Consider the following 46,089-nt stretch of genomic DNA (forward strand, 5'->3'; position numbering starts at 1 on the left):
GTGTATCAGACAGCATCAATGTTGAATGTTAAACCGCTTTCGCGAGCAAGCCCGCTCCCACAGGTTTTGTGCCTTGATCTTAAAAAGTAGCAGGATCGATCCGCGCAAAACTGTCCACCGTCACATGCCCCGCCAGCTCCCCGCCCTCTCGGGCCAGCCCGCACGTCGCCATTCCCGCCGTGCGTGCCGCGTCCAGTTCCTCGACGATGTCGGACAGAAACAGGATCTGCGAAGCGTCCAGGCCGATGGCCTGGGTAATGCGCTCGTAGGACTTCGCTTCACGCTTGGGCCCCGAGGTGGTGTCGAAATAGCCACTGAACAGGGGTGACAGATCCCCCACTTGCGAGCAGCCAAAGATCAGCTTTTGCGCCTGAATCGACCCCGAAGAGTAAACAAACAGTTTGAAGCCATCCTGATGCCAGCGCTTGAGCGCTTCAACGGCGTCCGGGTAAACGTGGCCTTTCAACTCTGCGGCCTGATAACCCTGTTCCCAGACCATGCCTTGCAACGCTTTCAGCGGCGTGGCTTTGCGGTCTTCGGCGATCCAGCCCAGAAGAATGTCGATCACCCGCTCGACGTCGGCGTTCGGCTCGTTGGCATCCCGGCGAACGGCATCCAGTTGCTCGGCAACATCCGCACGCGCGGCATGCTGGCGAACAAAATCCGGCAAGTGTTTGGCGGCGTAGGGAAACAGCACGTCGAACACAAAACTCACCGCGCTGGTAGTGCCTTCGATGTCGGTGAGAATCGCTTTGATCGGCATCGCCTCAGTCCTCAAGACCCGGGAAGCGACTGGCGATGTCTTCGCCAGTGAAATTGGCAACCCAGCCTTCAGGGTTGTTGAACAGACGGATCGCGACGAAATGCGGGTGCTCGCCCATGTCGAACCAGTGCGGGGTGCCGGCCGGTACCGAGATCAGGTCGTTTTTCTCACAAAGCACCGCGTAGACGTAATCGCCGATGTGCAGGGAGAACAAGCCACGGCCGGCGACGAAAAATCGTACTTCGTCTTCGCCATGGCGATGTTCGTCGAGAAACCTGGCGCGCAATTCGGCTTTTTGCGGGTGGTCGCTGTTCAGGCTGATGACGTCGACGGTGATGTAACCGCGTTCGGTCATCAGCTTGTCGATTTGCTCCTGATACGCGGCGATCACTTCTTCCTGACTGGCGCCGGGCTGGATTTTCGCCGTGGCTTGCCAGCGGTCGAAACGCACGCCCTGCTCAGCCAGGGTCGAGGCGATGTCTTCGAAATGCGTCAGCACCTTGTTAGGTAAATCAGGGCTTGAGACGTGGTAAACGGACAGGCTGCTCATCAGGGCAACTCCTTAACGGTTCATGCTTTACAGTTCAAGAGCGAGCGCATCTTCAACTCGCACTCGAACAAAAATTCAAAGGCCTCGATCTGCCGCAGTGCATCGCTCATGCGCGCGCCCCAGGTGTAGAGACCGTGGCCGCGGATCAGGTAGCCGACGCAATCGGGATGGGCGTCCAGCCAAGGCTGCACCTTGGCGGCCAGGCGTGCAATGTCTTGGTCGTTGTCGAAAATCGGCACACGCACCCGGGATTCGTGGGTCGACACACCACTGAAAGCCTTTTGCAGTTCGTAGTCTTCGAAATCGATGAAGTCTTGCGGCGTCAAGCGCGACAGCACCGTGGCGTTCACAGAATGGGTGTGCAGCACCGCGCCGATTTCCGGGCGCCAGCGGTAGAGCTGGGTGTGCAGCAGGGTTTCGGCGGACGGTTTTTTGCCCGGTTCCAGGCTGTTGCCGGACAGATCGGTCGCCAGCACATCGTCGGGGCCGAGTTGGCCTTTGTGCTTGCCGGACACCGTCAGCAGCGCTTCAGTCCGCGACAGGCGCGTCGAGTAGTTACTGCTGGTGGCCGGCGACCAGCCGCGACCATACAGAAAACGCCCGGCATCGATGATTTCCTGGGCGAGGTGCTCACGGGTGAGGCTCATGGCCTGTCCTCTTGCATTCGTGTGGCAATGATAACGGCTGCCGCGAAGGCTGCGAGGCTGGCAATACTAAAGGTCAATGTTGGGCCGAGGGCATTCCAGCTGTAGCCGGAATACAACGCGCCCAGTGCGCCGCCGGTGCCGGCCAGTGCGGCGTATAACGCCTGGCCCTGCCCTTGTTGGCGCGCGCCGAAGCTACGTTGCACGAACTGGATGGCCGCGGCGTGAAAGCTGCCGAAGGTCGCCGCGTGCAGTACCTGGGCAAACAACAGCACCCAAAGAAATTCAGCGAACGAACCGAGCAACAACCAACGCAACGCCGCCAGCAGAAAACTCGCCAGCAACACCCGTCGCACGGAGAAGCGCGCAAGGATCTTGCTCATGGCCAGAAACATCAAGACTTCGGCGACCACACCGACCGCCCAGAGCATACCGATCAGCCCTCGGCTGTACCCGAGTCGCTCCAGGTGCAAGGTCAGAAAGGTGTAATAAGGACCGTGGCTCATCTGCATCAGCGCCACGCAACCGTAAAACGCCAACACCCCGGGACTGCGCAACTGCTTGAGAAAACCGTCCCCCGCCAACCGTTCGCTCTGAATCGGTTGAGCGTTGGGCACCCAAAGGCTGCTGACCACGATCCCGGCCAGGATCAGCATCAGCGCCACCGGGTAGATGTCGAGGCTGAGCCATTCGAACAATCGGCCAAGGGCCACCACGGTAATGATGAAACCGATGGAACCCCACAGGCGGATCTGACTGTAGCGGTTAGTCTGGCCCTGCAAGTGCGCCAAGGTGATGACTTCGAATTGCGGCAACACGGCGTGCCAGAAAAACGCGTGCAAGGCCATGACCATCGCCAGCCAGGCGTAGGTCTTGCTGACGAAGATCAGCGAGAACGTCAGCAACGTGCAGACCGCACCGAAGCGCACGATGGCCAGGCGTCGGCCGGTGTAATCACCGAGCCAGCCCCAGATGTTCGGCGCCACGCAGCGCATCAGCATCGGGATCGCCACCAGCTCGCCGATGCGCGCGCTGGAAAAGCCCAGGTGATCGAAGTACAGCGCCAGAAACGGCGCTGTCGAACCGAGCAAGGCGAAATAGAACAGATAGAAACTGGAGAGCCGCCAGTACGGGAGCGCCGCCACAGCCATCAGACCGCAGCGGCTGTGAGATCAGCCATTAAAGCTGACCCAGCACCGGCGTGCTCACGCGCACGTCCAGGTTCTGCCCACGGTGACGCAACAGGTGATCCATCAGCACGATGGCCATCATCGCTTCGGCGATCGGTGTGGCACGAATGCCGACGCACGGGTCGTGGCGACCCTTGGTGACGACTTCCACCGGGTTGCCATGGATGTCGATGGAACGGCCCGGCGTGGTGATGCTCGAGGTTGGCTTGAGCGCCAGGTGCGCGACGATCGGCTGACCCGACGAAATGCCCCCTAAAATGCCACCCGCGTTGTTGCTGAGGAAACCTTGCGGGGTCATTTCATCACGGTGCTCGGTGCCGCGTTGGGCAACGCTGGCGAAACCGGCGCCGATTTCCACGCCTTTGACCGCATTGATGCTCATCAGCGCGTGAGCGAGTTCGGCATCGAGACGGTCGAAGATCGGCTCGCCGAGGCCCGGCATTACGCCTTCAGCGACTACGGTGATCTTCGCGCCAACCGAATCCTGGTCGCGACGCAACTGGTCCATATAGGCCTCCAGTTCCGGGACCTTGTCCGGATCAGGGCTGAAGAAGGCGTTCTCTTCCACCGAATCCCAGGTCTTGAACGGGATTTCGATCGGGCCGAGCTGGCTCATGTAGCCACGAATGACGATGCCCTGAGTGGCCAGGTATTTTTTCGCAATCGCACCGGCTGCCACGCGCATGGCCGTTTCACGGGCCGAGCTGCGACCGCCACCGCGGTAATCGCGCTCGCCATATTTGTGGTGATAGGTGTAGTCGGCGTGGGCCGGGCGGAACAGGTCCTTGATCGCCGAGTAATCCTTGGACTTCTGGTCGGTGTTGCGGATCAACAGGCCGATGGCGCAACCGGTGGTGCGTCCTTCGAACACGCCGGAGAGGATTTCGACTTCGTCGGCTTCCTGGCGCTGGGTGGTGTGGCGGCTGGTGCCGGGTTTGCGGCGATCCAGGTCACGCTGCAGATCCTCCAGAGAGATCTCCAGGCCCGGCGGGCAGCCGTCGACAATGGCGACCAACGCCGGACCATGGCTTTCGCCCGCGGTGGTGACAGTGAACAGCTTGCCGTAGGTATTGCCGGACATGCAGGACGCTCCGTGAATTCGAACCAAATACGTAATGCGCGCCAGTATACGCAGGCTACCCGACTAGTTCATCCTCGAACCTTATGGGTGCCTGCGAGTCCAACCGGCATCTTGTTCATGATGGCGTGATGATGCTGCGAGTTATAGCCTTGAGCCTTACCCTCTTTACCGGCTTTGTACAGGCCACAGTCCTGCAACGCCCGATCACCTTGGACACCGGCACCGGCGAGCTTTTCGGCTCGTTATTGCTGCCCAAGTCCGACACACCGGTACCGGTTGTCCTGATCATTTCCGGCTCCGGTCCTACAGATCGTGACGGAAACAACCCCGACGGCGGACGCAACGACAGCCTCAAGCGTCTCGCTTGGGTGCTGGCCAAACACAACATCGCCAGCGTGCGTTATGACAAACGCGGCGTGGCGGCGAGCCTTGCGGCGACCCCGGATGAACGCAATCTGTCGGTTGAAGCCTATGTGGCCGACGCCGAGGCCTGGGGCCGCAAGCTCAAAACCGACCCGCGTTTTGGCCAGTTGATCCTGCTGGGCCACAGCGAAGGCGCCCTGATCGCCAGCCTCGCGGCGCCGAGCCTGGATGCCGCCGCGGTCATTTCCATGTCCGGCAGCGCCCGGCCGATCGATCAGGTGCTGCGCCAGCAATTGAGCAATCGCCTGCCGCCACCGTTGATGCTGCGCAGCAATGAACTGCTCGACAGCCTCAAGGCCGGCCACACCGACGACAACGTACCGCCGCAATTGCAGGTGATTTTCCGCCCGAGCGTGCAGCCGTATCTGATTTCATTGTTCCGCCAGGAACCGGCAGCAGCGTTCGCCAAATTGAAGATGCCGGCTCTGATCATCCAGGGCAGCAATGACATCCAGGTCGGTGTCGGTGACGCCAGGCTGTTGAAGGCCGCCAAACCGGACGCCGAGCTGGCGCTGATCGAAGGCATGAACCACGTGATGCGCATCGTGCCCAACGATGTAAAACGGCAATTGGCCTCTTACAAAGATCCGCAATTGCCACTGGCGGCGGAACTCGGCACGCGAATCCTCGAGTTTATTGACGGACTTCGCGCCAGTTAAGCGGCGTTAGTGGCATGAAAACTGGTTGAGAACGCCCCCTAACCCTCCAGTCCTGAAAAAAACGGCCGATAAGCCTTTGTCGCCAGCGCTATGACTGGCGGCAAGCAGAGCTTGGACAGGATCTCGCCGTTATGACTGATACCCAGACTTCACCCGACACCACTGCTGAAAAAGACGCACCACCAGTGGTTGAGCTGCCGTGGGCGGACGTCCACGCCGAGCACCACAAGATGCTCCGTCTGGCCCCATTGAAAACCGACCGCAACACCGGTGGACGGCCGCTGCGCTTTGTTGAATTCGGTTACGCCGAGCGCAACAACAAGGAACACAGCCTGATGCGCATGAGCATTGCGCTGCCCGGCCAGCGTGTGCGCAAGGAACAGAATCATCTGGACGTGTGGGTCGATCACGCCACCAAGCGCGTGCATTTCGGGCCTGACAGCGGTTTGCAGATCGAACCGATGAACCGTGGGATCGGTCGTTTCATGGCCGCTCAGGGCATTACCTGGGCGAAAAAGAGATGGCCCGGCTACACCGTCGACGGCACCGACCTGAACAACAAGGATGCGCTGAACGAAGACACTCGCCTGCGCCGCGATCACTTTTTGCGGATGCACGGTTTCGACGTGATCTACGCCGACGCCCAGCATTTGAAGGGCAGCGTCAAAGAAGTGCAGGTCGGCGACCTGTTGAGTGACTGGAGTACGGAAAAACTGCAGGTCGTGGAAATTCTTGAGGCGGCGCAGATGCTTCAGCAAGCCGAGCAAAATCTCGCCGAGCAGGAAGTCAAACTCAAGAAACACGAAGAAAAAGTCAGCAAGTACAAGCGCGAAGACACCGGACTGCGCTTTACCATTACCTGCCTGGTGGCGTTTGCGGTGTTTCAGGCGGGGTTGTTGATCTGGATTGCCACACACCGGTAGCAACTTTTTGTGGCGAGGGGATTTATCCCCGCTGGACTGCGCAGCAGTCCCTCTTTTTGGGGCCGCTTCGCAGCCCAACGGGGCGGTGCGACGTTTCGCTAAATCCCCTCACCACAGAAGCCAGTTCCGTTACACGCGGGAAGCGAACAGCGCCTGATGGTTGCGGCACTGTTCCGCCGTCAGCATGAACACGCCATGCCCACCGCGCTCGAAATCGAGCCAGGCGAAGTCGACTTCCGGGTACAGCGCCGAGACGTGAACCTGGCTGTTGCCCACCTCGACAATCAGCAAGCCCTTCTCGGTCAGGTGATCCGCCGCTTCGGCGAGCATGCGACGCACCAGGTTCAAACCATCATCACCGCAGGCCAGGCCCAGCTCCGGTTCGTGCTGGTATTCGTCCGGCATGTCGGCGAAATCTTCCGCATCGACATAAGGCGGGTTCGACACGATCAGGTCAAAACGCTGACCCGGCAAACCATCAAATCCGTCGCCCTGCACCGTGTACACCCGCTCATCGACGCCATGGCGCTCGATGTTCTGGTTGGCCACTTCCAGTGCTTCGAACGATAGATCGGCCAACACCACTTCGGCGTTCTGGAACTCGTAGGCACAGGCGATACCGATGCAGCCGGAACCGGTGCACAAGTCGAGAATCCGCGCAGGTTCGGCGCCCAGCCACGGCTCGAAACGTTTTTCAATCAGCTCGCCAATCGGCGAACGCGGGATCAATACGCGCTCATCGACAATGAACGACATGCCGCAAAACCACGCTTCACCCAACAGGTAGGCGGTAGGAATACGTTCTTCGATACGGCGCTTGAGCAAGCGTTGCAGCTTGACCAGCTCGTCTTCTTCAAGATTGCAGTCGAGGTAGCTGTCGGCGATTTCCCACGGCAAGTGCAAGGCACCCAACACCAACTGGCGCGCTTCGTCCCAGGCGTTGTCGGTCCCATGGCCGAAAAACAGATCCTCCCCATGGAAGCGGCTGACGGCCCAACGGATATGGTCACGCAGGGTACGAAGTCGGGAAGTGATCACGGGGCAAACTCCAAAAAAAACGACTGGCGATTCTAACAGCCAAAACGCGTCTCGACGACGCGGGAAAACTACCGGGGCGAATGTAGGACAAATCTATTTTTTCGACCGCCTATTGAACAAAACGGCCCTATTGACAAGGCTGCGAGCCAGCAAAGACGGCGCCTACGATGGTAGCGATTCACAGAAGCGCTCAGCCAGAGGACAATGTCGCAAAAGCCCCACCCGAAGGAGCCCCAGAATGTCCGTTCCAAAAACGATGTTTCAACTCAGCGGCCGCGGTTATGCAGCTGCCGTTCTGAGCCATGCGACCCTTGTCATCATCGATGCCCAGAAAGAATACCTCAGCGGCCCGTTGGCCTTGAGCGGCATGGATGCTGCCGTCGCGAACATCAAGCAACTGGTGGCCGCTGCCCGTGCAGCCGGCCGGCCGATCGTCCATGTCCGCCACCTCGGTACTGTCGGTGGGCTGTTCGATCCACAAGGTGAGCGCGGTGAATTCATCCCGGGCCTGGAACCACAGGGCGACGAAACCATCATCGGTAAATTGCTGCCGAGTGCGTTCCACGGCACCGAACTGCTGGAACGCCTGCAGAATCTCGGTTCACTGGACCTGATCGTGTGCGGTTTCATGAGCCACTCCAGCGTCAGCACCACGGTGCGCGCCGCGAAGAACCTGGGCTTTCGTTGTACGCTGGTAGAAGACGCCTGCGCGACTCGCGACCTGCCTTACAAGGGCGGCGTATTGAGCGCAGACCACGTTCAGCAGACCGAAATGGCGATCATGGCGGACAACTTCGCCACCCTCGCATTGACTCATGAACTGATCTGATCGACGCTCGATGAGCGGTCCATGCCGCCGCTCATCCGCAAAAGTCTATCATTTGCTGTAATTGTCTTAGCCTCAGGAACATCCCGGTCAACTCCCGGTCGAAGGGCCGATACCCATTGAGGAAGGTCGGAATGAAGTTATCCGATGGTTTTGACGCTCGCCGCTTGCGGCCCAAAGGCCAACGCAACTGGCGTTTTCGAATCGGCGCGGCATTGGCTGCCTTGCTGTCGATGAGTGGTGTGTTGCTGGCGATGGCAGGCATAGCCAGCCTGCTCGGCCACGCACCCGCCCTGGGCGAGTTGAATACCAACCGGGTCGGTTCGGCAGTGATTCTGGCGATTGGCCTGTTCGTGCTGTACCTCGGCGTGTGGCTGTGGCGTCGCTGCCGTCGCCGCTCGCGGCAGTCGCAAGAGCTGAACATCTCCCCGCATTTGATGAAAAAGCACGACTGAGCCGAGTGCTGTGCGTTTTCTCGCGCCCCATTCCCCTCGAGTTGGGTAAACTGGCCGCCCTTCGCGGAGGCTGACATGCAAGACGACGATTTTTCCCTGTTCAAAAGCGCGATCCAAGGCGTCAAGCCGATCAAACACGATCGCGCCGAAACCGGCAAACCCAAAGCTGACCGCGCGCAAATCGCCAAGCTGCGTCAGGCCGCCACGGTGCGCACCGATGCCACCACCGTTGATGGGCTGTCCGATCAGTTCGTCATCGATGTTGGCCCGGAAGACGAGCTGATGTGGGCGCGTGACGGTGTTCAGGAAAGCCAGATGCGCAAGCTCAAGATCGGACAGATCCCGTTCGAAGGCAGCCTCGACCTCCATGGCATGAGCGTGGAAAAGGCCCGGGAAACCCTCTGGGCGTTTCTGGCCGAAGCAACCAAATTCGAAATCCGCTGCGTGCGCGTCACCCACGGCAAGGCTGTGCGTCTGGACGGCAAGCGGCCGATGATCAAAAGCCACGTCAACACCTGGCTGCGCCAACACTCACAAGTGCTCGGCTTCACCTCGTGCCAGGCGAAACACGGCGGCGCCGGAGCGGTTTATGTGATGCTCAAACGGACCATGATGGAAGGTCGCGACGAATAAAGCTGTCGCCTGGCACATTATCGGGATAACGATTTGCAATGATATAGGCGCTCCCGTAATACTCCGCAGATGGAATTCAAAGAACGACTCAAAGCAGCCCGCCAACACGCCAAGCTCAATCAGACCGAGCTTGCCGAACGCGCAGGCCTGACCCAAACCTCAATCTCCGACCTCGAGCGCGGGAAGTCGAAGGCAACCGCCTTTACTGCCCAGATCGCTTCAGTGTGTGGCGTTTCACCGATGTGGCTGGCTGAAGGTGTCGGTGACATGCTCAAAGGGGTGTCCCGCCCGCCTCCAAGCATTTCAATGTCAGACATCCAGCCTTGGGACGACAGCACGCCCCTGGATGACGACGAGGTTTATGTCCCCTTCCTGCGTGAAGTTGAACTGGCGGCTGGTTCAGGCCGTTTCGTGATCTCGGAAAGTGACAGCGCCAGGCTGCGCTTCTTCAAGAAAGACCTGCGACACAACAACGTGCAGTTCAGCAACGCCAAGTGCGTGGTGGTGAGCGGAAACAGCATGCTCCCGGTACTGCGCGACGGCGCTACCGTTGGCATGAACGTCGGAAAGAACTCGCTGGGCGACATCGTCGACGGCGACATGTACGCGATCAACCACAACGGCCAGCTCCGCGTGAAACAGGTCTACCGACTGCCCAGTGGGATCCGCCTACGCAGTTTCAACCGTGACGAGCATCCGGACGAGGACTACACCTTCGCCGAAATCCAGGAGCAGCAGATTGCGATCCTGGGCCATGTCTTTTGGTGGGCGATGTATTCACGGTGAACTGAGTTGCGGTGATTCGGGAGCGTCCAGTGCCCTGACGTGCAATACGGCAAGTCGACACCCACCCAAGAGAAGCCCGCCAAGCGCGGGCTTTTTTGCACCTGGAATATAGGTACGGAATAAAATATGGGAATACCCATTGACACCAAATATGGGAGCGCCCATATTCGTATTCAAGCCAACGGGAAATCGCTCGGAAGCTGCCGAGTATCACCTCTGTCCATTCACCGAGTGGGCAGTGGGATGCAGGCCTGCATCAAACGCAAGGCTCACCAGAGCAAAAAGCGACATCAATGGACTGAGGTAAAAACCATGACTGTAGACATCAGCAACTTCACCATCGCTACCCCGCTTCCAATCTCCGACACCAACCCGATTGCGCTTGAGCTCATCGGCTGGCGCGCACTGATCGAATGCCCCGAAGTCATCTCAATGCTTGACGATGGTTCGCTGCAGATGACGGCGCCGACACTTGGAGCCTCGAGCAAGAGTACGCTACGAACCCGCTGCGAGTGGAAGGAGCCAGGTTACTGGCTGTTCTCCAGTGCAGCGGACCACTGGAACCGCCAGGAAATGCGACTGACCAAAGTCAACTCGCTGCAGAAAGTCGTGATCGGTCAGATTCATGTGCAGGGCTCAGAACGACCTCCGGTAAAGGTGTTCTGGAACAAAGGAAAAATCACCATGGGGTTCCGAACCAGTTACCTCCAGGATGATCCAGTCAACTCGACGATTTTGGATAACGTACCGCTCGGTGCACTTTTCAAAATCAACATTCACGCCAACTCGAGCGGCGCCGTCTCTGTATCGGCTAGCTGTAACGGCGTCCAATCCACTTCCGCAATCATGCGTCTGGACAACACCTGGGACACGAAAACACTCGCCTTCCACGGCGGCGTGTACAACCAGATCGATTACTCCGACACCACCGACCCGCTAGACGGTTCTGTCTGCATCATCAGCGATCTGTCGATCACTCACGCCTGATACGACCTGCTCGGCCTGATGAGCAAAACAGGCTTCAGGAAAGCATCACTGCTGCACCTTGGCGACAGGGTGTAGCGGGATGCGGATAAAACCCGGCAGGCCAGCGTGATCGACAAACACTTCCCGGCCGCAATGACCGATTTGGGGCTTCGCGCCCGCCGGCAATACAACTGCCGGCACACATACGCTACCATGTGCCCCATGTCGGGGATGAACCCTGCGTTTATTGCCACTCAGCTCGGTCATAGCGTTCAGATATTGCTATCGACCTACGCCCGATGGATCAACGCCAGCACTGACTGGGGCGAGCTCGGGAAGCTTGAAAAGAGCTTGATTGGCACACAATTGGTACAGACAGAAACAGTACCCCTCTGAAACCCGTATGGAATCAGCCTCTGTGACACTGGAACAGAACTACACCGCGATTCTCGGCCAACTGGGCGAGGACGCCACCCGCGAGGGCCTGCTCGACACGCCAAAACGTGCCGCCAAAGCCATGCAGTACCTCTGCCGCGGTTATGAACAGACACTGGAAGAGGTCACCAACGGTGCCTTGTTCAGCTCCGACAACAGCGAAATGGTGCTGGTGAAGGACATCGAGCTCTACTCGTTGTGCGAACACCACCTGCTGCCGTTTATCGGCAAGGCTCACGTCGCCTACATCCCGAGCGGCAAGGTATTGGGCCTGTCGAAAGTCGCGCGGATCGTCGATATGTACGCCCGCCGCCTGCAGATCCAGGAAAACCTCAGCCGCCAGATCGCCGATGCGGTCCAGCAAGTCACCGGCGCCCTCGGCGTTGCAGTGGTGATCGAGGCCAAGCACATGTGCATGATGATGCGCGGTGTGGAGAAACAGAATTCGTCGATGATCACGTCGGTGATGCTCGGTGAGTTCCGTGAAAACGCGGCCACCCGCAGCGAGTTTCTCAGCCTGATCAAGTAATTCGCAGCACGAAGAAGACCGGCATTCATCGCCGGTTTTTTTTCGCCTGCGAAAATCAGGTAAGCTGCGCGCCTTCTGTTTGCCCCTGTGAGGCTTATACCGTGTTCGTTAAAGCGCTTCGTGTCGGCCTTGGCCAACTGATCATCTTCATCGACTTCATCACCCGTCCGGGCAAAAAACAGCGCCCTGCCGAGGTCCAGGCTCAGGTCAACACGGCGGCCAAGGACCTGACCCTGTATCAGTTCCACGCCTGCCCGTTCTGCGTGAAAACCCGCCGCACCCTGCGCCGCTTGAACGTGCCGGTGGCGTTGCGCGACGCGAAGAACAACGAACAGGATCGCCAGGCCTTGCTGGAGCAAGGCGGCAAGATCAAGGTTCCGTGCCTGCGCATCGAAGAGAACGGCCAGACCACCTGGATGTATGAGTCCAAGGTGATCATCGATTATCTGGACAAGCGGTTTGCCGCGGCCTGAAGCCGTACAAATTTCAGATAAAAATAAACCGGCCCATTGGCCGGTTTTTTTTTGCACCCTCTCACACCAGCAGCCTCAAGCCGCTTCCGCCGCCTGGGCCTGACGCACCACCGCTGCCAACCGCTTGAGCCCTTCGTCCAGCCGTGCCGGGTCGATGTGGCTGAAGTTCAGGCGCAAATGCCCCGGATTGCTGTCCGGTTCGGGGAAGAACGGCTCGCCCGGCATGAACGCCACATCCGCTGCCAGTGCAGCCTTGAGCAACGTACGCGTGTCCAGCGGCTGCTTGAGTGTCAGCCAGAAAAACAGCCCACCCTGCGGCACATTCCAGTCCGCCAAATCCGCAAAATGCGTTTCCAGGGCTGACTGGAAAGCGTCCCGACGGACCCGATAGAAGTCCCGCAGCTCGCTCAAGTGATGCTGGAATTTCTCTGTGCCGATCCACTGCAGCGCTTGCCACTGGCCCACGCGATTGGTGTGCAGGTCGGCTGATTGCTTGAGTTTCAGCAAGTGCGGGAAGAGATCCGGACTGGCGATCAGATAGCCGACTCGCAGCCCGGGCAACAGGGTTTTCGACACGGTGCCGGTGTAGATCCAGCTGGCCTTTTTCAAGCGGCTGACAATTGGCGTGGCGCTGCCACCGTCGAAGGTCAGCTCGCGGTAAGGCTCGTCTTCGATCAAGGTCACGCCGAACTCATCCAGCAAGGCTGCTATGGCATCGCGCTTGGCTTCGCTGTAGCGCACGGCCGAAGGATTCTGAAAAGTCGGGATCAGGTAGATGAACGCCGGACGGTGTTTTTCCAGACGAGTACGCAGTTGCGCCAGGCTCGGACCATCAGCCTCCAGCGGGACCGTGATGCAGTCGGCGCCGAACAGCTGAAAAATCTGCAAGGCCGCCAGATAAGTCGGCGCTTCGAGCAAAATCTCGGTGCCGTTGTCGATGTACAGCTTGGCCGCCAGATCGAGGGTTTGCTGGGAGCCGCTGACCACCAACACCTGACTCGCCTCGCAGGGTACGCCCAGCGCCCGCGCCTCTGCTGCCAGCGCTTCACGCAGCGCCGGCTCACCTTCGCTCATGCCGTATTGGCCCATGGACAGCGGCATGTCGGCCCACTCGACTTTCGGCAGCATGGCTTCGGCGGGCAAGCCGCCAGCGAACGACATCACTTCCGGGCGCTGGGCGGCGGCGAGGATTTCACGGATCAAAGAACTTTTAAGGCGCGAGACACGTTCGGAAAATGCCATGGGGTCACCGGTAGCGAGGCCTGAGGAAAATGAGTCAAACTGGTTGACCGAAATTACGACAGACCGAACGGATACGTCAATATGCTTGACCTTAAAAACCCCGCTACTCAGCAACAGGCGATGGAAGCGTTTTTCTTCGGTTATCAGGCGTTCACCGCGAAAGCCGACGAAATGCTCGAGCGTCGTGGCTTGAGCCGGGTGCATCAACGCATAGTGTTTTTCATCGCGCGCTACCCAAACTTGAGCGTCAAGGAGTTACTGGCGTTGCTCGGGGTGACGAAGCAGGCGCTGAACATTCCGCTGCGTCAGTTGGTGGAGATGCATTTGGTGAACAGTGTCGCGTCCGAAACCGACAAGCGTAAGCGGTTGCTGGAACTCACCGACGATGGCGCGCGGTTTGAGCAGTCGTTGCGGCGCGAGCAGGTGAAATTGCTCGAGCGGGTGTTTGCCGAAGCAGGGGAGACGGCGGTGAATGGTTGGTTGGCGGTGAATCTCGCGCTGGGTAAAGCCCAAGCGCCAGCCGAGTAGCCGATCGTTCCCACGCTCTGCGTGGGAATGCAGCCCGGGACGCTCCGCGTCCCAAAGCGGACGCAGAGCGTCCATTGAGGCATTCCCACGCAGAGCGTGGGAACGATCATCCAGCGCACCTCTGCGGCGATATATCCCGATCAACAAACTTTTCGTCTACAAAATCAAAAACATTATTTGCATTATTTGTATACAAAAGCATAATCCACTTCGTGCGAGTTCCTGACCAAGCGGTCAACAAATTCGCAAGTACCTCAAAGGGTCGCTGCCACCCTCATGGGTCCGGCCCTGGAAATAACAATAAAACTCTTGAGGAGTACTCGCTGTGGAAAGCCGCAAATCCGAAGCCTCGACGCTGGAACTCTCGCCGCCGTTACGCAATGGCTGGCTGGAGCGCATCTTCAAACTCAGCTTGCATGGCACCACGGTGAAGACCGAGTTGATTGCCGGTCTGACAACCTTCATCACCATGGCCTACATCATCTTCGTCAACCCCAACATTATGGCCGACGCCGGGATCGATCACGGTGCCGCGTTCGTCGCCACCTGTATCGCCGCCGCGCTCGGTTGCCTGTTGATGGGTCTGTACGCCAACTGGCCGGTCGGGCTCGCACCGGGCATGGGCCTCAACGCCTTCTTCACTTACACCGTGGTCGGCACCATGGGCTACAACTGGGAAACCGCCCTTGGCGCGGTGTTTGTTTCCGGTGTGCTGTTCATGTTCCTGACCTTTTCGCGGATCCGCGAATGGCTGCTCAATAGCATCCCGGTGAGTTTGCGCTTTGCCATGGGCGCCGGTGTGGGCTTGTTTCTGGGGCTGATTGGCTTGAAAACCGCGGGCATCGTGGTCGACAGCCCGGCCACCCTGATCAAGCTCGGCTCCCTGCGCGAACCTGGTCCGCTGCTGGCCGCCATCTGCTTCCTGATGATCGCCGTACTCAGCTACCACAAAGTGTTCGGCGCGATTCTCATCAGCATCATCACCGTCACCCTGGCGGGTTGGGGCCTGGGCCTGGTGCACTACGAGGGCCTCATGTCCGCTCCGCCGAGCCTGGCGCCGACCTGGATGGCCATGAACATCGCCGGCGTATTCAACGTCAGCATGATCAGCGTGGTGCTGGCCTTCCTTTTTGTGCACATGTTCGACACCGCCGGCACCCTGATGGGCGTCGCCCAGCGCGCCGGCCTGGTGAACGCGGATGGCAAGATCGAAAACCTCTCCCGCGCCCTGAAAGCCGACAGTGCTTCCAGCGTATTCGGCGCGATGGTCGGTGTTCCGCCGGTCACCAGCTACGTGGAAAGTGCCGCGGGTGTAGCCGCTGGTGGTCGGACTGGTCTTACCGCCGTGACCGTAGGTGTGCTATTTATTGCGGCAATGTTTTTCGCACCGCTGGCGGGCATGATCCCCGCTTACGCAACCGCCGGTGCGCTGATTTATGTGGCAATGCTGATGATGGGCGGCATGAAGCACATCGAATGGGACGAAGCGACCGACAGCATTCCGGCGATCGTCACCGCGATCATGATGCCCCTGACCTTCTCGGTCGCCGACGGTATTGCGCTGGGCTTTATCACTTACGTGGTACTGAAAGCCTGTACCGGTAAACACAAGGAAATTTCCATCAGTCTGTGGGTGCTCTGCGCGATCTTCATCGCCAAGTTCATTTTCTTGTAAACCGTTTACGATTCAAAAGCAGGTTTCAAAACAGCCTCACCCCGTCGGGTGAGGCTTTTGTGCAAATGGAGGAAAGTGATGAGTCTGGAAACCTGGCTGCTGTTCAGCGGCGCTGCGCTGGTGGTCATCCTGATCCCGGGGCCACTGTCTTTGCTGATGATCAGCAACAGTCTGAATTACGGTTTGCGCCGTTCTTACCCGGCGTTTCTGGGGGGCGTGAGTGCGTCGATCTGCTTGCTCAGTGCGTCGGCGCTGGGTTTGGGCGCCTTGTTGCTGGCGTCGGAACAGTTGTTCAGCGCTCTGAAAATCGTCGGGGCGCTGTACCTGTTCTACCTGGCCTGGCAGAGCTGGCAGCAATCGCGCCTGCCCTCCCACGGCGCTGAAGTGCCCCAGGCTGCGCCAGTGCCACGCTTTCGCGCACTGTTCGGGCGCGCGTTCATGCTGGGCGCCAGTAACCCGAAAGACATTCTGTTCTTCGCCGCTTTCCTCCCGCAGTTCCTCAGTGCCGAGCAGCCGTTCCTGCCGCAGTTGCTGATGATGATTGCGACCTGGACCGTGCTGGATTTGCTGTGCAAGTTGGCTTATGGGTTGGGTGCTCATGGTGCGGCGCGGTATTTACGCAGTGGCAAGGGGCAGAGCTGGTTTAACCGGGTGAGTGCGGGGTTGTTTAGTGGTGCGGGGGCTGCGTCTCTGTTGAGCCGCTAAACAGCAAAAGCATCGCGAGCAAGCTTTGCTCCTACGGGTTTTGCTTCGTCCATTGCAGGCGAGCGACACAAAACCTGTAGGAGCAAAGCTTGCTCGCGATGGCGTCAGCACAAGCGACACCTTTCCAACAGGCAAAAAAAAGCCCGCAGTGTGAGCGGGCGAAAGACCAAAGAAGCTATATGCGCAGTCGCTTCTCGGAGGAGGCAGCTGCTTGGGGGATCAACTGCCTCGATACGTCGAATAGCTGTACGGCGAAATCAGCAATGGCACGTGATAGTGATCCTGTTCCGCAGAGATGCCAAAACGCAGCACCACCACATCCAGGAACGCCGGTTCTGGCAGCTGAACGCCACGGGCGCGGTAGTAATCGCCCGCATGAAACTGAACCTGATAGACCCCGGAACGGTAGTCATCGCCTTGCAGCAGCGGTGCATCGACCCGGCCATCGCTGTTGGTTATCGCAGTGGCGACCAATTCCAACTGCGAACCTTCAACGCGGTACAACTCGACCTTGATCGAGCTGCCCGGGCAACCATGTGCAGCGTCTAAAACGTGAGTAGTCAAACGTCCCATTGATTCTGCGCGCCTGCCTGCGTGGAGCAGTCAGACCTCGCGCCTCCCGAAGTCAGTTGAAAAGGAGACCGCACCGATTCGGAGCACGAAACGCTGCGGCGAGCGACTGATTAAGACACTTTTCAAAAAAATTGTACACAATAAAAACAACATATTTACCGCTATACCCGTCATTCCGGGATTCCCGCCGAATCTGCCGCCGAGCCATAGGGCCAAAGGACCTTCTATCCATTAGCTGACCAATCAGGCAGGTTTCTTGCAATAACATGTGAAGATGACAGTCAGTGAAAAATGCAAAAAAACAGGCTTACAAAGTGGATATAAAGTTGTATACAATCAGCCCATCGCTGTGACGCCAGCCTGTCATCACACTGCAGGCCGCCTCACACAACCTGTTACCACGAACAAGAAGGAAGACTGCAGTGAGCGCTGACTACCCACGCGACCTGATCGGTTACGGCAGTAACCCTCCTCACCCACACTGGCCGGGCAATGCCCGCATCGCCTTGTCCTTCGTGCTCAATTACGAAGAAGGCGGCGAGCGCAATATCCTGCACGGCGATAAAGAATCCGAAGCCTTCCTTTCGGAAATGGTCTCGGCGCAGCCGCTGCAAGGCGCGCGCAACATGAGCATGGAATCCCTTTACGAGTATGGCAGCCGTGCCGGCGTCTGGCGGGTTCTGAAACTGTTCAAGGAATTCGACATTCCGCTGACCATCTTCGCCGTGGCCATGGCCGCCCAGCGTCACCCGGATGTGATCCGCGCAATGGTCGATGCCGGCCACGAGATCTGCAGCCACGGCTATCGCTGGATCGACTACCAGTACATGGACGAAGCGCAAGAACGCGAGCACATGCTCGAAGCGATCCGCGTCCTCACCGAAATCACCGGCGAGCGCCCACTGGGCTGGTACACCGGCCGCACCGGTCCGAACACCCGTCGACTGGTGATGGAAGAAGGCGGTTTCCTCTACGACTGCGACACCTACGACGACGACCTGCCCTACTGGGAACCAAACAACCCGACCGGCAAGCCGCACCTGGTGATTCCGTACACGCTGGACACCAACGACATGCGCTTCACCCAGGTCCAGGGTTTCAACAAGGGCGACGATTTCTTTGAATACCTCAAAGACGCATTCGATGTGCTGTACGCCGAAGGTGCCGAAGCGCCGAAGATGCTGTCGATCGGTTTGCACTGCCGCCTGATTGGTCGTCCAGCGCGTCTGGCCTCGCTCAAACGCTTTATCGAATACGCTAAAAGTCATGAACAGGTGTGGTTCAGCCGTCGCGTCGACATCGCTCGCCACTGGCACGAAACCCACCCGTATCAAGGGGCCGCGAAATGAGCCACTTCCAAACCCTGAAACCGTCGACCCTGAGCCGCGATGCGTTTGTCGCTGCCTTCGCCGACATCTACGAACATTCGCCATGGGTGGCCGAAAAGGCCTTCGACCTGGGCCAGGACGCTTCGCTCGACCAGATCGAAACCCTGCACCAGCGCATGAGCGACATCCTGTTGAGCGCCGATCACGCCAGTCAGCTTGAGCTGGTCGTCGCTCACCCGGACCTGGCCGGCAAAGCCGCCGTACAGGGCCAGTTGACCGAAGCCAGCACGAATGAACAGGCTGGCGCCGGTATTCACCAATGCACGGCCGAAGAGTTTCAACGCTTCACCGAGCTGAACGACGCCTACAAGGCCAAGTTCAAGTTTCCCTTCATCATGGCGGTAAAAGGCAGCAACCGGCATCAGATCCTCGCGGCGTTCGAAACGCGCATTCACAACTCGGCCGACACCGAATTCAAATGCGCGCTGGCGGAGATTAACAAGATCGCCCTGTTCCGATTACTGACCCTATAGCGAGCTGCCCTTGTAAAAAGTACCCGGGTGTTGAAAACGCGAAGACACCCAGGGCAGCAAGCATCCCAAGCCAACTAATTAAAGGCAGACAAGAAGAATGAAAGCTTACGCCGTACCTTTCGAGAAGTTCGTCAACCTGGCCGACGCCCGTCTGGGCACCAAAATCATCTCGGTCACCGATGACTGGTTCGCTGATGCCAACCGCCTGTTCCAGCCGACCCCGGCTGTGTGGAAGGAGGGCGTGTTCGATGACAACGGCAAGTGGATGGACGGCTGGGAGTCGCGCCGCAAGCGCTTCGAAGGCTACGACAGCGCCGTGATCCGCCTGGGCGTTCCGGGCTCGATCAAGGGCGTGGACATCGACACTTCATTCTTCACCGGCAACTTCCCGCCATCGGCCTCACTGGAAGCGTGCTTCCTGGCCTCGGGCGAGCCGGACGACAACACCCAGTGGACTGAAGTGCTGTCCGCCGTCGAGCTGCAAGGCAACAGCCACCACTACCACGAAATCAACAACGACCAGGCGTTCAGCCACCTGCGCTTCAACATCTACCCGGATGGCGGCGTGGCCCGTCTGCGTGTTTACGGTATTCCGTTCCGCGACTGGTCCGCTGTGGGCGACAACGAGCAAATTGACCTGGCCGCAGCCCTGAACGGTGGCCGCGCCCTCGCCTGCTCCGACGAACACTTCGGTCGCATGAGCAACATCCTCAACCCGGGCCGTGGCATCAACATGGGCGACGGCTGGGAAACTGCGCGTCGTCGTACGCCAGGCAATGACTGGGTCATCGTCGCGCTGGGTCATGCCGGCGAGATCGAAAAAGTCATCGTCGACACCCTGCACTTCAAGGGCAACTACCCGGACACGTGCTCGATCCAGGGCGCCTTCGTGAAGGGCGGCACCGACAGCCAGATCGAAACCCAATCGCTGTTCTGGCGCGAATTGCTGCCGGCACAGAAACTGGAAATGCACGCCGAACACACCTTCGCCGAGCAGATCAAGGCGCTGGGCCCGATCACCCACATCCGCCTGAACGTGTTCCCGGATGGTGGTGTGAGCCGCCTGCGCGTATTGGGCAAAGTAGCTAAATAAGTAGTGAGGCCATTCGCGAGCAAGCCCGCTCCCACATTTGAAATGCATTCCCATGTGGGAGCGGGCTTGCTCGCGAAGGCGTCAGAACAAACAACACAGAATTCAAGGTAAGAAGACCAGCATGCGCACATTGACGATTGAACCGCTGACCAAAGAAGCCTTCGCCCCTTTCGGTGACGTGATCGAAACCGACGGCAGCGATCACTTCATGATCAACAACGGTTCGACCATGCGCTTTCACAAACTGGCGACGGTTGAAACCGCCACGCCAGAGGACAACGCGATCATCAGCATTTTCCGCGCCGACGCGCAGGATATGCCGCTGACCGTCAGCATGCTGGAGCGTCACCCGCTGGGCAGCCAGGCTTTCATTCCGCTGCTCGGCAACCCCTTTCTGATCGTGGTCGCGCCACTTGGCGATGAACCTGTATCAGGCTTGGTCCGCGCCTTCGTCACCAACGGCAGGCAGGGCATTAATTACCATCGCGGCGTTTGGCACCATCCGGTGCTGACGATCGAAAAGCGGGATGACTTCCTGGTGGTTGATCGCAGTGGCACAGGCAATAACTGCGATGAGCATTTTTTCAAAGAGGATGAGCGTTTGATCCTTGCCCCCCACCAATAAGAGAAGGTCTGATCACTCGACAACAGAGTGACAGGCGAGAGGTAAAGACTGTGGAAGCACATCTGTTGGAATGGCTGAACCTGAGCGTGCGCTGGGTTCACATGATTACTGGCGTGGCCTGGATCGGTGCGTCGTTCTATTTCGTCTGGCTGGAAAACAACCTCAATCGGGTCAACCCGAAAAGTGGTCTGGCGGGCGATTTGTGGGCGATCCACGGCGGCGGTATCTACCACCTGGAAAAATACAAACTGGCCCCACCGACCATGCCGGACAACCTGCACTGGTTCAAATGGGAAGCCTATTTCACCTGGATGTCGGGGATCGCGCTGCTGTGCGTGGTGTTCTACTCCAACCCGACGCTGTACCTGCTGGCACCGGGCAGCAGCCTGACCGGCCCTGAAGGGGTCGCACTGGGCATTGCCTCGTTGTTCGTCGGCTGGTTCGTCTACTCCTTCCTCTGCGACTCGGCCCTGGGCAAACGCCCTGCCCTGCTCGGCGTCATCCTGTTCGTGCTGATCATTGGCGCCGCTTACGGCTTCAGCAAAGTGTTCAGCGGTCGTGGTGCGTACCTGCACGTCGGCGCGATCATCGGCACCATCATGGTCGGTAACGTGTTCCGCATCATCATGCCGGCGCAGCGCGCACTGGTTGCCGCGATTGCCGAAAACCGCACACCCGATCCGGCGCTGCCGGCCAAAGGCTTGCTGCGTTCGCGTCACAACAACTACTTCACCTTGCCGGTGCTGTTCATCATGATCAGCAACCACTTCCCGAGCACCTACGGCAGCCAATACAACTGGCTGATCCTGGCCGGGATCGCGGTGCTGGCGGTGTTGGTGCGTCACTACTTCAACACCCGTCATGACAGCCACAAATTTGCCTGGACCTTGCCCGTCGCAGCAGTGGGCATGATCTGCCTGGCTTACGTGACTGGCCCGGCGCAGATGCCCAGCGCCCCTGAAGTGGCCAAGGCCCCTGGCACCATCGAGTACCAGCCGTTGCCGGAAACCGCCCTCGGTGGTGGTGCCAAACCTGAAGCGGCGAAACCTGCTGCACCTGCCGCTGCACCGGCTCAGGCGTCCAACGCCGGCCCCGGTTTCGACAAGGTGCACAGTGTGATTCAGGAGCGTTGCGCAGTTTGCCATTCGGCCAAACCGACCAGCCCGCTGTTCAGTGCCGCACCGGCTGGCGTGATGTTCGATACCCCCGAGCAGATCCGCCAGAACGCGGCGCGCATCCAGGCACAAGCCGTCACCAGCCAGATCATGCCACTGGGCAACATCACCCAGATGACCCAGCAGGAGCGGGACCTGATCGGCGCGTGGATTGTTCAGGGAGCTCCCACCAATTAAATAGCAAAAGCTTCGCGGGCAACCCCCACCTACAGGTACGACACATACCCTGTGGGAGCGGGCTTGCTCGCGAAAGCGTCGGGTCAGTCAACAGTAATGTTGAATCCAATGGCCTCTTCGCGAGCAAGCCCGCTCCCACAAGGTGGCGTGCTGCAAAAATCACAAGAATAAAAAAGATCCGAGGTGTTGCATGTCCGAGCTATCCAAAGCCCGCATCCCCGACGCACCCGCCATTCAGCGTTTGCCCCTCTTGCAGCTGATCCTGGTCGGCCTGCAACACGTTCTGCTGATGTACGGCGGAGCCATCGCGGTGCCGCTGATCATCGGACAGGCCGCTGGCCTGAGTCGTGAAGAAATCGCCTTCCTGATCAATGCCGACCTGCTGGTAGCCGGGATCGCTACCATCGTGCAGTCGCTGGGCATCGGCCCCATGGGCATCCGTATGCCAGTGATGATGGGCGCCAGTTTCGCCGCGGTCGGCAGCATGGTCGCCATGGCCGGCATGCCGGGCATCGGCCTGCAAGGGATCTTCGGCGCGACCATTGCCGCCGGATTCTTCGGCATGATCATCGCGCCATTCATGTCCAAAGTCGTACGCTTCTTCCCGCCTCTGGTGACCGGCACGGTCATCACCTCGATCGGTCTGTCGCTGTTCCCCGTGGCCGTGAACTGGGCCGGCGGTGGTGCGGGCGCCGCTCAATTCGGCTCGCCGATTTACCTGGCCATCGCCGCGCTGGTGCTGGCCACCATTCTGCTGGTCCACCGCTTCATGCGCGGTTTCTGGGTCAACATTTCCGTGCTGATCGGCATGTGCCTGGGTTACGTGCTCTGCGGCCTGATCGGCATGGTCGACCTGAGCGGCATGGCCCAGGCACCGTGGCTGCAATTCGTGACCCCGCTGCATTTCGGCATGCCGAAGTTCGAACTCGCACCGATCCTGTCCATGTGCCTGGTGGTGGTGATCATCTTCGTCGAGTCCACCGGGATGTTCCTGGCACTGGGCAAAATCACCGGTCAGGACGTCTGCCCACGGATGCTGCGTCGCGGTTTGTTGTGTGATGCCGGCGCCTCGTTCTTCGCCGGTTTCTTCAACACGTTCACCCACTCCTCTTTCGCGCAGAACATCGGCCTGGTGCAGATGACCGGCGTGCGTTGCCGCTCGGTGACCATCGTCGCCGGCGGTTTGCTGGTGGTGTTGAGTTTGTTGCCGAAAGCGGCGTTTCTGGTGGCCTCGATTCCACCCGCCGTACTGGGCGGCGCGGCGATTGCGATGTTCGGCATGGTCGCCGCCACCGGCATCAAGATTCTTCAGGAAGCCGACATCGGTGACCGTCGCAACCAGTTGCTGGTGGCGGTGAGCATCGGCATGGGGCTGATCCCGGTGGTCCGTCCGGAATTCTTCGCCCACCTTCCGCTGTGGATGAGCCCGATTACCCACAGTGGAATCGCCATGGCCACGCTGAGTGCGCTGTCGCTGAACCTGCTGTTCAACATCCTCGGCGGCGCCGAACGCGCGGCCATCAACGACTGCCACGCGCACCCGCACTGATCAAACCTCTGTGGCGAGGGGATTTATCCCCGTTGGGTCGCGAAGCGGCCCCAGCATTCTCTCAAGCAAACCGCATTCGCCTGTTTTACGACTGCTTCGCAGCCGAACGGGGATAAATCCCCTCGCCACGAACAATAAAAACAAGAGGGAGCAACAGATGATTCGGACACAGACAAACATGCTGTTAGGCGGTGGTCTATTGGCCGCCAGTCAGGCCATGGCCGGTGATCTGCTGCTGTGGCAGACCAACAGCCTGAGCTATCTGTATGGCAAGGATTTCGCGGTCAACCCGTCGATCCAGCAGACAATCACCTTTGAGCACGCCGACCGCTGGAAGTACGGCGACAACTTCCTGTTCGTCGACAGCACTTACTACAACGGCGAGAAAGACCGGAACAAAGGCGTTCACGCCTATTACGGCGAGTTCAGTCCGCGCCTGTCGTTCGGCAAAATCCTCGATCGTCGTTTCGAATTCGGCCCGATCAAGGACGTGTTGCTGGCCATGACCTACGAGAATGGCGAAGACGACACCGAGGCCTATCTGATCGGTCCCGGTTTCGACCTCGCAGTACCGGGCTTCAACTTTTTCACCTTGAACTTCTACTATCGCCAGACCGAAGGCTCGCGTCCCGGCGACGATGTCTGGCAGATCACGCCGGCCTGGTCCTACACCCTGCCATTGGGCAACTCGAACCTGTTGATCGACGGCTACATCGACTGGGTCGTGGATAACGACCAGAACTCACAGGGTACTTATCACGCCAACCTGCACTTCAACCCGCAGATCAAGTACGACCTGGGCAAGGCCATGGGCTGGCGGGAGAAACAGGTGTACGTCGGCGTCGAATACAGCTACTGGAAAGACAAATACGGCATCGAAAACAGCACCCACTTCGACACCAATGAAAACACCACCAGCCTGCTGGTGAAGGTGCATTTCTAGATGATCCGCAACCGTGCTCCAAACCTGTCGTCGGTGCGCTGTTGCGGGGCACTTGAGACCTGGCCAAGGAGTCAGTATTCTCCGCGGCCGCCCGAATCTGGTCTAAAAAAAAGCCCGGATTTAATTCCTGACCAGAAAGCCAACTTATCCCGGCACTGGACGGTACCAAGGCACTCCAAAACCACTCTCAATCGACTGCTCTTGAGCCGCCGAGCGGGAGATTTTTGGCTTTTCAAAAGCCTTGGCTCAGCTCTTGCTAACAGCACTGAAGCTGACCGAATGGATGATTTTTTACAGCTACAGAAAAAGGCGCCACACCAGAGCGCCGACCTTAAAAAAATAACGTGGAACACCTACTTTTTGGGAGCAACCGAATGAAACGTACGTGCACTAGCCTGATGCTGGCGGGATCATTGCTGGCCGGGGGCCAGGCCATGGCCGGCGACTTGCTGCAATGGCAGAACAACAGCCTGACCTACCTGTATGGCAAGGACTTCCAGGTCAACCCGCGCATTCAGCAGACGGTGACCTTCGAACACGCCGATGGCTGGAAATACGGCGACAACTTCATGTTCGTCGACAAGATCTTCTACAACGGCAAGGACGATAGCTACGCGGGCTCGAACACCTACTACGGCGAGATCAGCCCGCGCTTGTCGTTCGGCAAGATCTTCGACCAAAAGCTCGAATTCGGCCCAGTCAAAGACGTACTGCTGGCCATGACTTACGAGTTCGGTGAAAACGATACCGAGTCCTACCTGATCGGTCCTGGTTTCGATCTGGCGATCCCGGGCTTCGACTACTTCCAGCTGAACTTCTACAACCGTCATACCGAAGGCGACCGCCCGGGAGACAATATCTGGCAGGTCACACCGGTCTGGTCCTACACCATCCCGGTGGGCGATTCGAACATCCTGGTCGATGGTTTCATGGACTGGGTGGTCGACAACGACGTCAACAAAAAAGGCGAATACCACGCCAACCTGCACTTCAATCCACAGGTCAAATACGACTTGGGCAAGGCGCTGAACCTGGGCGAGAAGCAGTTGTACGTGGGTGTCGAGTATGACTACTGGAAAAACAAGTACGGCATCGAAGACAGCCAGGGTTTCAAAACTGATCAGAGCGTGACCAGCTTCCTGGTCAAGGTGCACTTCTGATCCGGCGGCGTCTGTAAGGACGCCATCGCGAGCAGGCTCGCTCCCACATTGGAATGCATTTCAACTGTGGGAGCGAGCCTGCTCGCGAATGGCCGCAACACAAAAAATCTCAAGCCGAAACCACAGGCTCCGCCAACCCGAGGAACCGGCACAACTCCTCGCGCTTGGCCAACGCATCCCTGCGCCCCAAATCAATCAATTCGCTGCAATACCCCGACTCGAACAGCAGATAACTCAGCACCCCCGCCCCGCTCGTCTTGGTCGCCCCCGGCCCGCGCAGAAACAGACGCAGCGCCGCCGGCAACTCCTGCCGATGCCGCGCCGCAATCTCATCGATCGGCTGACTCGGCGAAATCACCAGCACCTCTACCGGCGCCACACCCAGCGCGCGCGTCGGTGTGCCATCGGGCAGCAGATGACTGAACTGATTGAGCCGCTGCAGCAACTCGATGTCACTTTCCAGGCTGTCAATGAACGTGCTGTTGAGCATGTGCCCACCGATCTGCGCCAGGCTTGGCTGCTGGCCGGTGTAGGCGCGTTGCAGTGGTTGTTCCGGGTCGACGCCGCGGGGGTTGCCGCTGACGCCCACTACCAGCACCCGGCTGGCGCCCAGGTGCAGCGCCGGGCTGATCGGTGCCGACTGACGTACCGCGCCGTCGCCGAAATACTCTTCACCGATTTTCACTGGCGCAAATAACAGCGGAATGGCCGAACTGGCCAGCAAGTGATCGACGGTCAATTGAGTGGGGACGCCGATTCGCCGATGGCGCAACCAGGCATTGATGGTGCCGCCGCCCTGATAAAAGGTCACCGCCTGACCGGACTCGTAGCCGAACGCGGTCACCGCAACCGCCTGCAACTGTTTCTGTGCAATAGCCTCGGCAATCCCGCTCATCTGCAGTTTGTCGTCGAGCAATCTGCGCAGCGGCGAACTGTTGAGCAAGGCCACCGGCACCTGAGCGCCAATCCCGAGCAAACTGTGGGTGACAAAACGGCTGGCCTGATGGATCACACCCGGCCAGTCGCTGCGCAGCACCAAATGACTGCGAAAGCCCTGCCAGAAGGCTGTCAGACGTTGAATCGCACCCCGAAAATCCATCGCCCCACTGGCGAGACTGACCGCGTTGATTGCGCCGGCCGAGGTGCCGACGATCACCGGAAACGGATTGCTCGCGCCGACCGGTAACAGCTCGGCAATCGCCGCCAGCACACCCACCTGATAGGCCGCCCGAGCCCCGCCGCCGGAAAGAATCAACCCTGTAACCGGTTCAGCAGGACTCATCGCAACACTCCATGGTGCTTATAAGGACGGTGGTTCAACCGCGTTTTGCGTACAGCTTCGGCTCGCCCGGTGGGCGACTCTTGAAGCGGCGATGAGCCCAAAGGTATTGCTCTGGACATTCGCGCAAGACGCCTTCGACCCATTGGTTGATCCGCAGGCAATCGGCCTCTTCGGTTTCGCCGGGGAAACCCTCGAGCGGTGCATGAATCACCAGTCGATAACCGCTGCCGTCCGCCAGACGTTCCTGAGTGAACGGCACCACCAGCGCCTTGCCCAACCGCGCAAACTTGCTGGTGGCGGTGACGGTAGCAGCCTGAATCCCGAACAGCGGCACGAAGATACTTTGCTTGGCGCCATAGTCCTGATCCGGTGCGTACCAGATTGCCCGGCCTGCGCGCAGCAATTTGAGCATGCCGCGCACGTCGTCACGCTCCACCGCCAGCGAATCGACGTTGTGCCGCTCGCGCCCCATGCGCTGGACGTAGTCGAACAGTGGATTTTTGTGTTCGCGGTACATGCCATCGATGGTGTGCTGCTGGCCGAGCAACGCCGCGCCGATTTCCAGCGTGGTGAAATGAACGGCCATCAGGATCACGCCTTTGCCGTCGCGCTGGGCTTTTTTCAGATGCTCCAACCCTTCGACATGGGCCAGCTTCGCCAGACGCTCGCGCGACCACCACCAGCTCATGGCCATTTCGAAAAACGCGATGCCCGTTGAGCCGAAGTTTTCCTTGAGCAGGCGCTTGCGCTCGGCAGCGGTTTTTTCAGGGAAACACAGTTCCAGATTGCGCTTGGCAATGCGCCGTCTGTCGCCCGCTACTCGATACATCAATGCACCCAGGGCGCGACCGATCGACAGCAACGCCGGATACGGCAGCTGGACAATCAGCCACAACAGCCCCAAGCCACACCACAGCGGCCAAAAACGTGGAGATAGAAATGCTGTTCGAAAACGCGGGCGTTCCATTAAAGGTTCCGGAAAGACAATGGCCGCGCATTCTACATCGTTCGACCCGGCTTGCGGCTCGCGGGCGTTCTCGTTATAAGTCTCGGCACTTTTAGTGACAAGTCGTTGTATGCCGACCATGAGCCAAACCGAACCGCTAGACCAAGATCCCGTGTTCCAGCTGAAGGGCAGCATGCTCGCCATTACGGTGCTGGAACTGGCTCGTAACGACCTCGAGAACCTCGATCGTCAACTGGCCGCCAAGGTCGCCCAGGCGCCTAACTTCTTCAGTAACGCGCCACTGGTGCTGGCCCTGGACAAACTTCCGGCCGGCGAAGGCGCAGTCGATCTGCCGGGCCTGATGCGCGTCTGCCGCCAGCATGGCCTGCGCACCCTGGCAATCCGTGCCAGCCGCATCGAAGACATTGCCGCGGCCATCGCGGTCGACCTGCCGGTGCTGCCACCGTCCGGCGCCCGTGAGCGTCCGTTGGACCCGTTCGAAGGCCAAGTCCAGAAAAAACCGGAAAAACCGCCGGAGCCGACGATCAAGCCAACGAAAATCATCACCTCGCCCGTACGCGGTGGGCAGCAGATTTATGCCCAGGGCTGCGATCTGGTGGTGATCTCCTCGGTCAGTCCGGGGGCGGAACTTCTCGCCGATGGCAACATCCATGTATACGGCCCGATGCGTGGTCGAGTGTTGGCCGGCGTCAAAGGCGACACGAAAGCCAGGATTTTCTGTCAGCAAATGAGCGCTGAACTGGTCTCCATCGCAGGCCACTACAAGGTTTCGGAGGATCTGCGTCGCGACCCTTTGTGGGGCGCGGGCGTACAGGTCAGCCTGTCGGGCGATGTGTTGAACATCATTCGGCTTTAACGGATACTGCCGCATTTTCCAAACATCTCTAAAACGTAGCGAAAACGGCTCAAACGAAGTAGGAAAAAGGCCATAAGCAGTGTTTACCCGAGGTAAGCGCCGTTCTGGACCGAATTCCAGCCAAGGCTGTCCGACTGCAGTAGTTTTTCTAGAGATGTTTTTCAGGGGCTAAATGTCCTTTTTCCTTAGGGGTGAAACACCTTGGCCAAGATTCTCGTGGTTACATCCGGCAAGGGTGGTGTGGGTAAGACCACCACCAGTGCTGCTATCGGTACCGGCCTCGCACTGCGCGGCCACAAAACAGTTATCGTCGACTTCGACGTCGGTTTGCGTAATCTCGACCTGATCATGGGTTGCGAGCGCCGCGTGGTGTATGACTTCGTCAACGTGGTAAACGGCGAAGCCAACCTGCAACAAGCCCTGATCAAAGACAAACGCCTGGAAAACCTCTACGTACTGGCCGCCAGTCAGACCCGCGACAAAGACGCGCTGACCGTCGAAGGCGTGGAAAAAGTGTTGATGGCGCTGAAAGAAGACTTCGAATACGTGGTCTGCGACTCTCCGGCCGGCATCGAAAAAGGCGCCCACCTGGCCATGTACTTCGCAGACGAAGCGATTATCGTGACCAACCCGGAAGTGTCCTCGGTTCGTGACTCGGACCGCATGCTCGGCCTGCTGGCCAGCAAATCGCGCCGCGCTGAAAAGGGCGAAGAGGCGATCAAGGAACACCTGCTGCTGACCCGCTACAACCCGCAACGGGTCAGTGACGGCGAGATGCTCGGTGTCGAAGACGTCAAAGAGATTCTGGCGGTCGCCCTGCTGGGTGTCATTCCGGAATCCCAAGCGGTACTCAAAGCTTCCAACTCGGGCGTGCCAGTCATTCTCGACGACCAGAGCGATGCCGGTCAGGCATACAGCGATGCGGTCGATCGTCTGCTGGGCAAAGCCGTGGAGCATCGTTTTCTCGATGTAACGAAGAAGGGATTCTTCGAGCGCCTGTTTGGAGGTAGATAATGAATCTTTTTGACTTCTTTCGTGCCAGCAAAAAGGTCAACACCGCGTCGGTAGCGAAAGAGCGTCTGCAGATCATCGTGGCGCACGAACGCGGCCAGCGCAGTACACCGGACTACCTGCCAGCCTTGCAGAAGGAATTGGTCGAGGTCATCCGCAAGTACGTCAATATCGGGTCCGATGACGTGCACGTCGCTCTGGAAAACCAGGGCAGCTGCTCGATTCTGGAACTCAATATCACCCTGCCAGATCGCTAGTCGATCAGACAGGAGCCACGGCGGTTCAGGCTTGCGCTCCTGTGGGAGCCGAGCTTGCTCGCGATAGCATCACCTCGGTTTATCAGATAGACCGAGTTGCCTGCATCGCGAGCAAGCTCGGCTCCTACAGAGTGTGGAGGCCTGAGCCGCCGTTGGCGTTTGTTACGAGGCTGTTTTAATGCCGCTGTCCAACATCCGCATCATCCATCAGGACGCCGCCGTACTGGTGGTGAACAAACCGACCCTGCTGCTCTCCGTCCCTGGCCGGGCTGATGACAACAAGGATTGCCTGATTACCCGCCTGCAAGAAAACGGTTACCCGGAAGCACGAATCGTCCATCGTCTGGACTGGGAAACCTCGGGCATTATTCTGTTGGCCCGTGATCCGGACACCCATCGCGAGCTGTCTCGGCAATTTCACGACCGCGAAACCGAAAAGGCCTACACCGCCCTGTGCTGGGGACAACCGGAACTGGACAGTGGCAGCATCGATCTGCCCTTACGCTACGATCCGCCGACCAAGCCACGCCATGTGGTGGACCATGAATTCGGCAAACATGCCCTGACCTTCTGGCGGGTATTGGAGCGTTGCGGCGACTGGTGTCGTGTCGAATTGACGCCAATCACCGGCCGCTCCCATCAGTTGCGCGTGCACATGCTTTCCATCGGCCACCCACTGCTGGGTGACGGACTGTATGCCCACGAGCAAGCGCTGGCGGCCTGGCCACGACTCTGTTTGCACGCGAGCATGCTGAGCTTCACTCACCCGCAAAGCGGCGAACGCTTGCGCTTCGAGTGCCCTGCTCCTTTTTAAGCAACCGCCGAACCAAAAACCGCCCTTCCATTGAAGGGCGTTTTTTATTTCTTGTTACAAATCGCCGTGAAAATGACGTGAAATTATTGTCATGAATTTGTAATGAAACGTAAAATGCCAGCACTTTGATATCAGGCAGGAAGCCCTCGTGCTCAGCAACAAGACATTTCAAGACGACTACCCGTTCACCTTCTGCCTGTTCAACACCACGCTACACCTTAGCGAGCAACCTTCGCCCGAAGTACAACAGGCGCTTGAACAGCTCATACATAAACGACGCGCCCACAAACTCACCCGTGCAAGTGCGCCGCTTGCCTCCGGCAATACGCCACTGTTCGCCAAGGTCCAGCCGCTGGATACCCTGAAGGCAAAAGTACGCGTGACCTTTGGCAAGCCACAGCGCAATGGTCGATTCGACTGGCCGCTGGAAGAATTGATCAATACGCTCGAAGCGCAGCGCCGTGGCGTACAAATGCCGCCTCTGCAAGGGTTCGGTTACACCAAGGACCGACTGGGCCTGACCCAGGAATACTTCATTATCACGCGCCTGCTCGACGATCATATCGACGGCGTGCAATGGCTTAAACGCAACCCGGACAGCGTCGAAACATTCGTTCTCGACGCCTTCGAATTGCTGAGTTCCTTGTCGCGCAAAAACATCACGCACATGGATTTCTGGGCTGGCAACATCATGATCCCGCAAACACCACAAACTCCGCTCAAAGCCATCGACTTTGAAAACTGCTTTGCCGGCCAGACAAACCATCAAAGCGAAACCCTGGGTTTTCAACTGGGCTTCTTCTATCGCCGGGACATTTACAAGCTCATCACCGAAGCCGCCTATGACCGACTGGTGGACGAGTACATTCGACAGATCCCGGGGATATCGAAGGAAAAATTCAACGAGGTATACCTCGCGAGCAAACATGAATATGTGGGCCGCAAGCAACGCCGCGAAGTGTTCCTCAATGGCAACCTGATCACCGGTTGACTCGCCCTCTTCGCCAATCGGCAGCTGGCGCACGTTGAACGGCATTGTCGCTGCAATGCCGTGAGCCAATACGTTAAACTCGCGCCATTGCTGTCTGGAGCTACTTATGCGCGAAGAGTTGAACCAAGGCCTGATTGACTTCCTCAAGGCCTCCCCTACCCCATTCCACGCCACCGCCAGCCTTGTTCAGCGCCTGGAAGCGGCGGGCTATCAACGCCTTGACGAGCGCGAGCCATGGGCCACCGAAGCCAACGGTCGTTACTACGTCACCCGTAACGACTCGTCGATCGTCGCGTTCAAGATGGGCCGTCATTCGCCCCTGCACGGCGGCATTCGCCTGGTTGGCGCACACACCGACAGCCCGTGCCTGCGGGTCAAACCCCAGCCGGAGCTGCAACGTCAGGGTTTCTGGCAACTGGGCGTCGAAGTCTATGGCGGCGCACTGCTGGCGCCATGGTTCGACCGCGACCTGTCCCTGGCCGGCCGCGTGACCTTCCGCCGTGACGGCAAGGTCGAGAGCCAGTTGGTCGACTTCAAGGCGCCGATCGCCATCATCCCGAACCTGGCCATTCACCTGAACCGTGAAGCCAACATGGGCTGGGCGATCAACGCCCAGACCGAACTGCCGCCGATCCTCGCGCAATTTGCCGGTGATGAGCGCGTGGACTTCCGCGCCGTGCTCACCGATCAACTCGCCCGCGAACATGGCTTGAACGCCGACGTGGTGCTGGACTATGAGCTGAGCTTCTACGACACCCAAAGCGCTGCGGTCATTGGCCTGCATGGCGATTTCATTGCAGGGGCGCGCCTGGACAACCTGCTGTCGTGCTACGCCGGCCTGCAAGCCTTGCTGACCACCGAAACCGAAGAAACCTGCGTACTGGTCTGCAACGATCACGAAGAAGTCGGTTCCTGCTCGGCCTGCGGCGCCGATGGCCCGATGCTGGAGCAGACGCTGCGTCGCCTGCTGCCTGAAGGCGATGAGTTCGTGCGCACTATCCAGAAATCCCTGTTGGTCTCGGCAGACAACGCCCACGGCGTGCACCCCAACTACGCCGACAAGCACGATGCCAATCACGGTCCGAAACTCAATGCCGGCCCGGTAATCAAGGTCAACAGCAACCAGCGCTACGCCACCAACAGCGAAACCGCCGGGTTCTTCCGTCACCTGTGCATGGCCGAAGAAGTGCCGGTACAGAGCTTCGTGGTGCGCAGCGACATGGGTTGCGGCTCGACCATCGGCCCGATCACCGCCAGCCACTTGGGCGTGCGCACCGTCGACATCGGCCTGCCAACCTTCGCCATGCACTCGATCCGTGAACTGTGCGGCAGCCATGACCTGGCACACCTGGTCAAAGTGCTGAGCGCGTTTTACGCCTGCCGCGAACTGCCGTAGCTCGTGCAGGAGCATGGCTTGCCAGCGATGGCGATCTTAAGGAAGCCATCGCTGGCATGCCATGCTCCTACAGGTGTTCACCACCGATCGCTCAAAAGCCACCTAGACTTTAACTACCCCCTTTCGACAAGGCAGTCGCTCATGATCTCGTTGTCTTCGTTTCACGCCATGCTGATTCCGATTCTTGCCGGGATGATCATGCTGGCAATCGGTTTCAATTTTCGCGACAAGAACGCCGGCGTTTTCGCGATGTGGATCGGCATGCTGATGATCCTCGCCACCGTGGTTTTCAAGATCCTCGCCAAACTCAACGAATAAATCCTCGCCCCTGGCTCGCATTGATTTTGACGGGCTCGTACACTCGGTCGATCCGCTCATCCCGAGGTTGACCGCCTAGTGTTCGCTCGTCTTTTTGCCCTGCCGTGTTTATTCCTTGTCTGCCTCATGACGCTGCTGCCGACGGCACCCGCCCAGGCGGTCGGCTTGCCCAGCCTGCTCAACAGCTCGGCAAAACAGCCGGAGGCGCAAGAGCCCTTGGGGCAATCCCTGGACGAAGTGATCAAGTCGCTGGAGAACGATCAGCAACGCACCAAACTGCTGGCGGATTTGAAGAAGCTGCGCGACGCCACCAAAAAGGCCCAGCCAGTCACCGAAGTAGGCGTCCTGGGACTGATCGGCGGCACCCTGGCCAGTTTCGAAAAACAGTTTTCAGGCGCAGACAGCCCTCTCACTCGCTGGTCCGAAGAGCTCAAACTGGCTCAGGATGAACTGACGGCACTGGCGCTGCCGGCCAATGAATGGCTGCCGATCATCTTTGCCTTCGCCATGATCCTGATGGTCTGGAGCTTGCTGGCCGCGGCGCTGATCTGGGTCAGCCACCGAGTACGCATGCGCTTTGGCCTGACCGAAGAACTGCCGCAGCACCCCAAGGCCCTGGACATGTTGCGCTTCGCCCTGCGCAAACTCGGGCCGTGGCTGATTGCTTTGGTCATGACGGTCTACATGAGCTACGCCCTGCCTTCATCATTGGGCAAAAGTCTGGCCATGGTGCTGGCTTATGCGCTGGTGGTTGGCACCTGTTTTTCGGCAATCTGCGTGATCGCCTTTTCGGTGCTCGACGGCCCACACCGCCACCGCGCCCTATACATCCTGCGGCATCAAGCCTTTCGGCCGCTGTGGCTGATCGGCAGTTTCGCCGCCTTCGGTGAAGCCCTGAGCGATCCGCGACTGGTCGAAAGCCTTGGCAGTCATCTGGCGCACACCGCCGCGACGGTCGCCAACGTACTGGCGGCATTGTTCACGGGGCTGTTCATCCTGCGGTTCCGTCGTCCCATCGCCCACTTGATCCGCAACCAGCCGCTGTCCCGACGCCTGACCCGCCGAGCCCTCAGCGACACCATCGAAATTCTCGGGACCTTCTGGTACATGCCGGCGCTGGTGCTGGTGGGGATTTCGCTGTTCGCCACGTTCGTCTCGGCCGGCGATACCAGCACCGCGCTGCGTCAGTCGCTGATCTGCACCGTGCTGCTGGTGTTGTGCATGGTCATCAACGGCTTGGTACGCCGCCATTCACTCAAACCACAGCGCAGCGTGAAGCGTCATGCACTGTATTCGGATCGTCTGAAAAGCTTCTTCTACACACTCGCCCACCTGGTGGTGTGGCTGGCGTTCATCGAACTCGGCCTGCGGGTCTGGGGCATGTCGCTGATCCGCTTCACTGAAGGCGAAGGCCATGAAGTCAGCGTCAAACTGTTCAGCCTCGGCGGCACGCTGATTTTTGCCTGGCTGATCTGGATTCTCAGCGACACCGCCGTGCACCACGCCCTCACCCGTTCGCGCAAAGGTCTGGCGAATGCCCGCGCGCAGACGATGATGCCGTTGATTCGCAACGTCTTGTTCGTGGCGATTTTCATCATTGCGCTGATCGTCGCCCTGGCAAACATGGGCATGAACGTCACGCCATTGCTGGCCGGTGCCGGCGTGATCGGTCTGGCCATCGGTTTCGGTGCACAGTCGCTGGTGGCGGACCTGATCACCGGGCTGTTCATCATCATCGAAGACTCGCTGGCCATCGACGACTACGTGGACGTTGGCGGCCACCTGGGCACCGTCGAAGGGCTGACCATTCGTACCGTGCGCCTGCGGGACATTGACGGCATCGTCCACACCATTCCGTTCAGCGAAATCAAAAGCATCAAGAACTACTCCCGGGAGTTCGGCTACGCGATTTTCCGGGTGGCGATACCTTCCAACATGGACATCGATAACGCGATCAAACTGATGCGCGACGTCGGCCAGAAGATGCGCACCGACCCACTGCAACGGCGCAACATCTGGTCGCCACTGGAGATTCAGGGTGTCGAGAGTTTCGAGTCAGGCAACGCGATACTCCGCGCCCGGTTCAAGACCGCGCCGATCAAGCAATGGGAAGTGTCCCGAGCGTTCAACCTGTCACTCAAGCGACACCTGGACGAAGCCGGACTCGACCTGGCGACGCCACGCATGAGCGTGCAGGTGATCACGGCAGGCGGAGGATCAGTGACGGAGTAACCCGGTAGCGTTGTGGCTCGCCACAACTACAAACGGCAGGCAAAAAAAATCCCCGAACCAGTCGGGGATTTTTTATGTTCGATCAATCAGCCCGAGAGCGGATCAATCTTCGCGATAGCGACGCAGCTTCAACTGCTTACCAGCAACGCGAGTGTCCTTCAGTTTGGTCAGCAGACGCTCCAGACCATCTTCCGGCAGCTCAACGAGGCTGAAGCTGTCACGCACCTGGATGCGACCGATTGCTTCGCGAGCCAGACCACCCTCATTGAGGATAGCGCCCAGCAGGTTCTTGGCAGCGATACCATCACGCGCACCCAGCGCGGTACGGCAACGAGCACGACCTTCGGCCAATGGAACCGGAGCACGACGCTCACGATCACCACGGTCCGGACGATCACCGGTACGCTCTGGACGATCGCCACGCGGTGCGTTGTTCGGCACCAGTGGACGTTCTTTCTCGATGGCAGCCAGGGTCAACGCCTGAGCGTTGGTTGCCTTGCGCAGCAGAGCAGCGGCCAGTGCACGCGGGGTGCAACCGATGTCGGCAGTCAGGCGATCCAGCAGATCACCGTGAGTCGATTCGGCATCAGCCACCAGCGGCGACAGGCTGTTGGTCAGTTTCTTGATGCGGGCATCGAGAACAGCCTGAGCGTCCGGCAGGCGAACTTCGGCAACTTTCTGACCGGTTACACGCTCGATCACTTGCAGCATGCGGCGCTCACGTGGAGTCACCAGCAGCAGTGCACGACCTTCGCGACCGGCACGGCCGGTACGGCCGATACGGTGAACGTAGGACTCTGGATCGTACGGCATGTCAACGTTGAACACGTGAGTGATGCGCGGAACGTCCAGACCACGAGCAGCAACGTCGGTCGCCACAACGATGTCCAGACGGCCATCCTTGAGGGATTCGATCACGCGCTCACGTTGGTTCTGAGCAATGTCACCGTTCAGCGCAGCGGCTTTGTAGCCTTTGGCTTCCAGGGCACTGGCCAGGTCCAGGGTCGCTTGCTTGGTGCGCACGAACATGATCAGGGCATCGAAGTCTTCAACTTCCAGCAGGCTCAATACAGCCGAGGTCTTCTGGTCAGCGTGAACCAACAGGTGAGCCTGTTCGATCGCGGTAACGGTCTGAGTCTTGGTCTGGATCTTCACGTGTTGCGGATCGCGCAGATGGCGCTCGGCAATGGCACGGATCGACTGCGGCAAGGTAGCCGAGAACAATACGGTCTGACGGGTTGGAGGCAAGGCCTTGAAGATAACTTCGAGGTCGTCCATGAAACCCAGTTTGAGCATTTCGTCCGCTTCGTCGAGAACCAGGTGGTTCACGGTCGACAGAACTTTTTCGTCGCGACGCAGGTGGTCGCACAGACGGCCCGGAGTGGCGACAACGATCTGTGCGCCATTACGGATTGCTTTCAGTTGTGGACCCATAGGGGCGCCGCCGTAAACGGCCACAACGGTAACGCCCGGCATTTGCTTGGCGTAGGTTTCGAAAGCGGTTGCTACTTGCAGCGCCAACTCACGGGTTGGCGCCAGGATCAGGGCTTGCGGCTCGCGCTTAGCAGGATCGATGCGATGCAGGATCGGCAGGGCGAACGCGGCGGTTTTACCCGTACCGGTTTGCGCCTGACCAATCATGTCGTGACCGGCCATGATGATCGGGATCGATTGCTGCTGAATAGCCGAAGGTTCTTCGTAGCCAGTCGCAATGACGGCTGCAAGAATATTCGGATTAAGATTAAAAGCGGCGAAGCCGCCGGTTTCCTGGGTCATGGGTCTGCCTCTAAGTGCATCCGCAAAGACCCATGCTCCAAAGCTGCGCATGCCGTGTAAGACTCAAGAGTCGCCCTGGCTGCTTTGTCGGCGGGGATTTGCGAAAACGAATGAATGAAAAAGATTCGTCAAGGGAGAGTCCGCTGTGCGGACGTGCAGCCGAAGCTGACTTCGGGGAATTGCGCTACCTAAACGCGGCCCGGTTAAAGGCCGGCGCGCACTATACCGGAATTCGCTCAAAAAGGGAGCTTTATTTGTCGGAAAACTGCCGTGTACAGCGTTCTGTCACACGCTTTGCAGACAATCGGGCAACAGTCTATTTTTCAAAGGCCCAGCCCTGCTGACGATCGCGCTAAAACGGTTCACCCTTGTGACGCAGACCTGCCGTCCGACACCTCCTTCCCCGCCCGAGGAAATGCACCATGAATCAGCCCTGCTCCAGTCGTGTGAGCCGTGAACGGCACGGTCATGTCCTGATGATCGGCCTGGATCGAGTGGCCAAACGCAACGCCTTCGATCTCGACCTGCTCAATGAACTGAGCCTGGCCTATGGCGAGTTCGAGGCCGACAGCGAAGCGCGGGTGGCGGTGGTGTTCGGCCATGGTGAGCATTTCACCGCAGGGCTCGACCTGGTCAGTGCCAGCGCGGCCCTGGCTGACGGCTGGCAGGCACCGCCCGGCGGCTGCGATCCGTGGGGGGTATTCGCCGGTCCCAGAGTGAGCAAACCGGTGATTGTCGCCGCGCAAGGCTACTGCCTGACCATTGGTATCGAATTGATGCTGGCCGCCGATATCAACCTGTGCGCCAGCAACACCCGCTTCGCCCAGAAAGAAGTGCAACGCGGGCTCTTCCCGTTCGGCGGTGCCACGTTGCGCCTGCATCAGGTCGCTGGCTGGGGCAATGCCATGCGCTGGCTGCTGACCGGCGATGAGTTCGATGCCCATGAGGCGTTGCACCTGGGGTTGGTGCAGGAAGTCATGGCCAGCGAGGACCTGCTGCCACGGGCGATGGCGCTGGCTGAGCGGATTGCCCGGCAGGCGCCGCTTGGGGTTCAGGCGACGTTGATGTCAGCAAGGCAGGCGCGTTATGAAGGGGAAACAGCGGCGGCTCAGGCATTGCCACCGATGGTGAAGAGGTTGCTGACCAGCGAGGATGCCAAGGAAGGCGTGCGGTCGATGATCGAGAAGCGACCCGGCGTGTTCAAAGGCTGCTGACTGCCCACCTGTGGTGAGGGGATTTATCCCCTCACCACAGTACCTCGCGAGCCTTCACGTCGCCGGGCGGATTGCCTTGATCAACGACTGCAACGAATACCCCAACCGCGGCGCCAGCCCTTCGGCGCGGGCGATCAAGCCGTCCATGTCCAGTTCCTGATCCAGCTCCGAAGGCACGAGCAGAATCACATTGCCCTCCTTCACCGGCAGTTCCCAGTAATGCCGGTGATAGAGCCCGCGAAACAATGCGGCGCCCAACGGTTTGCCATCATCGGTGGCCCACTGATTGATCACCAGCCAACCACCCGGGTTCAGGCGTTTCTGACAGTTTTCCAGGAAATTCCACGCCAGATGCCCGACACCCGGCCCGACATCGGTATAGAGGTCGACAAAAATCAGATCCGCCGGCTCAGCGGTATCGAGCAGCTCCAGCGCATCGCCCACCCGGATATACAGCCGCGGATCGTCATCCAGCCCAAGATATTCAATGGCCAGGCGCGGCACGTCAGGGCGCAGCTCGATGGCTTCGACGTCTTCCAGCGGCAAGAACTTGAGGCAGGCCTGGGTCAGTGTGCCGGCACCGAGGCCGAGGAACAGCGCGGTTTCCGGCTGCTCGTGGCACAACGCGCCAATCAGCATCGCCCGGGTGTAATCGTATTCGAGCCAGCTCGGGTCAGCCGTGAACACGCAGCTCTGTTCGATGGCATCACCGAACTCGAGAAAACGGTAATCGGCCACTTCCAGCACGCGAATCACGCCGAACTCATCCTGTACCTCGGCGAGCAGATGCTCGACGCGCTCCTCAGTCATTTCGTCTCCTGATCGTTACCGGGCCCGGCAACGTAATAAACCGCAGGGTTGAAGCGGCAAAAGCGCGATTGTCCGCGAAGCGACGGGAACAGGTCACGCACTAATTGCTGATAACATGACCGTCCGAGCGTAAAACACTAGAGACCGTGATGAGCCAACCCTGGAGCCCTGACAGCTGGCGCGCCCTGCCGATCCAGCAACAACCCCAATACCCCGACGCGGCGCATTTGCTGCACGTCGAGCAAACGCTGGCCAGTTATCCGCCGCTGGTGTTTGCCGGTGAAGCCCGGGAGTTGCGCCGTCAGTTTGCCGAAGTGACCCAGGGCCGCGCGTTTCTGCTGCAGGGCGGCGATTGTGCCGAAAGCTTCGCCGAGTTCTCCGCCGCGAAAATCCGCGACACCTTTAAAGTCCTGCTGCAAATGGCGATCGTCATGACCTTCGCCGCCGGTTGCCCGGTGGTCAAGGTCGGGCGCATGGCCGGGCAGTTCGCCAAGCCGCGTTCGGCCAACGATGAAACCATCGACGGCGTCACCTTGCCGGCCTACCGTGGCGACATCGTCAACGGCATCGGCTTCGACGAAAAAAGCCGCGTGCCGGACCCGGAGCGCTTGCTCCAGTCCTACCACCAGTCCACCGCGACCCTGAACCTGTTGCGCGCCTTCGCCCAGGGCGGTTTTGCCGACCTGCATCAGGTGCACAAGTGGAACCTGGACTTCATCGCCAACTCGGCACTGGCCGAGAAGTACAGCCATCTGGCCGATCGCATCGATGAAACCCTGGCGTTCATGCGCGCCTGCGGCATGGACAGCTCGCCGCAACTGCGCGAAACCAGTTTCTTCACCGCCCACGAAGCGCTGTTGCTGAACTATGAAGAAGCCTTCGTGCGTCGCGACAGCCTGACCAACGATTACTACGATTGCTCGGCACACATGCTGTGGATCGGCGACCGCACCCGTCAGCTCGACGGCGCTCACGTCGAGTTCCTGCGGGGCGTGAACAATCCAATCGGGGTCAAAGTCGGCCCGAGCATGAACCCCGAAGACCTGATTCGCCTGATCGATGTGCTCAACCCGGACAACGATCCGGGCCGTCTGAACCTGATTGCGCGGATGGGTGCGAACAAGGTCGGCGACCACCTGCCGCAACTGATCCGTGCCGTGCAGCGTGAAGGCAAGCAGGTGCTGTGGAGTTCCGATCCGATGCACGGCAACACCATCAAGGCCAGCAGCGGCTACAAGACCCGCGACTTTGCGCAGATTCTTGGTGAGGTGAAGCAGTTCTTCCAGGTTCACGAAGCGGAAGGCACGTATGCCGGCGGCATCCACATCGAGATGACCGGACAGAATGTCACTGAGTGCATTGGTGGCGCGCGGCCAATTACCGAAGACGGGTTGTCGGATCGGTATCACACCCATTGCGACCCGCGGATGAATGCCGATCAGTCGCTGGAGTTGGCGTTTTTGATTGCTGAAACCCTGAAGCAAGTCCGCCGCTAAATCGCAGCGCCTCCTTCGCGAGCAAGCCCGCTCCCACATTGATTCTGTGTTGTTCACAAATCCAGTGTGGGAGCGGGCTTGCTCGCGAAGGGGCCAGCTCAGTCACTATCAATCTGTGCCAATGCCACCCGCAACCGCGCCGCACTCGCCCGCGGGCAATTCAACTGAACCCGCTCAAGCCCCAGCCAATCCGCCATTCGCCGCAGATTGACCGCCAACGCCAGCATCCCCTCGTCATCCAGCCCCGGCTCTTCCTCATGCACAGCGTGCACCGCCAGCCTGCCCTGCGCCCGCTCGGCGCGCAGATCCACCCGCGCGGCAATCCGTTCATTGTGCAAAAACGGCAAAACATAGTAGCCGTAGACCCGCTTGTCCTGCGGCGTATAGATCTCCAACCGATAGCGAAAATCGAACAGACGCTCGGTGCGACTGCGCTCCCAGATCAGTGAGTCGAAGGGTGAAAGCAAGGCGCTGGCCTCGACCTTGCGCGGCACTGTCGGCTCAGGCAGACAATAGGCCGGTTGCCGCCAGCCCTGGACTTCACACGCCAGCAATTCACCCGCCTCCACCAGTTCCGTCAAACGCGGGCGGGCATCACCGGGACTCAGGCGAAAGTAATCGCGCAGGTCTTTTTCTGTTCCGACGCCCAACGCTGTCGCGGCATGCAGCAACAGGCCGCGCTGGGCCTCGGCCTCACTCAGCAGCGGCTGCGCAAGAATCGTCGAAGGAATCACCCGCTCCGGCAGATCATAAAGCCGCTCGAACCCGCGCCGGCCGGCCACGGTCACTTCACCGGCGGCGAACAACCATTCCAGCGCATGTTTTTCCGCGCTCCAGTCCCACCAGGGCCCTGCCCGTTCCTGACGGGTCGACAGGCTGCCGGCACCCAGCGCGCCCAGTTCCTGAACCGAGGCCAGCACCCGGCGAATCGTGTCCTGCTGCTCACGACCGAAACGTGCCAGTTGCTGGTAGATATCCTCGCCACGGGTCGCGCGCAGCATGCGCCAGCGCATCAACGGGTACATCGACAAGGGCAGCAACGAGGCTTCATGCCCCCAATATTCGAAGAGCGTGCGCCGCCGGCCCGAACTCCAGGCAGCCTGGTCGAGCAAGTCGGATGAGTAATTGCCGAGGCGGGAAAACAAGGGAAGGTAGTGCGAACGCACCAATGCATTGACCGAATCGATCTGCAGAATGCCCAGCCGCTCGATCAGACGATTGAGCTGAACCGGTTTGATCGCCACTGGCGGCTGGCGCCCGTTGAACCCTTGGGCGGCCAGCGCCAGACGCCGAGCCTGTTTGATGGAAAAGGACAGTGTTGCGCGCATGAACATCTCCTTGTCTGCTCGCAACCTACCTCACCGGAAGACGGTTTGTGTAGTTGTGCATTACTCATTTGTGCATCGGGTCATTCCAAAACGGTTTGACCGACTCGAACTCCACATCCGCACGACTCATGCCGATGTCCTTCAGTGCTTCATCGCTCAGACTCGCCAACAACTCGCGCTCCCGGTGAAGTTCGTACCAGCGACTGAATTTGTGCAGCAGATCGGATACCAGGTGGATCGAGTGCTTTTCTACTGCTGGATATTCATGTTGACCTTTCATCTTGTTGCCCTCCGTTTGGATGGCTCAAGTGTCGCGCTGGGGCTAAGATCAATCCAACGAATGTTTCTTATGTAATACATCTCGGAGATTGATGAATGTCTGCCTACCCGAGTATCGACACCGAAGTGCTGCGCACCTTTGTTGCCATCGCCGACCAGGGCGGTTTTACCCGTGCCGGCGAGTTGGTCAACCGCACTCAGTCCGCCGTGAGCATGCAGATGAAGCGGCTGGAAGAGGATGTGGTGCAGCGTCAATTGTTCCAGCGTGACGGACGACAGGTGCGGCTGACAGCGGAGGGCCAGGTGTTGCTCGGCTATGCCCGGCGCATCCTCAAGCTGCACAGCGAAGTGTTCAATACGTTGCGCGAGCCGCACATGGTCGGCATGGTGCGCATCGGAACGCCGGACGATTACGTGATGCGTTTTTTACCGGGGATTCTGCGGCGATTTGCCCAGACGTATCCGCTGATCCAGATCGAGGTGCACTGCGAATCATCAAAACAATTGCTGTTGCGCCAGGACCTGGACTTGACCATCGTCACCCGCGAGCCGGGCAATGAAATCGGCCAGTTACTGCGCAAAGAGCATTTTGTCTGGGCCGAGGCGCAATGTTTCAGCGCCCACGAGCAAACGCCGTTGCCACTGGCGATGTTCAACAGTGATTGTTTCTGCCGCTTATGGGCCTGCAATGCGCTGGACGCCATGGGTCGCGATTACCGCGTGGCGTACAACAGCGACAGCCTGTCGGCGATCATGGCGGTGGTCAGCGCCGGACTGGCGGTCACCGCGCAACTCGAAAGCCTGATCACGCCCGACATGCGCATTCTAGGTGAAGCCGAAGACCTGCCGATCCTGCCCGAGGCCAGCATCATGCTGGTGCGCAACCTGCACAACCCGTCGCCGATCACTGAGTGCCTGGCCGAGCACATTGTCGAAGGCTTCAAACTTTAAGGGCGAGCATCACCGCGCAGAACACCAGAAAGCCACAGAACAACCCGCGCAGCAGTCGCTCCGGCAGTGCGTGGGCGATCCTCACACCCCAACTGATGCTCATCAGACCGCCAACCGCCAAGGGCAAGCCGATCATCCAGTCCACCTGATGGTGCACTGCGTAAGTCACCAGCGTGACACCCGTGCTCGGCAATGCCAGCGCCAGCGACAAACCCTGCGCAACCACCTGACTGGTGCCGAACAGACTGGTCAGCACTGGCGTTGCGACCACTGCCCCGCCCACGCCAAACAACCCGCCCATGGTGCCGGAGGCGGCGCCGAGCACGCCCAGCCATGGCCATGAGTAATTCATCTGCGCAGATACTGGTGCGTTGGCGCAGAACATTCGCACCAGGTTGTAGGCCGACAGCGCAATCAGGAACGCGACAAATCCGACGCGCATGGTTTGCGCATCAATGCCCACCGCCCAGATCGAACCGATCCAGGCAAAACAGAACCCCATCGAAGCCAATGGCAGCGCGTGGCGCAATTCAATGCGATTACGCTGGTGGTAACGCCACAGCGCCAGCATCACGTTAGGCACCACCATGACCAGCGCCGTGCCCTGGGCAATCTGCTGATCGAGGCCGAACAACACGCCCAGCAACGGAATCGCGATCAAACCACCGCCAATGCCGAACAACCCACCGAGGGTTCCCAGGGCGGCGCCAAACACCAGGTACATCAAAAACTCAATCACAGGCGATTTTCCCTTCACGTCAGGCTATTCATCCTACGCAGTCGGCGCTGGCGGGGAAACGCACAGCAACGCACAATGGCTGTGCCAACTTCGCACAAGCGCAGACGACACCATGAACCCCAATCAATTGACCGAACAACTGGGTCTGTTCCTCGACGTGCTGGAAACCGGCAGTTTTTCCGCCGCGTCCCGCCGCCACCCGCTGACCCCTTCGGCGGTGGCTCGGCGCATCGACAGCCTGGAAAACGCCGTCGGCAGCCAGTTGTTCATTCGCAGCACCCACGCCGTGCGCGCTACCCCGGCGGGTTTAGCGTTTGCCGAGCGCGCGCGGCGGATCGTGGCCGAACTGCGGCTGGCTCGGGCTGAGGCGGTATCGTTGAGCAGCGCACCGGAAGGCTTGATTCGGATCGATGCACCGGCAGCCTTCGGACGGCGACATCTGGCGCCGGTGATTGCCGACTTTCTAATGCTCTACCCCGGCCTCGATGTGCAGTTGCACCTGATCGACAGTTTTGTCGACATGCAGGGTTTGAATCTGGGCAAGGTCGATCTGGTGCTGCGCGCCGGGCAAATGGCCGATACCCGGCTGGTGGCCACGCCGCTGGCGAGCATGGTGCGCATCGCCTGTGCCAGCCCCGGGTATTTGCAACGGCGTGGTGTGCCGACCGATCCGGCGCAGCTGATTGAGCATGATGGCCTCGACTGGGATGGCCTGGCTCCGCCGTTCGCCTGGCGTTTCGAGCGGGACGGGCAGTTGCACTTGCACCGCCCTGCGCGCATCCGCATGAGTGCCAACAATGCCGAGGCTTTGGTTTGCGGCGCATTGGCCGGGCTGGGTATCGCACACTTGCCAACCTGGTTGGCCAGCGAATACCTGTTACGCGGTGAACTGCTTCCGCTGTTCTGCGAACACGGCCTGCCACCCCCGGAAACGACCGGCATTTATGCCTTGCGTCTTGAACAACAACCCAATCCCCGCAGCCGCTTATTGCTGGAATACCTGAAGACCCGCTTCAGCCCGATCCCGCCGTGGGATCTGGCCCTGCAAAGTACCCTCGACCGGCACTAGGCTAAAATTGTCTGGTGCATTAAAGATTCGCCCGCTAGATTTATGACGATCACTGATCAAGGCTTCGAAATGACCACCGAGCGCAACACCCCGGATAACTGCGACGACCTGCTGCTGGATAATCAGGCCTGCTTCGCCCTGCATTCCACCTCGCTGCTGATGACCAAGGTCTACAAGCCGCTGTTGCAAGCACTGGGCCTGACCTATCCGCAATACCTGGCGATGATGGTGTTGTGGGAACAGGACGGTTTGACCGTAGGCGAAATCAGCACGCGCCTGCTGACCGATCCTGGCTCACTGACGCCCTTGCTCAAACGCCTGGAAGTCGAAGGTTTACTCAGCCGCACCCGCAGTCGTGAAGACGAGCGAGTGGTGATTGTCGAACTCACGGAACAGGGTCGCGCTTTGCGGGAGCAGGCCCGCGGTATTCCCCGGTGCATCCTCGGTGCCAGCGGGATGACCCTGGAGAGACTGCAAAAACTGCAAGCGGAGCTGCAAGCGCTGCGCAGTAATCTGCAGAACAGCCTCTAATCTCCAAACCACCAAAAATCCCCCTGTGGGAGCGGGCTTGCTCGCGAATGCGGTGTGTCAGACAACATTGATCTTGACTAACACACCGCATT

The 46,089-nt window shown here is 59.3% G+C and carries 49 protein-coding genes and 1 pseudogene; 35 read left to right on the top strand and 15 right to left on the bottom strand.

Annotated features, from left to right (window positions below):
- Positions 1 to 79: 79 nt before the first annotated feature.
- The 5 genes from mtnC to aroC are packed head-to-tail and all read right to left on the bottom strand — an operon-like array spanning position 80 to position 4,228.
- Positions 80 to 763 (bottom strand): acireductone synthase, encoded by a 684-nt coding sequence (gene mtnC, locus KGB03_RS19630; RefSeq protein WP_223528420.1) that lies wholly within the window; start codon positions 761 to 763, stop codon positions 80 to 82.
- Positions 764 to 767: 4 nt separating this feature from the next.
- The gene (locus KGB03_RS19635; protein WP_192410523.1) at positions 768 to 1,313 is read right to left on the bottom strand and encodes a 1,2-dihydroxy-3-keto-5-methylthiopentene dioxygenase; all 546 of its coding nucleotides are present in this window, start codon (positions 1,311 to 1,313) and stop codon (positions 768 to 770) included.
- Between the two features lie 20 nt (positions 1,314 to 1,333).
- Complete coding sequence (locus KGB03_RS19640; protein WP_223528423.1) at positions 1,334 to 1,960, bottom strand: methylthioribulose 1-phosphate dehydratase; 627 nt, start codon at positions 1,958 to 1,960, stop codon at positions 1,334 to 1,336.
- The gene (locus KGB03_RS19645) at positions 1,957 to 3,108 is read right to left on the bottom strand and encodes an MFS transporter (protein WP_223528428.1); all 1,152 of its coding nucleotides are present in this window, start codon (positions 3,106 to 3,108) and stop codon (positions 1,957 to 1,959) included. The genes KGB03_RS19640 and KGB03_RS19645 overlap by 4 nt, the downstream gene beginning before the upstream one ends.
- A 28-nt stretch (positions 3,109 to 3,136) precedes the next feature.
- Entirely contained in the window at positions 3,137 to 4,228 is a 1,092-nt protein-coding gene (gene aroC / locus KGB03_RS19650) for a chorismate synthase (RefSeq protein WP_223528431.1), read from the bottom strand.
- A gap of 83 nt (positions 4,229 to 4,311) precedes the next feature.
- On the opposite strand from aroC, the gene KGB03_RS19655 reads away from it, so the two are divergent.
- Positions 4,312 to 5,310: an alpha/beta hydrolase gene (locus tag KGB03_RS19655; protein WP_223528434.1), complete on the top strand. Its 999-nt coding sequence runs from the start codon at positions 4,312 to 4,314 to the stop codon at positions 5,308 to 5,310.
- 131 nt (positions 5,311 to 5,441) lie between these two features.
- Positions 5,442 to 6,233 carry a hypothetical protein gene (locus tag KGB03_RS19660; RefSeq protein ID WP_111448995.1) on the top strand — a complete coding sequence of 264 codons (792 nt, stop codon included), beginning with the start codon at positions 5,442 to 5,444 and terminating at the stop codon, positions 6,231 to 6,233.
- 129 nt (positions 6,234 to 6,362) lie between these two features.
- Here the strand turns inward: KGB03_RS19660 and prmB are convergent, their stop codons facing one another.
- A complete protein-coding gene (gene prmB, locus KGB03_RS19665) occupies positions 6,363 to 7,271 on the bottom strand; it encodes a 50S ribosomal protein L3 N(5)-glutamine methyltransferase (protein WP_008146120.1) in 909 nt (302 codons plus the stop codon).
- Between the two features lie 238 nt (positions 7,272 to 7,509).
- On the opposite strand from prmB, the gene KGB03_RS19670 reads away from it, so the two are divergent.
- From KGB03_RS19670 to KGB03_RS19705, 8 genes and pseudogenes are all read left to right on the top strand, one after another.
- Positions 7,510 to 8,100, top strand: a complete 591-nt coding sequence (locus tag KGB03_RS19670) for a cysteine hydrolase family protein (protein ID WP_008146122.1) — start codon at positions 7,510 to 7,512, stop codon at positions 8,098 to 8,100.
- 131 nt (positions 8,101 to 8,231) lie between these two features.
- Complete coding sequence (locus KGB03_RS19675; RefSeq protein WP_111448997.1) at positions 8,232 to 8,552, top strand: hypothetical protein; 321 nt, start codon at positions 8,232 to 8,234, stop codon at positions 8,550 to 8,552.
- A 75-nt stretch (positions 8,553 to 8,627) separates the two neighbouring features.
- The gene (locus KGB03_RS19680; RefSeq protein WP_008146127.1) at positions 8,628 to 9,185 is read left to right on the top strand and encodes a Smr/MutS family protein; all 558 of its coding nucleotides are present in this window, start codon (positions 8,628 to 8,630) and stop codon (positions 9,183 to 9,185) included.
- A gap of 69 nt (positions 9,186 to 9,254) precedes the next feature.
- Positions 9,255 to 9,971: an XRE family transcriptional regulator gene (locus KGB03_RS19685; protein ID WP_223528436.1), complete on the top strand. Its 717-nt coding sequence runs from the start codon at positions 9,255 to 9,257 to the stop codon at positions 9,969 to 9,971.
- 312 nt (positions 9,972 to 10,283) lie between these two features.
- Positions 10,284 to 10,958: a polysaccharide lyase family 7 protein gene (locus KGB03_RS19690; protein ID WP_111449131.1), complete on the top strand. Its 675-nt coding sequence runs from the start codon at positions 10,284 to 10,286 to the stop codon at positions 10,956 to 10,958.
- A 93-nt stretch (positions 10,959 to 11,051) separates the two neighbouring features.
- Positions 11,052 to 11,333 (top strand): annotated as a pseudogene (locus KGB03_RS19695) (site-specific integrase); the annotation flags it as partial.
- Positions 11,334 to 11,355: 22 nt separating this feature from the next.
- Positions 11,356 to 11,901, top strand: a complete 546-nt coding sequence (gene folE / locus KGB03_RS19700; protein ID WP_218536260.1) for a GTP cyclohydrolase I FolE — start codon at positions 11,356 to 11,358, stop codon at positions 11,899 to 11,901.
- Between the two features lie 101 nt (positions 11,902 to 12,002).
- The gene (locus KGB03_RS19705; protein ID WP_192410515.1) at positions 12,003 to 12,374 is read left to right on the top strand and encodes a glutathione S-transferase N-terminal domain-containing protein; all 372 of its coding nucleotides are present in this window, start codon (positions 12,003 to 12,005) and stop codon (positions 12,372 to 12,374) included.
- Positions 12,375 to 12,449: 75 nt separating this feature from the next.
- Here the strand turns inward: KGB03_RS19705 and KGB03_RS19710 are convergent, their stop codons facing one another.
- Positions 12,450 to 13,616 (bottom strand): PLP-dependent aminotransferase family protein, encoded by a 1,167-nt coding sequence (locus KGB03_RS19710; protein WP_192410514.1) that lies wholly within the window; start codon positions 13,614 to 13,616, stop codon positions 12,450 to 12,452.
- A gap of 81 nt (positions 13,617 to 13,697) precedes the next feature.
- Between KGB03_RS19710 and KGB03_RS19715 the strand changes: the two genes are divergently transcribed.
- The 3 genes from KGB03_RS19715 to KGB03_RS19725 all read left to right on the top strand — a co-directional run bounded on the left by KGB03_RS19715 (position 13,698) and on the right by KGB03_RS19725 (position 16,524).
- The gene (locus KGB03_RS19715) at positions 13,698 to 14,144 is read left to right on the top strand and encodes a MarR family winged helix-turn-helix transcriptional regulator (protein ID WP_008146140.1); all 447 of its coding nucleotides are present in this window, start codon (positions 13,698 to 13,700) and stop codon (positions 14,142 to 14,144) included.
- A gap of 325 nt (positions 14,145 to 14,469) precedes the next feature.
- Positions 14,470 to 15,819 carry an NCS2 family permease gene (locus tag KGB03_RS19720; protein ID WP_192410513.1) on the top strand — a complete coding sequence of 450 codons (1,350 nt, stop codon included), beginning with the start codon at positions 14,470 to 14,472 and terminating at the stop codon, positions 15,817 to 15,819.
- Between the two features lie 78 nt (positions 15,820 to 15,897).
- Positions 15,898 to 16,524 (top strand): LysE family translocator, encoded by a 627-nt coding sequence (locus KGB03_RS19725; protein WP_223528439.1) that lies wholly within the window; start codon positions 15,898 to 15,900, stop codon positions 16,522 to 16,524.
- Between the two features lie 219 nt (positions 16,525 to 16,743).
- Here the strand turns inward: KGB03_RS19725 and uraH are convergent, their stop codons facing one another.
- A complete protein-coding gene (uraH, locus tag KGB03_RS19730) occupies positions 16,744 to 17,097 on the bottom strand; it encodes a hydroxyisourate hydrolase (protein ID WP_008146146.1) in 354 nt (117 codons plus the stop codon).
- 422 nt (positions 17,098 to 17,519) lie between these two features.
- Between uraH and puuE the strand changes: the two genes are divergently transcribed.
- The 9 genes from puuE to KGB03_RS19775 all read left to right on the top strand — a co-directional run bounded on the left by puuE (position 17,520) and on the right by KGB03_RS19775 (position 25,680).
- On the top strand, positions 17,520 to 18,446 hold the full coding sequence (gene puuE, locus KGB03_RS19735) for an allantoinase PuuE (RefSeq protein ID WP_008146148.1): 927 nt from the start codon (positions 17,520 to 17,522) through the stop codon (positions 18,444 to 18,446).
- Positions 18,443 to 18,958, top strand: coding sequence for a 2-oxo-4-hydroxy-4-carboxy-5-ureidoimidazoline decarboxylase (uraD, locus tag KGB03_RS19740; protein ID WP_218535783.1), 516 nt, complete (start codon positions 18,443 to 18,445; stop codon positions 18,956 to 18,958). The genes puuE and uraD overlap by 4 nt, the downstream gene beginning before the upstream one ends.
- 97 nt (positions 18,959 to 19,055) lie before the next feature.
- Positions 19,056 to 20,051, top strand: coding sequence for an allantoicase (gene alc, locus KGB03_RS19745; RefSeq protein ID WP_218535780.1), 996 nt, complete (start codon positions 19,056 to 19,058; stop codon positions 20,049 to 20,051).
- Between the two features lie 121 nt (positions 20,052 to 20,172).
- On the top strand, positions 20,173 to 20,676 hold the full coding sequence (locus tag KGB03_RS19750) for an ureidoglycolate lyase (protein ID WP_007960046.1): 504 nt from the start codon (positions 20,173 to 20,175) through the stop codon (positions 20,674 to 20,676).
- 50 nt (positions 20,677 to 20,726) lie between these two features.
- Positions 20,727 to 22,028, top strand: a complete 1,302-nt coding sequence (locus KGB03_RS19755; RefSeq protein ID WP_218535778.1) for a urate hydroxylase PuuD — start codon at positions 20,727 to 20,729, stop codon at positions 22,026 to 22,028.
- Between the two features lie 190 nt (positions 22,029 to 22,218).
- The gene (locus KGB03_RS19760; protein ID WP_076027965.1) at positions 22,219 to 23,577 is read left to right on the top strand and encodes a nucleobase:cation symporter-2 family protein; all 1,359 of its coding nucleotides are present in this window, start codon (positions 22,219 to 22,221) and stop codon (positions 23,575 to 23,577) included.
- A 157-nt stretch (positions 23,578 to 23,734) separates the two neighbouring features.
- Positions 23,735 to 24,520, top strand: coding sequence for an outer membrane protein OmpK (locus tag KGB03_RS19765; protein WP_223528442.1), 786 nt, complete (start codon positions 23,735 to 23,737; stop codon positions 24,518 to 24,520).
- Complete coding sequence (locus KGB03_RS19770) at positions 24,521 to 24,898, top strand: hypothetical protein (protein ID WP_223528446.1); 378 nt, start codon at positions 24,521 to 24,523, stop codon at positions 24,896 to 24,898.
- Entirely contained in the window at positions 24,895 to 25,680 is a 786-nt protein-coding gene (locus tag KGB03_RS19775; protein WP_223528449.1) for an outer membrane protein OmpK, read from the top strand. Before KGB03_RS19770 ends, KGB03_RS19775 begins: the two co-directional genes overlap by 4 nt.
- Positions 25,681 to 25,789: 109 nt before the next feature.
- Here the strand turns inward: KGB03_RS19775 and KGB03_RS19780 are convergent, their stop codons facing one another.
- Positions 25,790 to 26,962, bottom strand: coding sequence for a patatin-like phospholipase family protein (locus KGB03_RS19780; RefSeq protein ID WP_223528452.1), 1,173 nt, complete (start codon positions 26,960 to 26,962; stop codon positions 25,790 to 25,792).
- 34 nt (positions 26,963 to 26,996) lie between these two features.
- On the bottom strand, positions 26,997 to 27,929 hold the full coding sequence (locus KGB03_RS19785) for a lipid A biosynthesis lauroyl acyltransferase (RefSeq protein WP_192410506.1): 933 nt from the start codon (positions 27,927 to 27,929) through the stop codon (positions 26,997 to 26,999).
- 118 nt (positions 27,930 to 28,047) lie between these two features.
- Between KGB03_RS19785 and minC the strand changes: the two genes are divergently transcribed.
- The 8 genes from minC to KGB03_RS19825 all read left to right on the top strand — a co-directional run bounded on the left by minC (position 28,048) and on the right by KGB03_RS19825 (position 35,804).
- Positions 28,048 to 28,785 carry a septum site-determining protein MinC gene (gene minC, locus KGB03_RS19790; protein ID WP_134099203.1) on the top strand — a complete coding sequence of 246 codons (738 nt, stop codon included), beginning with the start codon at positions 28,048 to 28,050 and terminating at the stop codon, positions 28,783 to 28,785.
- A 201-nt stretch (positions 28,786 to 28,986) separates the two neighbouring features.
- Entirely contained in the window at positions 28,987 to 29,799 is an 813-nt protein-coding gene (gene minD / locus KGB03_RS19795) for a septum site-determining protein MinD (protein ID WP_111449014.1), read from the top strand.
- On the top strand, positions 29,799 to 30,053 hold the full coding sequence (gene minE / locus KGB03_RS19800; protein ID WP_095143988.1) for a cell division topological specificity factor MinE: 255 nt from the start codon (positions 29,799 to 29,801) through the stop codon (positions 30,051 to 30,053). The genes minD and minE overlap by 1 nt, the downstream gene beginning before the upstream one ends.
- Before the next feature lie 178 nt (positions 30,054 to 30,231).
- Complete coding sequence (locus tag KGB03_RS19805) at positions 30,232 to 30,867, top strand: RluA family pseudouridine synthase (RefSeq protein WP_008146175.1); 636 nt, start codon at positions 30,232 to 30,234, stop codon at positions 30,865 to 30,867.
- 148 nt (positions 30,868 to 31,015) lie between these two features.
- On the top strand, positions 31,016 to 31,858 hold the full coding sequence (locus tag KGB03_RS19810; RefSeq protein WP_223528455.1) for a hypothetical protein: 843 nt from the start codon (positions 31,016 to 31,018) through the stop codon (positions 31,856 to 31,858).
- 106 nt (positions 31,859 to 31,964) lie between these two features.
- Positions 31,965 to 33,254: a M18 family aminopeptidase gene (locus tag KGB03_RS19815; RefSeq protein ID WP_111449016.1), complete on the top strand. Its 1,290-nt coding sequence runs from the start codon at positions 31,965 to 31,967 to the stop codon at positions 33,252 to 33,254.
- A 141-nt stretch (positions 33,255 to 33,395) separates the two neighbouring features.
- Positions 33,396 to 33,572 carry a hypothetical protein gene (locus tag KGB03_RS19820; protein WP_170206229.1) on the top strand — a complete coding sequence of 59 codons (177 nt, stop codon included), beginning with the start codon at positions 33,396 to 33,398 and terminating at the stop codon, positions 33,570 to 33,572.
- A gap of 78 nt (positions 33,573 to 33,650) precedes the next feature.
- Complete coding sequence (locus tag KGB03_RS19825; RefSeq protein ID WP_223528459.1) at positions 33,651 to 35,804, top strand: mechanosensitive ion channel family protein; 2,154 nt, start codon at positions 33,651 to 33,653, stop codon at positions 35,802 to 35,804.
- A gap of 102 nt (positions 35,805 to 35,906) precedes the next feature.
- Here the strand turns inward: KGB03_RS19825 and KGB03_RS19830 are convergent, their stop codons facing one another.
- Positions 35,907 to 37,580, bottom strand: coding sequence for a DEAD/DEAH box helicase (locus KGB03_RS19830; protein WP_008146183.1), 1,674 nt, complete (start codon positions 37,578 to 37,580; stop codon positions 35,907 to 35,909).
- A gap of 422 nt (positions 37,581 to 38,002) precedes the next feature.
- On the opposite strand from KGB03_RS19830, the gene KGB03_RS19835 reads away from it, so the two are divergent.
- Complete coding sequence (locus KGB03_RS19835) at positions 38,003 to 38,794, top strand: crotonase/enoyl-CoA hydratase family protein (RefSeq protein WP_223528463.1); 792 nt, start codon at positions 38,003 to 38,005, stop codon at positions 38,792 to 38,794.
- A 54-nt stretch (positions 38,795 to 38,848) separates the two neighbouring features.
- Here KGB03_RS19835 and KGB03_RS19840 read toward each other — a convergent pair whose 3' ends face one another.
- Positions 38,849 to 39,604: a spermidine synthase gene (locus tag KGB03_RS19840; protein WP_076027973.1), complete on the bottom strand. Its 756-nt coding sequence runs from the start codon at positions 39,602 to 39,604 to the stop codon at positions 38,849 to 38,851.
- A gap of 149 nt (positions 39,605 to 39,753) precedes the next feature.
- On the opposite strand from KGB03_RS19840, the gene KGB03_RS19845 reads away from it, so the two are divergent.
- The gene (locus KGB03_RS19845) at positions 39,754 to 41,100 is read left to right on the top strand and encodes a class II 3-deoxy-7-phosphoheptulonate synthase (RefSeq protein ID WP_056740344.1); all 1,347 of its coding nucleotides are present in this window, start codon (positions 39,754 to 39,756) and stop codon (positions 41,098 to 41,100) included.
- Between the two features lie 98 nt (positions 41,101 to 41,198).
- Here the strand turns inward: KGB03_RS19845 and KGB03_RS19850 are convergent, their stop codons facing one another.
- The gene (locus KGB03_RS19850; protein WP_223528467.1) at positions 41,199 to 42,428 is read right to left on the bottom strand and encodes a winged helix-turn-helix domain-containing protein; all 1,230 of its coding nucleotides are present in this window, start codon (positions 42,426 to 42,428) and stop codon (positions 41,199 to 41,201) included.
- Positions 42,429 to 42,492: 64 nt separating this feature from the next.
- Entirely contained in the window at positions 42,493 to 42,708 is a 216-nt protein-coding gene (locus tag KGB03_RS19855; RefSeq protein WP_033057173.1) for a DUF1127 domain-containing protein, read from the bottom strand.
- Between the two features lie 95 nt (positions 42,709 to 42,803).
- On the opposite strand from KGB03_RS19855, the gene KGB03_RS19860 reads away from it, so the two are divergent.
- Complete coding sequence (locus tag KGB03_RS19860) at positions 42,804 to 43,658, top strand: LysR substrate-binding domain-containing protein (protein WP_134099215.1); 855 nt, start codon at positions 42,804 to 42,806, stop codon at positions 43,656 to 43,658.
- Here the strand turns inward: KGB03_RS19860 and KGB03_RS19865 are convergent.
- Positions 43,648 to 44,397 (bottom strand): sulfite exporter TauE/SafE family protein, encoded by a 750-nt coding sequence (locus KGB03_RS19865; RefSeq protein ID WP_111449022.1) that lies wholly within the window; start codon positions 44,395 to 44,397, stop codon positions 43,648 to 43,650. The two genes, KGB03_RS19860 and KGB03_RS19865, sit on opposite strands and share 11 nt — an antisense overlap.
- A gap of 112 nt (positions 44,398 to 44,509) precedes the next feature.
- Here KGB03_RS19865 and KGB03_RS19870 point away from each other — a divergent pair, with 112 nt between their 5' ends.
- Both KGB03_RS19870 and KGB03_RS19875 read left to right on the top strand, forming a co-directional pair.
- Positions 44,510 to 45,466: a LysR family transcriptional regulator gene (locus KGB03_RS19870; RefSeq protein WP_223528470.1), complete on the top strand. Its 957-nt coding sequence runs from the start codon at positions 44,510 to 44,512 to the stop codon at positions 45,464 to 45,466.
- 69 nt (positions 45,467 to 45,535) lie between these two features.
- Positions 45,536 to 45,997 carry a MarR family winged helix-turn-helix transcriptional regulator gene (locus KGB03_RS19875; protein ID WP_008146202.1) on the top strand — a complete coding sequence of 154 codons (462 nt, stop codon included), beginning with the start codon at positions 45,536 to 45,538 and terminating at the stop codon, positions 45,995 to 45,997.
- The last annotated feature ends 92 nt before the right edge of the window (positions 45,998 to 46,089 follow it).

This window comes from Pseudomonas sp. BF-B-26, from assembly GCF_019956495.1.
In the GTDB taxonomy this organism is placed as follows: domain Bacteria; phylum Pseudomonadota; class Gammaproteobacteria; order Pseudomonadales; family Pseudomonadaceae; genus Aquipseudomonas.

What these genes read in the sequence shown, in the direction of transcription:
- mtnC (WP_223528420.1), bottom strand. Translation starts at nt 763, where the DNA reads ATGCCGATCAAAGCGATTCTCACCGACATCGAAGGCACTACCAGCGCG.
- KGB03_RS19635 (WP_192410523.1), bottom strand. Translation starts at nt 1,313, where the DNA reads ATGAGCAGCCTGTCCGTTTACCACGTCTCAAGCCCTGATTTACCTAAC.
- KGB03_RS19640 (WP_223528423.1), bottom strand. Translation starts at nt 1,960, where the DNA reads ATGAGCCTCACCCGTGAGCACCTCGCCCAGGAAATCATCGATGCCGGG.
- KGB03_RS19645 (WP_223528428.1), bottom strand. Translation starts at nt 3,108, where the DNA reads ATGGCTGTGGCGGCGCTCCCGTACTGGCGGCTCTCCAGTTTCTATCTG.
- aroC (WP_223528431.1), bottom strand. Translation starts at nt 4,228, where the DNA reads ATGTCCGGCAATACCTACGGCAAGCTGTTCACTGTCACCACCGCGGGC.
- KGB03_RS19655 (WP_223528434.1), top strand. Translation starts at nt 4,312, where the DNA reads ATGGGTGCCTGCGAGTCCAACCGGCATCTTGTTCATGATGGCGTGATG.
- KGB03_RS19660 (WP_111448995.1), top strand. Translation starts at nt 5,442, where the DNA reads ATGACTGATACCCAGACTTCACCCGACACCACTGCTGAAAAAGACGCA.
- KGB03_RS19670 (WP_008146122.1), top strand. Translation starts at nt 7,510, where the DNA reads ATGTCCGTTCCAAAAACGATGTTTCAACTCAGCGGCCGCGGTTATGCA.
- KGB03_RS19675 (WP_111448997.1), top strand. Translation starts at nt 8,232, where the DNA reads ATGAAGTTATCCGATGGTTTTGACGCTCGCCGCTTGCGGCCCAAAGGC.
- KGB03_RS19680 (WP_008146127.1), top strand. Translation starts at nt 8,628, where the DNA reads ATGCAAGACGACGATTTTTCCCTGTTCAAAAGCGCGATCCAAGGCGTC.
- KGB03_RS19685 (WP_223528436.1), top strand. Translation starts at nt 9,255, where the DNA reads ATGGAATTCAAAGAACGACTCAAAGCAGCCCGCCAACACGCCAAGCTC.
- KGB03_RS19690 (WP_111449131.1), top strand. Translation starts at nt 10,284, where the DNA reads ATGACTGTAGACATCAGCAACTTCACCATCGCTACCCCGCTTCCAATC.
- KGB03_RS19710 (WP_192410514.1), bottom strand. Translation starts at nt 13,616, where the DNA reads ATGGCATTTTCCGAACGTGTCTCGCGCCTTAAAAGTTCTTTGATCCGT.
- KGB03_RS19715 (WP_008146140.1), top strand. Translation starts at nt 13,698, where the DNA reads ATGCTTGACCTTAAAAACCCCGCTACTCAGCAACAGGCGATGGAAGCG.
- KGB03_RS19725 (WP_223528439.1), top strand. Translation starts at nt 15,898, where the DNA reads ATGAGTCTGGAAACCTGGCTGCTGTTCAGCGGCGCTGCGCTGGTGGTC.
- uraH (WP_008146146.1), bottom strand. Translation starts at nt 17,097, where the DNA reads ATGGGACGTTTGACTACTCACGTTTTAGACGCTGCACATGGTTGCCCG.
- uraD (WP_218535783.1), top strand. Translation starts at nt 18,443, where the DNA reads ATGAGCCACTTCCAAACCCTGAAACCGTCGACCCTGAGCCGCGATGCG.
- alc (WP_218535780.1), top strand. Translation starts at nt 19,056, where the DNA reads ATGAAAGCTTACGCCGTACCTTTCGAGAAGTTCGTCAACCTGGCCGAC.
- KGB03_RS19750 (WP_007960046.1), top strand. Translation starts at nt 20,173, where the DNA reads ATGCGCACATTGACGATTGAACCGCTGACCAAAGAAGCCTTCGCCCCT.
- KGB03_RS19760 (WP_076027965.1), top strand. Translation starts at nt 22,219, where the DNA reads ATGTCCGAGCTATCCAAAGCCCGCATCCCCGACGCACCCGCCATTCAG.
- KGB03_RS19765 (WP_223528442.1), top strand. Translation starts at nt 23,735, where the DNA reads ATGATTCGGACACAGACAAACATGCTGTTAGGCGGTGGTCTATTGGCC.
- KGB03_RS19770 (WP_223528446.1), top strand. Translation starts at nt 24,521, where the DNA reads ATGATCCGCAACCGTGCTCCAAACCTGTCGTCGGTGCGCTGTTGCGGG.
- KGB03_RS19775 (WP_223528449.1), top strand. Translation starts at nt 24,895, where the DNA reads ATGAAACGTACGTGCACTAGCCTGATGCTGGCGGGATCATTGCTGGCC.
- KGB03_RS19780 (WP_223528452.1), bottom strand. Translation starts at nt 26,962, where the DNA reads ATGAGTCCTGCTGAACCGGTTACAGGGTTGATTCTTTCCGGCGGCGGG.
- KGB03_RS19785 (WP_192410506.1), bottom strand. Translation starts at nt 27,929, where the DNA reads ATGGAACGCCCGCGTTTTCGAACAGCATTTCTATCTCCACGTTTTTGG.
- minC (WP_134099203.1), top strand. Translation starts at nt 28,048, where the DNA reads ATGAGCCAAACCGAACCGCTAGACCAAGATCCCGTGTTCCAGCTGAAG.
- minE (WP_095143988.1), top strand. Translation starts at nt 29,799, where the DNA reads ATGAATCTTTTTGACTTCTTTCGTGCCAGCAAAAAGGTCAACACCGCG.
- KGB03_RS19805 (WP_008146175.1), top strand. Translation starts at nt 30,232, where the DNA reads ATGCCGCTGTCCAACATCCGCATCATCCATCAGGACGCCGCCGTACTG.
- KGB03_RS19815 (WP_111449016.1), top strand. Translation starts at nt 31,965, where the DNA reads ATGCGCGAAGAGTTGAACCAAGGCCTGATTGACTTCCTCAAGGCCTCC.
- KGB03_RS19820 (WP_170206229.1), top strand. Translation starts at nt 33,396, where the DNA reads ATGATCTCGTTGTCTTCGTTTCACGCCATGCTGATTCCGATTCTTGCC.
- KGB03_RS19830 (WP_008146183.1), bottom strand. Translation starts at nt 37,580, where the DNA reads ATGACCCAGGAAACCGGCGGCTTCGCCGCTTTTAATCTTAATCCGAAT.
- KGB03_RS19835 (WP_223528463.1), top strand. Translation starts at nt 38,003, where the DNA reads ATGAATCAGCCCTGCTCCAGTCGTGTGAGCCGTGAACGGCACGGTCAT.
- KGB03_RS19840 (WP_076027973.1), bottom strand. Translation starts at nt 39,604, where the DNA reads ATGACTGAGGAGCGCGTCGAGCATCTGCTCGCCGAGGTACAGGATGAG.
- KGB03_RS19845 (WP_056740344.1), top strand. Translation starts at nt 39,754, where the DNA reads ATGAGCCAACCCTGGAGCCCTGACAGCTGGCGCGCCCTGCCGATCCAG.
- KGB03_RS19850 (WP_223528467.1), bottom strand. Translation starts at nt 42,428, where the DNA reads ATGCGCGCAACACTGTCCTTTTCCATCAAACAGGCTCGGCGTCTGGCG.
- KGB03_RS19855 (WP_033057173.1), bottom strand. Translation starts at nt 42,708, where the DNA reads ATGAAAGGTCAACATGAATATCCAGCAGTAGAAAAGCACTCGATCCAC.
- KGB03_RS19860 (WP_134099215.1), top strand. Translation starts at nt 42,804, where the DNA reads ATGTCTGCCTACCCGAGTATCGACACCGAAGTGCTGCGCACCTTTGTT.
- KGB03_RS19870 (WP_223528470.1), top strand. Translation starts at nt 44,510, where the DNA reads ATGAACCCCAATCAATTGACCGAACAACTGGGTCTGTTCCTCGACGTG.
- KGB03_RS19875 (WP_008146202.1), top strand. Translation starts at nt 45,536, where the DNA reads ATGACCACCGAGCGCAACACCCCGGATAACTGCGACGACCTGCTGCTG.